Here is a 51,196-nt window from a genome sequence, read left to right as displayed (position 1 = left end):
CCCCGGCTCCCGCTCCCACTCCCACCACCGCTCCGGCAGCATCTCCCGCTCCTGCACCTGCCTCACCGGCTCCCGCGCCTGCTGCCGCACCGGCTCCAGAGCCGGCGCCTGCCCCGGCACCGACACCGGCGGCGGCTCCCGCCCCGGCGGCACCTGCGCCTGCACCCGCACCGGCCGCAGCCGCAGGCATTCCCGCCGACATCAAGGTGCCCAGCGATCCGGTGGCCAAGGCCGCCTTCGACGTCCTGGACAAGCATTGCTCGCGCTGCCACCAGAACGGCATGCTCAACCGCGAGAAGCCGGCCAAGAATTTCGGCAATATCCTGCATCTGGACGAGATCGCCGCGGATCCGCACCTCGTTCAGGCCGGCAATCCCGAGGGCTCCAAGCTGTTCCAGCAGGTGCTCAACAAGGAGATGCCGTATGACGTGAACTACGAGTTCGACACCACGAAACCGGAAGTCACGACGGCGGATATCGAGGCCTTGCGCACCTGGATCAAGGCCACCGGCGACCAGGAGGCCGCCGCCTGCACCGGGCGCAAATTCGTCACCTCCGAAGACATCGTCGCCGCGATCTCGGCCGACCTGCAGAAGCAGGACGATCACCGCGTGCGCGGCATGCGCTATTTCACGCTGACCAATCTCTACAATGCCTGCGCCAGCGACGAGGCGATGAACGTCTATCGCCAGGGCCTGGTCAAGCTGATCAACGGTCTCGGCCGCCGCTCCGACGTGGTGAAGCTCGCCACCGTCGACGAAGCCAAGACCATCGTGGGAATCAATCTCGAGGACCTCGGCTGGCAGGAAAGCGACTGGAATACGGTGCTTGCCAATTATCCCTACGCCGCCAAGCCGGATGTGCGGGCCTACGACTTCATCGCCCAGCAGACCAACACCGAGCTGCCTTATGTGCGCGGCGACTGGTTCGCCTTCACCGCGTCCCAGCCCCCGCTCTATGATACGCTGCTGCAGCTGCCCAACGACTTCCCCGGCCTGACCGACAAGCTGGGCGTGCCGATGGCCGACAACATCAACAAGTTCATCGCCCAGCGCGCCGGCTTCCAGAAATCGGGCGTGTCGCAGAACAACCGCCTGATCGAGCGTCATCCGATCAGCACCGGCTATTTCTGGACCTCTTATGACTTCGCCGGTTCGAAGGGCAAGCAGAGCCTGTTCCTGCATCCGCTGGGTCCGGAGCAGGACGGTATCGCCAACGGCTTCCATCATGACGGCGGTGAGAGCATCTTCTCCCTGCCCAACGGCTTCCAGGGCTATTATCTCAACAAGTCCAACGGCGAGCGCCTCGACAAGGGACCGACGCAGATCGTGCGCGATCCCTCGCGGCGCGACCTTTCGGTCACCAATGGCATTTCCTGCATGGGCTGCCACGACCAGGGCATGCGCAAGGCCAAGGACGAGGTGCGCAAGGCGGTGACCGCCGACCGTTCCTTCTCCAAGGACATCCGCGATACCGTCGCCTCGCTCTATCCCGACAATGCCAAGATGGATGCGATCATCGAGGACGACTTCCAGCGCTTCAACTCCGCGATGAAGCGGGCCGGCCTCGACCCGACGCTGAAGCTGGCCGGCGTCGAGATGACCAACGCTTTGTTCAAGCGCTATGAGGACGACCTCTCGCTGCGCCGCGCGGCAGCCGAATACGGCTATCCGCCGGAAGAGTTCAAGCAGCGCTTCATCGACGCCGGCCCCGAAGCCATCGCCCTGATGCGTCGCCTGGAGCAGGGTATCGTGCCGCGCGACCAGTTCGAGCAGCTCTTCCTGAAATTCGTGGAGGGGGCCACCGAGGATCGCGTACTCGATACCTCCAAGCTCGAAGGCGCTCAGGCCGTGGCGCCCCCGATCGACAAGCCGGCATCCGGCGGTTCCTTCGATCTACAGCTGACCTCGGACAAGAGCGCCTATAACATCGGCGACAAGGCGGTGCTGCAGGTGATCTCCACCCGTGACTGCAACCTCTTCGTGGTGAACGTCGACAAGATGGGCACGGGCACCATCATCTTCCCCAACAAGTTCCAGACCGAGAATGCGGTCCGGGCGGGAGAGCGTGTGGTGCTCGGCGGTTCCGGCTCGAAATTCGCCTTCAAGCTGCGCGATCCCGGCCAGGAGAAGGTGGTGGCGGTCTGCCGCGTGGGCAATGCGACGCGCAGCATCGCCGGCACGACGGTCGATCCGGTGGCCAACAGCTTTGCCTCGATCCCCAATTTCGAGCAGGGCCTGACCCGCCAGATCATCGTCGAAGCCAATGAGGACCGCCAGCAAGCCTCCGGCCTCGACAATGACAGCCGCAAGCAGGCCCAGTTCGCCAAGATCCAGCAGGCCCTGGGCAACAAGGTGGCCCCCGGCGCTCCCGACGCCGCCAAGCAGTCGGTCGCGTCCACCGCCATCGTGATCCCGGTGCGTTGAGGGAGGTGAGGATGGGCGTCTCCTTCATCCTGAAGCTCAGCGCCGCCACGGCCATCGGCCTAGCGGCGGCAAGCGCAGCCCTGGCCGATTGTGCCAGCCTGGATGCGCAGGTGAAGGCGGCGATCGGGGCCGGCAAGGCGGATGCCCTGCCGGCGCTGGCGGATGCGATCGCCAAGGACACGACCTGCGACAGCGCCTATGTCGCCAAGGCGCGCCGCTCGATCGCCCTTGCCGTCCTGCTCGGCGGCGAACAGGCGAGCGGAGGCTACAGTCCGCAGGCCGTCGCCAGCGCGGCGGCGATCGCCCGGCCCTGGCAGGTGGCGATGGCGCTGGGTGACGTCAAATATGACGGCAAGGACTATCCGGCCGCTGTGGAGGCCTATGAGGCAGCCATCAACGACATCCGCAATGTCAAGGACGTGCCCAAGGCGCCACCGCGCGAGATCGAGGAATATCTGGCCAAGCGCGCCTATCAGGCCAAGTCGCTCGCGCCCAGTTATATTTCCTCGCGCGGGGTACGGGGCCAGGCCGAAGGCGTGATGGTGCCGACCTTCCGCAATTTCACCGCGGTGTCCGTGCCGGTGCCGATCCGCTTCAACACCAATGAGGCGGTGCTGACGCCGGACGGCGACAAGGCCGTGGACGACCTCTTCAATTTCCTCAAGACCCAGAGCGCCGGCTCGGTGATCCTGACCGGCCACACCGACGAGCGCGGCGATCCCCAATACAATATGGGCCTGTCGCGGGCCCGGGCACAGACCGTGGCCGAGGCCCTGCGCCATCGCGGCCTGACCCTGGTGATCCGAGTGGAGGGGCGCGGTGCCCGCGATCCCTTCGCGGCCGACGACCGCTCCAAATACAGCCGCGACGACCTCTATTCCTTCGATCGCCGGGTGGAATACCAGGTGAAGTGACGGAGGGCGGGGCCTCCGCGGCCCCGCAGCCGGCGCTGGCGGCTCGGTCTCGCATTTGTCCGATTATTTCGCTGTCCAGCCCGCAGGTTCACTTGACTTTGGACCGGTGCTCCCGGACCTTTTGCCTCCCTGACGGTTCAGAGGCCGCAGGAGGAGGAAGGGTTTCCAGAGGAGAGCCATATGAAGTTTTCACGTCGCATTGCAGGCGCCGCGCTGACGGGGGCCGCCATGGCCCTGGCGCTGGGGCTTGCCGGCCCGGCATCGGCCCAGAGCCTGAAGAAGGTCGGCATTTCGGTCGGTTCGCTCGGCAATCCCTTCTTCGTCGCCACGATCAAGGGCATCACCGACAAGGCCAAGGCCATCAATCCCAACGCCGAAGTCACGTCGGTCTCCTCCGATTACGACCTCAACAAACAATTCACCCAGATCGACAATTTCATCGCCGCCGGCGTGAACGTCATCATGCTCAATGCCGTCGATCCGCAGGCGATCCTGCCGGCCGTGAAGAAGGCCCAGGCTGCCGGCATCGTGGTGGCGGCCTTCGACGTCGGGGCGGCTGGCGCCGACGTCACCGTGATGACCGACAACGTCAAGGCGGGTTCCGAAGCCTGCCAGTACATCGTCGACCAGCTCAAGGGCAAAGGCAGCGTGCTGATCGTCAACGGGCCGCAGGTCTCTTCGGTGACCGATCGCGTCAAGGGCTGCAAGGAGGTGTTCGCCAAGAACCCCGACATCAAGATTCTCTCCGACGACCAGGATGCCAAGGGTTCGCGTGACGGTGGCCTCGCGGTGGCGCAGAGCCTGCTCACCCGCTTCCAGAAGGTCGATGCCGTCTTCGCGATCAACGATCCGACTGCCATCGGCGTCGAACTCGCCGCCAAGCAGCTCAACCGCAGCGAATTCTTCATCACCAGCGTCGACGGTGCGCCGGATATCGAGGTCCAGCTCAAGAGCGGCACCTCGATGATCAAGGCGTCTGCGTCGCAGGATCCCTACGCCATGGCCGGCAAGTCTCTGGAGCTGGCGGCCGGGATTATCGATGGCAAGAAGCCGGATCCGAACGTCATTCTGCTCGATCCCGTGCTGATCACCAGCGAGAACCTGGCGAACTACAAGGGCTGGGAAGCTGCCCGCTGAAGCTACCCGGGAGTGCGGGCGTCCCCGCCCGCCTCTTTCCTTCCCTAGGCAGGCAAGGCTTGTCCAGAAGACGCGTTCCAGGCGCGCGGGCATCTTGCCCGTGCATCTGGCGCTTCTTCATGCAAACGCGACCGTCGTGCTGGATAACCCTCGCCCGCTTGACTTGTCCTGGTTCGTAACCCAGAGTGAAACCGGTTTCACTTAGCAAAGAAGCGGGCATGCGCTTCGATCCCGCCATCCTGACGCCCTATGTCGGCTTCCTCGCCCAAGGGGCGCTGCTGACATTGGAGGCCTGTGTCCTCGCCCTGGCCGGCAGCCTCGTCTGCGGGGCGCTGGTGGCGATCGCGCGGACGTCGGCCTCGCCTTGGTTGCGGCGGGTCGCCTTCGTCTATGTCGATCTCTTCCGCAACATCCCCTTCATCGTGCAGCTCTTCTTCTTCTATTATGGGCTGCCCGAGATCGGCATCTATCTCAACGCCTTCGCTACTGGCGTGATCGCGCTCTCCATCGCGGGCGGTGCCTTCGCCTCCGACGTCATCCGCTCGGGGATTCTCGCCATCGACACCGGCATTCTGGAGGCGGCGGAAGTGAGCGGCCTGTCGAAGCGCACCATCTTCACCCGCATCGTCATGCCGATTGCCCTGCGCACCTCGATCCGGCCGCTCGGCTCGGTGTTCGTCAATTTGATCCTGACCTCCTCGATCCTCTCGGTCATCACGCTGAACGAGCTGACCGGCACGGCAAAGATCGTGGCCTCCAACACCTTCCGCCCCTTCGAGGTCTATGCGGCGCTGCTCGTCCTCTATGCCGCCATGACCTACCTCATCTCGCTCGCCATCGGGCTCATCCATCGCCGCCTCAACCGGGACATGATGGAGCCTGTGCGCTGATGCGGTACACCGAATTCACCCCGTACGACCTCGTCCTGCTGGCACAGGGCCTCGGCGTCTCCCTCGGCCTGTTCGTCGGCACCACCCTGGCCGGGCTCGCTCTCGGGGCCTTACTGGCCGGGCTGCGCTTCTACCGTATTCCCGGGCTGAACCCGGTCCTGACGGCCGTAACCGAGCTGCTGAAGAACTCGCCCGTATTGGTGCAGCTCTTCCTGGTCTTCTTCGGCCTGCCGGCCTTCCTGAAGATCAACGTCACGCCCGTCACGGCGGCCTCGATCACCCTGACAGGCAATACCGCCGCCTTCGTCTATGTGATCGCCACCGCTGCCATCGACGCCGTCGGGCGCGACCAGCTAGAGGCCGCCAGGGTGTTCGGCCTCACGCGCTGGCAGGTACTCCGCCATGTCGTTGCACCGCAGGCCACGGCCTTCGCCATCGGGCCGCTGACCGGGCTCCTGGTCAACCAGCTCCAGGTCACCTCGCTGATCTCGGTGATCGGCGTGATGGACCTGACCAAGGTCGGCAACATCCTCAATTTGCGTACCCTCAAGCCCTTCGTGGTGTGGAGCGTGGTCGGCCTCTTCTACTACGCGGCGGCCAAGACGGTAGCCTGGCTGGGGGCGCGCTACGAGACGAGGCTCAGGGCCCATAGCGCCTGGAGAGGTATCTAGGGCGTGTCATCCATTATGGTTTGGAGCGAGATGAGGTCAAAAATGGCGAGATGGGAGGAGCAAGCGCTGCCAAGACTTGTGTCTTGGCAAGCGAAGCGACGCCGCAGATGGCCATTTTTCACCTCACCGCCTCCGGCGGCGGGGCGCTTTTGGCCGATTGGCGCGTCGCGTATCGTAGCAAGCCGAAAGGCTTGCGTCCTCACGCTTCTTCCACTCGGCCAAAATCGCTCCCGTCTAGCCCGAAACCATAATGGATGACACGCCCTACATGCTGAAAGTCGAGAAAGTCTGCAAGGATTTCGGCTCGCACCGCGTGCTCGACGGCGTGGATCTCGCCATCGAGCCGGGGCAGGTCGTCTCCGTGCTCGGTTCGTCCGGCTCGGGCAAGTCCACCCTGATCCGCTGCATCAACGGGCTGGAGAAGCTCGACGCCGGCCGCATCACCATCGACGAGTTCGACGTTTCCAAGCCGCGGGACCTCACCGAGGCGCGCAAGCGCTCGGCGACGGTGTTCCAGCTCTTCAACCTCTATCCGCATCTGACCGTGCTGCAGAACATCACCCTGGCTCCGCTGGAAGTGCTGCGCCAGGCCCGGGCCGAGGCCGAGCACCGCGCCATCGTCCTGCTGGAGCAGGTCGGCATGGGAGACAAGGCGGCCTCCTATCCGGCCCAGCTTTCCGGCGGCCAGCGCCAGCGCGTCGGCATCTGCCGGGCGCTCGCCATGAACCCGCGCTATCTCCTGCTTGACGAGGTGACGAGCGCACTCGATCCGGAAATGACCGCCGAGGTCCTGGCCATCCTGGCCAAGCTCGCCCGCACCGGCACCACCATGCTGTTCGTCACCCATGAGGTGGAGTTCGCCCGTCGCATCTCGGACCGCATCGTCTTCCTCGAACATGGAAGGCTGCTGGTCGACCTGCCGACCGATGCCTTCTTCGCCCCCGAGGTCGGGCGCGACCATCCGCGCATCGCACAATTCCTTTCGAAAATGCGGAAAGATTAGGCCCCCGATATGTTGTTGCTCGCCAATGCCGAAGCCTGGCCCGGATTCCCGCTCACGGTCGAGATGCTGCGGGCCGGCGCCGATAGCCTCGATGCCATGGTTGCCGGCATAGGCCGGGTCGAGGCGGAGCCGCGCGTGCGCAGCGTCGGCTATGGCGGCTGGCCCAATATGCTCGGCATGATGGAATGCGATGCCGCCGTGATGAACGGCACGACGAGGGAAATCGGTTCGGTCGGCGCCGTGCCCGATACCATCCCGGTCGCTGCCTTGGCTCAGGCCGTGATGCAACGCCTGCCCCATGTCATGCTGACGGGAGCAGGCGCCCGGCGCTTTGCCAGTGAAATCGGTTTCTCCGTCGATGAGGTGCTGATCGAGGATTCCAGGCGCGTCTGGCGCCAACGCCTCGAAACCGAACTCGACCCCGAGCAGTTGGCGCGTTTTCCTGACATACCGCTCGCGCCTTTGTCGCGCGCGATCACCGATCCGGAGCGAGTGAGGGACACCACCGTCTTTCTCAGCGCCGATGCAAGGCGCGGCAGCCATACCGCGACCTCGACCTCGGGCTGGGCCTGGAAATATCCGGGACGCCTCGGCGACAGCCCCATTCCCGGCGCCGGCTTCTATGCCGACAGCCGCTACGGCGCGGCCGCCTGCACCCATACCGGCGAGATGACCATGCGCTGCGCCACCGCGCGCACCATCGTGCTCGCCCTCAAGCTCGGCCGCTCGCTGCGCGAGGCCGTCGATCTCGCCGTGGAGGAGCTCGCCGAGCTCCGCGAGGGCTTTCTCGGCGGCGTGGTCATCCATGCGGCCGATGCCCAGGGCCGCCATGAGGTCGTGAATTTCCGCTGCGAGGGCGAGATCCGCTACTGGTTGTGGGACGATACGATGGCCGAGCCCGAGCTCCGGCCGGCAAGAACAATCTGACAGAGGGGAGTGCACAATCATGAAGAAGATCCTGCCTGCATTACTGGGCTTGGCGATCGCTGCCTGCGCCGCCCTGCCGGCGTTTGCCGGCAAGCTCGACGACATCCGCTCGCGCGGCAGCGTGCGCATCGGCGTCTCGCTGGGCGGAGAGCCGATCGGCTTCCGCGATGCCCAGAACAATCCGGTCGGCTACGACGTCGACGTCGCCAATCTTCTCGCCGAGAAACTGGGCGTGCCGGTGGAATTCACCGATGTCTCCGGCGATGCCCGCATCTCGATGCTGGTCTCCGGACAGCTCGACATCGTGGTCGCCAACACCTCGGCCACGCTGGAACGGGCCAAGACGGTGAACTTCTCCATCCCCTACAACCGGGCCGGCCTGCGCATCCTGGTGCAGGCCGACGCCGGCATCGCCAAGCTGGAGGACCTCGGCGGCAAGTCGGTGGTGGTCGGGCGCGGCACGACCGGCGAGAGCTTCCTCAAGAAGGCGGTGCCGACCGCCAATCTCGTCTATGTCGACCAGTTCGCGCCCGATGGCGTGCTGCAGCTCCAGCAAAAGCGCGTGGACGCGGCGATCGAGGATTCATCCCTGCTCGACTATCTCGCCACCAAGAACCCCTCTTTGGTCACATTGCCGGGGCTCTATTCCAACGATCCCATCGGCATTGCGGTGGCCAAGGGCGATCCCGAATTCGTGCGCTGGCTCGACATGTTCGTCTCCGACTACATCCAGTCCGGCGCCTATGAGGCCAACTACAAGAAATGGTGGGGGGAGAAGGCCAATCCGCCCAAGCTGACCCCCCTGTGGTGAGGGGGAGGGGCGCGTCTCCCTTCTCCCCTCATCCGTCATTGCTGCGCAATGCCACCCAAGGCACTTCCATAGGAAGTGCCAGGTCCCGCAAGGGGAGAAGGCAATGGCGCTTCCTTGTGCGTCGCTATCCCTGTCGAGGTGGCAAGAGCCCTATCTCACCCCGTCAGGCGCGACACGTAGCGGGTCGGCACCAGTTCCGGCTCGAACGTGCTTCCGCCGGCCGGAGGCTCGTTGAGCAGGCCCAGCATGCGGGCGACATAGGCCGCCTTGTCGTAGCCGATCGAGGAGATCGGATAGGCCTCGAAATCGAGCAAAGAGAGATTGTCGAAGCCATAGAGGCGGAAGCGCGCCGGCCGGTTGCCCGGAAAATCCATCCGGAAGACGTCGAGGATGCCCATGGCCATGGCATCGGAGGTACAGAACACGGCGTCGGGCTGGCCGCCTTCGATCAGTCCCGGTGCCAGGGCGTGACCGGAACGATAGGAATAGTCGCCCTGCAAGGTGCGCAGAAGCTGGATGTCGTGGACCTGGAAGGCCTGGCGATAAAGGCCGATGCGTGCCTGCTCAACCAGCGAACTCGCGCGGCCGGTGACCAGGCTGGCACGCCTCACACCCTTGGCAGCGGCGTCGGCAACCGCCTGGCGGATGCCGACGGCCTCGTCCGGGATGATGGCGGGCGAGCGATGATCGTGGCGGCCGTTGAGCATGATCACCAGGTCGGAGCGGAACATGCGCCTCACCGTCGCGGCATCGGCGAAATCGGAGAATACCAGGGCGGCATCGACATGATAGGCCACGCCCTGGCGCAGGAATTCCTCGACCTTGTCGGTGGAGCCGACCCGCACCAGGATGACCTGTCGCCCGCCCGCCTGGATCTCGGCGAGCAGCAGGTCGAACAGATCGAGGTCGGAAAGGTCATGAATGTGGTTGACCAGGACGGCGACGAGATTGACGGTCTTGGTCGTCAGGCTCTGTGCCAGGAGGTTGACGCGGTAGCCGAGCTCGGCGGCCGCGGCCAGGACGCGGTCGCGCTTGTCGCCGGATACCGGTCGTTTGGAGGCGGAGAGCGCGCGCGAGGCGACGGCCCTGGAGACGCCGGCGAGGGCGGCCACGTCGCTGATGGTCGGTGCTGCCTTGCGCCTCATGCGGCCTTATAAGCTCCTCCAAAGCGTTTTGCGATTTGGCGGCATCGCCAAGAATCGCAAAGACGCGTCGAACCAAAGAGTCAGAGCAACGCAGCGTCGGTGTGTAAACGCGCTTTGCTCCATGGGAATGCGAAATCATAGCTGACGCCACGCCCTAATACAGGAAACAACGGTTTGGAAGGTCCCTTCTGTCAATGACGATCTGCTTCGACATCGGTGGCTCCGCCATCAAGGCGGCCATCGCCTCGCCGCAAGGCGAGATCCATCCCTTTGCCCGGGTTGCGACGCCGCTCGACGATTTCGAAGCTTTTGTGCGTGCACTCGCTGATTTAAGGCAGCAGGGGGCGGCCGGGCAGGGCGACGGCGTCGCCTTGTCCATCACCGGCGTGGTCGATCCGCGCAGCCAGATCATCACCTGTGCCAATATTCCCTGCCTCGACGGGCGGCGGCTCGCTCCCGACCTGGCCGAGCGGCTGGGCGTGCGGGTGCACGTCGCCAATGACGCCGATTGCTTTGCTCTCGCCGAGGCGGTGAGGGGCGCCGGGCGCGGGCATCGTATCGTCTTCGGCATCATCATCGGCACCGGCATCGGCGGCGGGGTGGTCATCGACGGGCGGATCCTCGCCGGGGCCGGCGGCTTTGCCGGCGAATGGGGGCATGGACCGGTGGCGGCGACCGAGGCGGGCGATCCGCCGGTCGCGATTCCGCGCTTTGCCTGCGGCTGCGGCCAGAAGGGGTGTGTCGATACGGTCGGCGGCGCGCGTGGCCTCGAGAGGCTGCATCGCCATCTCACCGGCGACGAATGCGAGAGCACGGAAATCATCAGCGCCTGGCGCGCTGGCGATGCCGCGGCGGCCCGCACGGTGGCCTGCCAGGTCGATCTCGTCGCCTCGCCCCTGGCCTTGGCCGTCAATATCGTCGGCGCCGATATCGTGCCGGTCGGCGGTGGCCTCGCCAGCGTACCGGAACTGATCGCAAGGCTGGACGAGGCCGTGCGCCGCCGCATCCTGCGGCAATCCGGCGAGCCGCTGCTGGTGCCGAGTCTTCTGGCGCCGGAGCCCGGATTGATCGGCGCGGCCCTCTTGGTTCATCAGGGAGAACGTCCATGACGGCCTTGCTCGAAATCTGTGTCGCCGATGCCGCCAGCCTCGAAGCCGCGATCGAGGGCGGCGCCGACCGCATCGAACTGTGCTCGGCGCTCGAACTCGGCGGGTTGACGCCGTCACCGGGCCTGATGCGCCTGGCGGCGCAGGCACCGATCCCGGTCTATGCCATGATCCGGCCGCGAGCCGGCGATTTCGTCTTCTCGGCCTGGGAAGGCGAGATCATGCTCGCCGATATCGAGGCGGTGGGCGGCGCCGGGCTGGCCGGTGTCGTATTGGGGGCCTCCCAACCGGATGGCCGGCTCGACGAAGCCTTGCTGTCGCGCCAGCGGGTGCATGCCAGGGGGCTCGGCACCACGCTGCATCGCGCCTTCGATCTGGTGCCTGACCGGCCGGCCGCGCTGGAGACGGCCATCGCGCTCGGCTTCGAGCGTATCCTCACATCGGGGGGGGCGGCTGGTGCATCCGCGGGCCTGGACGAATTGGTGCACCTGCATCGAGCGGCCCGGGGACGCATCGGCATCATGCCGGGCTCGGGATTGACGCCGGCCAATATTGCAGCGCTGCTGGCGGCGCTGCCCGTCACCGAGGTACACAGTTCCTGTTCGGCCGAAGGGGAGCCATGGAGCGCCGATGCCATCCGCCTCGGCTTTGCGGTGGGCGCGCGGCGCCAGACCCAGGTCGAGATCGTCCGGTCATTCCGGGATGCGATGGCGTCAGCCTAGGTCAAACGGGCGAATGAATTTAGCCCCGATTGAGCCGCCCCTCACCCTCACCCTTACCCTCTCCCCGTAAGGACGGGGCGAGGGGCGCCCCATGTCGCGCCTTGGTGCGAGATGTTGCGTCTGCAGGATAGGGCGAAACGCCGACGTCTCCCTCGCCCCGCCTCTTGCGGGGAGAGGGTAAGGGTGAGGGGCAGCGTAACGGTTCAGGTGTAGCCTTCAAAAGAAATGGCCGCCCAGGGGGCGGCCATTTCAACGAAGAAGGCGTGCGGTCTCAGATGATCTGGCGCAGCACCACGAAGAGCACGAAGGACAGGGCCATGGAGGCAGGCAGGGTGAGCACCCAGGCCATGATCAGGTTGCGGACCGTCGACATCTGCAGCCCCGTGCCATTGGCCGCCATGGTGCCGGCGACACCCGAAGACAGCACATGGGTGGTGGAGACCGGCAGGCCGAGATAGTCGGCAGCGCCGATCGTCGCCGCGGCGACGATCTCGGCCGAGGCTCCCTGACCGTAGGTCAAGTGGGTCTTGCCGATCTTCTCGCCGACCGTCACCACGATGCGCTTCCAGCCCACCATGGTGCCGAGGCCGAGGGCCAGGGCGATGGCGACCTTCACCCAGGTCGGGATGAACTTGGTCGTGTTGTCGGTGGCGGTGTGATAGGTCTTGATCGCCTTCAGGTCGGCATCCGATACCGGTAGCAGCTTTTTGGAATCGATGAGCTTGAGGGCTTCGCCGATCAGATACATGTCGTTGCGGGTGTTGGAGACCTGCCCCGCCGGCACGGCAGCGGCCGAACCGTAGGGCGAGAGCTGGGCGGTGGTCTGTTCGATGAAGATCTTCAGGGCCGGTGTCGTCTCGTCGCTCCAGTTGCGCGTGCGCACCGCCTCGGCGACCTTGGCCTTGGCATCGGCGGGAGCGACCGTCACGCCCGGCTTGATGTAGTTGCCCAGGACCGAACCGGCCGCGGTCGACGCAGCCTTGTAGGTCTCGAGATAGTTGATGTCGGGCGTGCGGTTGAGGGCGAAGGCGGTAGGCACCACGCCGATCAGGATCAGCATGATCAGGCCCATGCCCTTCTGGCCGTCATTGGAGCCATGGAAGAAGCTGACCAGCGTGCAGGTCAGGATCAGCAGGCCACGGATCCACAACGGAGGCGGGTTGCTGCCCTTCGGCTCGACATAGAGGGCCTTGTTGCGCACCACGGTTTTCATCAGGAGCAGCAGGGCGCCCGCCAGGAAGAAGCCGAACAGGGGCGAAATGAGCAAGGAAAGGCCGATATTCTTGGCCTGGGACCAGTCGACGCCGCTGGTCGCCGAGCCGGCGGGGGCCAGGAACTGGTTGGCGAGGCCGACACCGATGATCGAGCCGACCATGGTGTGGGAGCTCGAGGCCGGCAGGCCGAAATACCAGGTGCCGAGGTTCCAGACGATGGCGGCGATCAGAAGCGCAAAGACCATCGCAAGGCCCGCACTCGAGCCGACCTGCATGATCAGTTCCACCGGCAGCAGCGAGATGATGCCGAAGGCCACGGCGCCACTCGCCGTGAGCACGCCGAGGAAGTTGAAGAAACCCGACCAGATCACCGCGAATTCGGCGGGGAGCGAATGGGTATAGATCACCGTCGCCACCGCATTGGCGGTATCGTGGAAGCCGTTGACGAATTCGAAGCCGAGCGCGATCAGCAGGGCAAGGCCGAGCAGGATCCAGGGCACGGCCACCGCGCCGGTGAGATCGGCGGCCAGCGCGTAGCAGACATAGCCCAGGCCCCCGAGCAGGATCAGGGCGATCACGATATTGGGCAGGTTGCCGAGAGAGCTAGGCCTATCGAGCGGATGGCCGCTCCTTTGGCCCGATGTAACGTCCGTCATCACCAAACATCCCCGTGTTTCCATGGTCTGGCGACCCTTAGGCGGGGTTCGTGAAGCTTAGATGACAAAATGTTAACCTTGCGCCGCGGGCAAGGAAGAAGGCAGGTCGGTCAGGGCTCTTTCGCGGGGGAAAACGCCTGCTGGCGCCAGAGGAGCTGTACGGCCCGGTCGAAATCGGCGGTGGCCTTGTCGAAGGCGCCGAACTGGCGATGCACGACGCTGCGCTTGAAGAGGGCATCGGCATGGCCGGGGTCGAGCGCGATCACCCTGTCATAATCGGCGATAGCCTGTGGGAAGGATCGCTTGTGGTGATAGGCGAGGGCCCGTTCGTACAAGGCGTCGACGGCATCGGGGCTGCGTTCGAGCGCCCTGCTGAATTCGGCGGTGGCCCTGTCGAAGTCCCGGTCGTCGGGCCTTGCCGGGCTGGCATCGGCAGGCGTGGTTTCGGATTCGGACATGCTGACGGAACGCCCTTGCATCTCGGCGGAACCTACCGGGAGTACGGCGAAGCCCTCCTTCATCCGCCGCAGGGTCCCGAGTCACGCTCGAAAGAATCTAAGCGTATATGAACAGCAACGCTAGGGAATGTCCATGACGTTGCGTTAGAGGGCCGGGGGCGACGTTTGCAGCTTGGGCGCCGTCAGTTCCGTAGGTGCTCGAGGGCCAGCTTGCGCCCCGCGATGGCATAGAATCCGTCGGGGTTGCGTGGATCGAGCAATGTGGTCTGGCGGCAGCCCTTCCAGTCCAGCGGCTTGGCCGGGCTGTGCGGATGCAGCGCCAGGAACGCCGGGACCAGGGCTTTGAGAGGCAGCATCGTCGAGGCCGGGCGGATGGGAAGCGGTGATCGCCTTCCTCCATAAGCCGGATTGGCGGCGCGGGAAATGGCGGCGATCGGGCCATGACCAGCGGGATCGCAGGCATTTCGCCTGCATCTGGGAGCGGCACGCTTGCGGGAACGGAAGAGCAGGCGAGACGCCTGTGATGCCAGGATGGGCCTTCCGTCCTCCTTTTCATCGCCGCGATTGCACTTTCTCCGCTTTTTTCTTGACTTTGCGCTACAAAAAGCGCAGCAACCGCGTGTAACGACCGCTCGGGGGTTCGCGCGGCGCGCTGGTTTTTGGCTTTTTCAGAAGCAGTGCCTCACCTCCCGGCCGTCCCCAACAACATTCCGCTGCTCCCATCCGCGCGTGGGTCGCGATATCGCCGTACCGTTTCATCATGCCTTTGCGGCTGAAGACGGGCTGTGATCGCGGACCCGGACGGTGGCCGCGCTGCTGTCCGATCGACGAGCGTGGCATGAAGGATTTAATGTGACTTCCGAAGTAACTTTTGCAGCGCTCGGCCTTGCCGAGCCGCTTTTGCGTGCGCTTGACGCCGCCGACTACAAGAACCCCACCCCGATCCAGCACAAGGCGATTCCCGCCCTTCTCGAAGGGCGCGACATGATGGGCCTGGCCCAGACCGGCACCGGCAAGACGGCCGCCTTCGCGCTGCCTATCCTGCAGCGCCTGTCGAAGTCGCGCCATGGCGCCGGCCCCAAGGGCGTGCGCGCCCTGATCCTGGCGCCGACGCGTGAACTCGCCATCCAGATCGACGAGAGCTTCCGCGCCTATGGCGTGCATATGGGCTTCCGCATCGCCGTGATCTTCGGCGGCGTCAGCCAGGGTTCGCAGGTCAAGGCGCTCTCCGACGGTGTCGACATCCTGGTCGCCACCCCCGGCCGCCTGCTCGACCTGCAGCAGCAGCGCAAGGTCCGCCTCGATAAGGTGGAGATCCTGGTGCTCGACGAGGCCGACCGCATGCTCGACATGGGCTTCTCGCGCGACGTGCTCAAGATCGTCGACGAGACGCCGCTGGAGCGCCAGTCCTTGCTGTTCTCGGCTACGATGCCGAAGACGATCAAGAAGCTCGGCGAGGAGATCCTCCTCAATCCCGTGCATGTCGAAGTGACGCCCGAGGTGGTGACCGTCGACAAGATCGACCAGCACGTCTATCACGTGCCGGCCTCGGTGAAGCGCTCGCTGCTGCTCCATTTGCTCAATGATCCGGCGATGAGCCGCGTCATCGTGTTCACCCGCACCAAGCATGGCGCCAACCGCGTCTCGGGCCATCTCGACAAGGCCGGTATCCCCTCGGCGGCGATCCACGGCAACAAGTCGCAGAATGCCCGCCAGAAGGCGCTGGAGGATTTCCGCTCGGGTTCCACGCGCATCCTGGTGGCGACCGACATCGCCGCCCGCGGCATCGACGTCGACGACATCACCCATGTCGTCAATTTCGAGATGCCGGTGGATGCCGAGAGCTATGTGCACCGCATCGGCCGTACGGCCCGGGCCGGGCGCAGCGGCATTGCCTATTCCTTCTGCGATCCCAATGAGCGCGACGAGCTCAAGGCGATCGAGCGCCTGACCAAGAAGCCGCTGATGGTGGCCGCTCCGGTGCAGGGCCTCGAAGCCGACCAGAAACACGGCGAACGCGGTCCGCGCCATCCGCATCAGGGCAAGCCGAATGGCAAGCCCCGCAACAACGGGCAGCCGGAAAAGTCTCATTCGGGCCAACCGCGCCCGGGGCGCTCGCGCCGTCCGGGTGGCCGCAACAATCAGCGCCGCGCCGCCTAAGGGCGCGGCATTCCATTTTCCCAACAGGATTTGCACATGGCAAAAGAAGAACTGATGGAATTTGAAGGCGAGGTTTCCGAAGTGTTGCCGGACGCCCGTTTCCGCGTGAAGCTCGACAATGGCCACGAGATGATCGCCTACACGGCCGGCAAGATGAAGAAGAACCGCATCAAGACCATCGAGGGCGACCGCGTCACCGTCGAGATGTCGCCCTACGACCTCGACAAGGGACGTATCATCTTCCGCCACAAGGACGAGCGCGCTTCGTCCGGCCCCCGTCCGCCGCAGCGCGGCGGCGGCAATATGCGCCGCCGCTAAAGCGTTTTGCGATCTGGCGGTCACGCCAGGATCGCAAGGACGCGTCGAGCCTCGACCTTTGTCATCGCCGGGCATGTCCCGGCGATCCAGGGCTTCTGCCGCTCCTTTCGCGTGCAAATCCCCGAATCTCCCCCTGAGGCGCTCAATTTCGCTCATCCGGCGATTAGAGCTTGCCATGTCCAGCCCTTCTTCCGCATCGATGGAATAGCCTCGAATCCGGAAGACCCGACAATGCAGCAAGACGAACTGGACCTGCGCCGCGCCATCATCGAGAAATGCCGCTGGATGAATGCCAACGGCCTCAATCAAGGCACGTCCGGTAATATCTCGGCCCGCTGCGGCGACCGCATGCTGATCACCCCGTCGGCCATCCCCTATCACGAGATGGAACCGGAAATGATCGCCGCCATGCCCTTCGAGGGCGAGTATGGCGCCTGGGAAGGACCGCTGAAGCCCTCGGTGGAATGGCGTTTCCACTTCGACATCCTCAAGGGCCGCCCGGATGCCGGCGCCGTGGTGCATACCCACGCCACCTGGTCCACCATCCTCGCCATTGCCCATAAGCCGATCCCGGCCATTCACTACATGATCGCAGCCTTCGGCGGCCCCGACATACGCTGTGCGCCCTATGCCCGCTACGGCTCGGAGGAATTGTCGCGTTTCGCCCTCGAGGCCCTGGAAGGCCGCAATGGCTGCCTGCTCGCCAATCACGGCATGATCGCCGTCGGTTCCAGCCTCGACAAGGCGATGTGGCTGGCCCATGAACTGGAAACGCTGGCCAAGCAATATTACCACGCCCTTCAGATCGGGGGCGCGAACATCCTGCCCGACAGCGAGATCACTGAGGTGGTCGAGGGCTTCAAGAGCTACGGCCTGCAGGACAAGAAGTAAGCCGCAGATCCCCGACGCTTTTGCCGCCGGCGGAGCGAACACCGCTCTTCCCCCATATTCGGAAGGAGGAAGGGCGTAGCAGGCTACCTCCCTGGGTGGTCGAGCTACCCCCAAAAGCCGAATGGATATTCGCCGCCGGCGCATTAGAGTTCTTGCCGAGGCGATGTCTCGGAAGGGCGGGGTGGGACATGCGGGCTGTCTTCTTTGCTGCGGGGCTGTGCCTGGGTGCGGTTCTTTGTTCGCGGGCACTGGCCGGCCCCGATGCGCCGCCCGGCCAGAGAGGGCTCTCGCGCATCGACGCCACGTCGCCCGCCACCATCGAGGGAGAACTGTCCTATCCCGGGGAAGGGTTGCCGGACGATCTCAAAGTCTGCGCCGTCAATCTTGCGACCACAAAGGTAACTTGTACCAGCGAGCGCATCAGGCTGAGGCGCAAGGGGCGGCCAGCCGGCTATCGGCTGACGGTGGCGGCCGGCGACTATCAGGTCTATGCCGCCAGTCGCGAAGGCGGGCAGGAGGCGCGCGCCTATTTTACCGAGTTCGTAACCTGCGGCGTACAGGCCGGCTGTCCCTCGCATGCCATCATTCCCGTGGGCCTGGCGCCGGGCGCTGTGCGCAGCGATGTCGATCCGGGAGACTGGTATGCGGATAAATGGCCGGACGCGGTAAAGCCGGCAGAACCGACGGCTGCCACGCAATCCGCCAAACCCGATCCTCGTGCGCAGGTCAGGCCGCTCGCGGTGCCCGTCGAGGGCAAGCGTTCCCATACGCTGCTCGGCGAGGCCAATCAGAGCTGCGACGCCGCATTGCCGTTGCTTGCGGAGTTGAGAAGTCGCCTATCCGTGACGGCGATCGGCGGCGCCGCCGTTCGAGCAGGAGAAATCAAGACGCTTTCCTGGTCGGTCGGCCCGCAGCGGGGCCATGCTCCGACCTACCTCATTGTCGCCGCCGATGCGCCTGTCCGGGTGAATGGCAAGGGATTCTATGTGCTCGCGCCCAATGCCATAGCCCCGTTCCGCCTTCGACAATTCAAGGAATTGACGCGTATCGTCATTCCCTTGCACGTCGAGGATACGGCGCGTAGCGGCAGCCTGGATGTCAGGCCGCTTCAAGCAGGGACTCTTCATCTTACGGCCGCCCTCACCGGTTTTGCGCAATGCGGCGAGCTTGCCGATGGTTCGCCGAGGTCGATCGATCTAGCGGTGAGTGCCGGAACACCCGAAATCGTGATCTCCGATCGTTTCGAACTCAGGAAACCGGATCAGAGCATCCTGTCGCCCGACGGGATGCGCCGGATTGACATTGTCGGTCCGCGCTGGCGATTGATCGACGTCGGCAGTGGGAGCCAACTGTCGGAGCAAGTCGGGAAGGAGCCGCGCTTTTCACCGACGGGGCGTTTCATTACCGCGACGGCCGAAGAGCAGTTCAGCCTCTACGATGCCGTCGATGGCAAATTCGTTCAAAAATTATGGACCGGCAGTTGGGACCTCGCCTGGGACGACCGGGACAGTTTCCTCGTCATCGGCGCAAGCGGGCGTGGCTTCATCAACGTCCTCTACCCCATCAACGAAACAGATCCAGACATTCAGGTGGGAGATGGCTGTCGGGCCGCATGCCCCGGTGTGGAGAGTTCCGCGGTAAAGATCGATCTGGAGAATAATCTTGTGCTGGGGCGGGGGACCCGCGCTTTCGACACCGTGGCCGATGCGTATGCCCGGCTGATGACGGGAACGGCGACGTTCCGGGACATTCGCAACAAGCCCAGCAATGGCGTCGAGACCTCCAGTGACGGCAGGCCCATGGTCTATCACAGCTCGATCAATGCCTTTGCTGCCCCCTATCAAACGGTCGCCTTGGCGATCCCCAAACGGTGGGACTTCATTGATGGCCTGAAGTTCACCGTGCTGGGCGATCGTTCCAACGGAACGGACGCCCAGGCCGTGAAGGCGAATGCGGCCCTGCATCAATTCCTGGTGCAGCCCATCGTCGCCTCGGGCATGCCGGCAGCCGATCCGGTATCCAGCGATCCCATCGCTGTCGCCACGAGGGGAATAGGCCGCGTCTTCCTGCCCGACGAGGTTCGACTTTCCAAGCTCGATCGGCGCCTGGTCGATTTCGGTCTGGAAATAAATACGGGCAGCAATCTGGCGACGTTGCCGGCGAATGCCGTCCTGAAGAACTCCCGCAAGCCCGATATCTGGCAGTTCGTCGGGGACAACAAAATCCAGGTGGTGGCGAGCAGTGAGAACTGCGGATCGGCCGACAAAGCGGCCGATGGCACCATAACCATCGACGCCTTCACCCCGATCGTCGAGCAGCTCTCGACGCCGCGTTACAAGCTGACCTTCTTCGGCGGTAGCTGCAATGGCGGCAATGGCGGTTTTCTCGATGCGCAACGCTTCATGCATGATTCTCGCAAATCGGGTGAAGTCTTTGACCTGATCGCCGGAACCAATGAGGACCCCGACAGCCCCGCCACCTGGTGCCCGACCCGCATCGGCGCCTGCGGCATCTCCGGAACACTTTTCTTCGAACGCTATCTGGTCATCTGGTCCAGGGAGAGCTTTGCGGCGGCCATCTACGACTTGCAGGCGCGCAAACTTCTGCATTCGCTGATCCGCCTGCCATCGCCGGACGTGATGGAACGCATCTCCCTATCGAACGATCTCAAGACCCTCACCAAGATCGATAGCGACGGCGGCTTCCAGATCCTGGACCTCAGCCGCAGCCAGAAGACCGCGGACGGCAAATTCACCGGTCAGTCCGTGCTCAAGCCCGTCATACTGTACGGCCGGGTGGTCGATGACGAGGTGGTGGTATGGGCTCCCACGGGCCAGTTCGATGCCACCATGGAAGGGGCAAGCTTCGTCTCCCTAAAGCTGCCGGGAAGGCAAGGCGAATATACGCTGCAGCAATACCGTGATGTCCTGCATAGGGCAGGCCTGCTCAAGGAGGTACTCACCGGCACGACGCTTCCAGACGTCGTCATTGATCGCTTCCCTCCGGTGATTACGGTGAAGCCCACTCCCTCCCCACGCGTGACGGCGGAAATTGCCGTCACCGAAGGCGAGGTTGTGGCGTTGCGCATCTATCAGGATGGCCAGTTCACTGACGAGATCGCGGTGGCGGCGGGCGCAAGATCGGCTTCCGTCGATGTGCCGCGCCTGGCCGGTGCGCGCTGGATCGCCGTCGTGGCCAAGGGCAAGTCGGGTCTCTACAGCCAGGCTGCGACCTTCGATGCGGGCCAGCCCGAAACAGGGCGGCGGCGTGTTCATCTCATCAGCGTCGGCGTCGATAGATATGAGGACCCCGGCATCAGCCAGCTCGAACTGGCGGCAAGCGACGCCGGGCGCTTCCACGCAGCGATCGCAGCCAAGGCTGGTGACAGCGTGGATATCGTCTCGCAGGCCCTGTTGACGGATGAGCAGGCTTCGCGGGAAGCCATCCTGGCCAGGCTGCGCGTGGCAATCGCTGCCGGCGAGCCGGGCGACACCATCCTGCTGTTCGTGGCGGGTCATGGCATCCAGACGCCCGACGGTCAATATTATCTCGCAACGAGCCAGACACGACTGGCCGACATCGCCGGTACGGCCTTGCGCTGGAGCGATCTTGCCGCTGAGCTGGCAAAGGCGAAGTCGCGTATCGCCGTCTTCCTCGACAGTTGCCATAGTGGCAGCGCCGGGACCGGCTTCTTCGCCACCAGTGACAGCACGGCAAGCGCGCTCATCGACAAGGTGCCCTCCGGTATCGTGATCTTCTCCGCAGCGAAGGGACGGGAATTATCGGAGGAGATGCCCAGCCGTGGCGGCGGCGTCTTCACCGACGCTCTGGTCAAGGCGATGGCCAGCAAGGCCACCGACCTCAACGGCAACGGCGCAATTGAGGCCTCCGAACTCTATGCCGGGGTCAAGGGCAGCGTGATCAAGGCCACGGACGGGCGACAGACTCCGTGGTTTGCCCGCAACGATATGGTGGGCGACTTCGTGCCCTTTTAAGCGCTCGCGTTCGGTCCGCGGAGGCGCCCGGCGACTTGCCGGGACCCCGCCCTGCGATGTCCGGGGCTCACCAAGTCGGCACATAGGCGCCCTTGTATTTGGCCAGGACGAAGTCCCGGACCTCGGGCGAGCGATAGGATTGCGCCAGGAGCGGCACCCAGGGCTTGTCCTTGTCGGTGGTGCGCACGGCAATCAGGTTGGTGTATTGCGGCTTGAGTTCTTCCAGGATCAAGGCCTGCTTGGTCGGATCGAGACCTGCGGTGACGGCATAATTGGCATTGACGGCTGCGGCATCGACATCGTCGAGAGAGCGCGGCGTCTGGGCCGCGTCGACCTCTAGGAAGTGCAATTGCTTGGGATTGGCGGTGATGTCGGCGACGATCGGCTTGTAACCGACGCCGTCCCTGAGGCTGATCACGCCCTTGTCGCGCAGCAGCAGGAGCGTGCGGCCGCCATTGGTCGGGTCGTTCTGAATGGCGATGGTAGCGCCGTCGGGCACCTCGCTCCAGGCCTTGTGCCGGCGTGAATAGACACCCAGGCGCGAATTGATGATCGAGGCAATGCCGACGATCTTGTAGCCGCGGTCGGCGATCTGGTTGTCGAGATAAGGCTGGTTCTGGAAGGCGTTGGCCTCGATCTCCCCGGCATCGAGCGCGGCATTGGGCACGACATAGTCGGAAAATTCGATCACCTCGATGTCCAGGCCCAACTTGGCAGCAACGGGCTTGGCCGCTTCCAGGGTCTCGGCCATCGGCCCGGGTGTGGCGCCGACGCGGATGCGTGTCGATGAGGCGAGGGCGGCCGCGGGTGCGGCGAGCAGGGAAGCGGCGGCCAGCGCCAGGACGGAGCGGCGGGTAAGGGAGGAAGGCATCGATAAACTCTCCGAAGGGATGGATCGATGCGATGGTAGAAAAATCAGTTCATTAAATCCATAAAAATTATATACTATATAGCGGCTTAATCCCGTCCTTCATGGACAGGAGCCCATCTGAAGCAAACGCGATCAGCCTTCCCCACTTCGTGGAGAGGGCTGATCCTGCCGTTGCCGGCCCGGGGGCTGCGACGGAATTGGCCTATCCCGCCGGCAGACCAAAGGCCCTTACAGGATGAACTGGCTGAGATCGGTGTTCTTGGCGAGGTCGCCTACCGTCTTCTGCACATAGTCGGCGTCGATCGTCACTTTCTCGCCGCCCTTGTCGGGTGCGGTGAAGGAGATCTCGTCGAGGATGCGTTCCATTACCGTCTGTAGCCGGCGCGCGCCGATATTCTCGACGGTGGCGTTCACCTGCACCGCGATGGCGGCGATGGCGTCGATGGCCTCGGGCGTGAAGCTGAGCTCAAGGTTCTCGGTACCCATCAGCGCCACATATTGCTTGATCAGGCTGGCTTCCGTGTCGGTGAGGATGCGGCGGAAGTCGTCCTGGGTCAGTGCCTGCAGTTCGACCCGAATCGGCAGGCGCCCCTGCAATTCCGGCAGGAGGTCGGAAGGCTTGGCGACATGGAAGGCGCCCGAGGCGATGAAGAGGATGTGGTCGGTGCGCACTGCACCGTGCTTGGTCGACACGGTGGTGCCTTCGATCAGCGGCAGGAGGTCGCGCTGCACGCCCTCGCGGCTGACGTCGGCGCCGCCGCGGTTTTCACGGGCGCAGATCTTGTCGATCTCGTCGAGGAAGACGATGCCGTTGTTCTCGACCTGGCGGATCGCCTCCTGCACGATCTGCTCCTGGTCGAGCAGATTGTCAGCCTCCTCCTGGATCAGCTGGTCATAGCTGTCCTTGACCGTGGTGCGCTTGGTCTTGGTGCGCCCCGAAAAGGCCTTGCCGAAGATGTCGCCGATCGAGACGACGCCCATTTGGCCCTGCGGCAGGCCCGGCAGCTCGAAGGAAGGCGAGGAGGTGTCCTTCATCTCGATCTCGATTTCCTTGTCGTCGAGCTCGCCGGCGCGCAGTTTCTTCTGGAAACTATCGCGGGTCGCCGGGCTCGCCGTCGCGCCGACCAGGGCGTTGAGCACGCGCTGTTCGGCGGCCAGATGCGCCTTGGCTTGGACTTCCCTGCGCTTTTCGGCCTTCACCAGCGCTATGCCGATATCGATGAGATCGCGTACGATCTGCTCGACATCGCGCCCGACATAACCGACCTCGGTGAACTTCGTCGCTTCCACCTTCAGGAAGGGCGCATTGGCAAGCTTGGCGAGACGGCGCGAAATCTCGGTCTTGCCGACGCCGGTCGGCCCGATCATCAGGATGTTCTTGGGCATCACCTCTTCGCGCAGCGTCTCGTCGAGCTGCAGGCGGCGCCAGCGATTGCGCAGGGCAATGGCGACGGCGCGCTTGGCGTCGTGCTGGCCGACGATGTGGCGGTCGAGTTCTGAGACGATTTCGCGGGGGGAGAAATTGGACATAGGCACTCGGGAGGAAGGGTAAAGCTGCTACATAATGGCTGAAACGCGAAAATCCAGCATCGAGAATTGAAGCCGACCCCGCAATTGCGCGAAGCGAATGGCGCGAGGGCGGTATGATGATAACGCAACTTCTGTCCCGGGGCATATTGGTCTGAAGATTTGTGAGGGATGATGGGCTCTTTGCCTTGACAGGAGTCTTGTCCCACCGTCAGGATGCCGCCGCCTGTGGGGACCGTCTGCACCGATGGTGGGTCGGCTCCGGCAGGCTTTTTAGGTGTTCGCAACGGTCCGAAAGAGGCCGAAAAGGCAGAAATGCCGCCTTGGTGGCGGTGATCGGGCTCATCATCCTTTTGCTTGGGGGAAACGTCGTGGCGTCAGTCGACTTCGTCAATGTCAGGAAATCATTCGGGACCCACCCCGTCATCAAGGGCGTGGATATCGAGATTGCCGATGGCGAGTTCGTGATCCTGGTCGGCCCCTCGGGCTGCGGGAAGTCCACGCTCCTGCGCATGCTGGCGGGCCTGGAGAACATCTCGGACGGCGAGATCCGCATCGGCAAGGACGTGGTCAACAACCTGCCGCCCAAAGAGCGCGACATCGCCATGGTGTTCCAGAATTACGCGCTCTATCCGCATATGAGCGTGGCCGACAATATGGGCTTCTCGCTCAAGCTGAAGGGCGCCAGCAAGGCCGACATCGAGAAGCGCGTGAAGCCGGCCGCCGAAATCCTTGGCCTTTCCAAGCTGCTCGACCGTTATCCGCGCCAATTGTCCGGCGGCCAGCGCCAGCGCGTTGCCATGGGCCGGGCGATCGTGCGTGACCCGCAGGTCTTCCTGTTCGACGAGCCGCTCTCCAATCTCGACGCCAAGCTGCGCGTCGCCATGCGCGCCGAGATCAAGGAACTGCACCAGCGCCTGAAGACGACGACCGTCTACGTCACCCACGACCAGATCGAGGCCATGACCATGGCCGACAAGATCGTGGTGATGCATGACGGCATCGTCGAGCAGATCGGTGCCCCGCTCGATCTCTACGACCAGCCGGCCAATCTGTTCGTGGCCGGCTTCATCGGCTCGCCGGCGATGAACTTCATCAAGGGCAAGCTGGATCCCAGCGATTCCAGCCGTTTCATCGCCGAGGATGGCAGCGTGCTGCCGGCGCGGGCGCCGCGCCAGGCGACCGACAAGCCGCTGATCTACGGCCTCAGGCCCGAAAGCCTGCGATTGAGCGCCGGCGGTATTCCGCTGACCGTCGTGGTCACCGAGCCGACGGGATCGGAAACCCATATGATGGCCAAGCTCGCGGGCACGGACGTGGCCTGCGTCTTCCACGAGCGCGTGGCGGCACAGCCCGGCGAGACCATCAATGTCTCCATCGATGTCGGCTCGACCCATCTGTTCGACGCCGAAAGCGGGCGCCGGCTGGAGCCGGCCGCCTGAGCGGCCTCTTCAGCCGTCCGAAAACGGTTTGGCCTTCGGGCCGCCGGGATGAGCGCCGTGCCAGCGTAGGCCGGGCCATTTCCCATGGACGTCGCAGGAGAGCTGCGTTGTCTTCGGTTCTGCCGATCTGCCTATAAATATAAGTTGCCATTGCCAGGGAGGACTTCGATGACGATCAACAGACGTGATCTGCTCACTGCTTCCGCAGGTCTCGCCGCGGCCGCCGGTTTTGGCCGGTTCGGCATCGGGCCGGCTTTCGCACAGGGCGCCGAGCCCGCCTACAAGCCCGAAGAGGGCGCCAGCCTGCGCGTGCTGCGCTGGACCCCCTTCGTGCAGGGCGACGAGGACGCCTGGCTCGCCAACACCAAGAAGTTCACCGAGGCGACCGGCGTGCAGGTCCGGGTCGACAAGGAAAGCTGGGAGGACATCCGTCCGAAGGCGGCCGTGGCCGCCAATGTCGGCTCGGGTCCGGACATCGTGCTGTGCTGGTTCGACGATGCCCATCAATATCCCGACAAGCTGACCGACCTCACCGAGCTCGGCACCTATCTCGGCGGCAAATATGGCGGCTGGTATGACGGCCTGAAGGGCTATGCCACGCGTGAGGGCAAGTTCATCGCCCTGCCGCTGGCGGCGATCGGCAATGCCATCTGCTACCGCGACAGCCACATGAAGGCGGCGGGCTTCAGCGAGTTTCCCAAGGATACCGCCGGCTTCCTCGAATTGTGCAAGGCGCTGAAGGCCAAGGGGACGCCCGCCGGCTTCCCCCATGGCAAGGCGGTCGGCGACGGCAACAACTATGCCCATTGGCTGCTGTGGAGCCATGGCGGCAAGATGGTCGACGAGAGCGGCAAGGTCACCATCAACTCGCCCGAGACCATCGCCTCGATCAAATATGCCAAGTCGCTCTACGAGACCTTCATTCCCGGCACCGAGAGCTGGCTGGACATCAACAACAACCGGGCCTTCCTCGCCGGCCAGGTTTCGCTGACGGCCAATGGCGTCTCGCTCTATTACGCCGCCAAGAAGGACGCCAAGCTCAAGGAACTGGCGGCCGATATCCGCGCGGTCAACTTCCCGGTCGGTCCCGTCGGGCAGAAGATCGAACTGCACCAGACCACGTCGGCGCTACTGTTCAAGCATTCCAAATATCCCGAGGCGGCCAAGGCTTATCTGAAGTTCATGTATGAGGAACCGCAGATGAATGCCTGGATCAGCGGATCCAGCGCCTATTGCTGCCAGGCGCTGAAGGCTTTCGCCGCCAATCCGGTCTGGAAGGCCGATCCGATCCATGAGCCCTATTCGCATGCGTCCGAAACACTGCGGCCCAATGGCTATGCCGGTCCCCTCGGCTATGCCTCGGCCGGCGTGATGGCCGATTATGTACTGGTCGACATGTACGCGGTCGCGGTGACCGGCCAGATGTCGCCGGAGGATGCGGCGGCCCAGGCCGAGAAGCGCGCCAATCGCTATTATCGGGTGTGAGGTCGCCAGGAGCAGTATCGTGGTGCTTGTACCCCTCATCCGGTTGCCGCCACCTTCTCCCGCAAGGGGAGAAGGGACTGGATCCTGAGAGGTTGGGTCGACCAAGCAACCTTCACTACGGCTCGACGCTCCCAAAACAATCCCCTTCTCCCCTTGCGGGAGAAGGTCCCGGCAGGGGGATGAGGGGTAAAGCCTCCTTCCTCCTTCCCTCCCACCAAGGCACCTCATGAGCATCGCGACATCGAGACCACGGCCGCGACCTTCCGCCTTCGCCAGGCTGGCGCAGAGCAAGGGCATGCTTGGCACGCTCTTCATGCTGCCGGCCGCGGTGTTCCTGATCTGCCTGCTGGCCTACCCACTGGGCCTGGGCGTCTGGCTCGGCTTCACCGATACCAAGATCGGGCGCGAGGGCATTTTCATCGGTCTGGAGAACTACGAGTTCCTCTGGGCCGATTCGGTGTTCTGGCTGTCGGTGTTCAACACCATCGTCTACACGGTCGTCGCCTCGGCCCTGAAATTCGGCCTCGGCCTCTGGCTCGCTCTGCTGCTCAACCAGCATCTGCCTTTCAAGTCACTGTTCCGGGCGATCGTGCTGCTGCCCTGGGTCGTACCCACCGTGCTGTCGGCGCTGGCCTTCTGGTGGATCTACGATTCGCAGTTTTCGATCATTTCCTGGTCGTTGATGCAGCTCGGCCTGATCCAGCAGCCGATCAATTTCCTCGGCGATCCCATCAATGCCCGCATCTCGGTGATCGTCGCCAATGTCTGGCGCGGCATTCCCTTCGTCGCCATCTCGCTGCTGGCCGGCCTGCAAACCATTTCTCCTTCGCTGCAGGAAGCGGCCTCGCTCGATGGCGCCACCAGCTGGCAGCGCTTCCGCCATGTCACGCTGCCGCTGCTGACGCCGATCATCGCGGTGGTGATGACCTTCTCGGTGCTGTTCACCTTCACCGATTTCCAGCTCATCTATGTGCTGACCAAGGGCGGACCGGTGAACGCCACCCATCTGATGGCGACGCTTTCCTTCCAGCGCGGCATTCCCGGCGGCCAGCTCGGCGAAGGCGCGGCCATTGCCGTGGCCATGGTGCCCTTCCTGCTGGCGGCGATCCTGTTCAGCTTCTTCGGCCTGCAACGCCGGCGCTGGCAGCAGGGCGGCGGGGAATAGCGGAGGCATGACGATGAGCTCGAACCAAGCTACCGCCCCGCTCGCCGACCACGTCGAGGGCATGGGCTATCTCTCCAGCCTGCCCCGGCGGGTGGTGACCGTCTACCTGCCGCTGCTGGTCTTCGTCATCGTGCTGCTGTTCCCGTTCTACTGGATGGCGATCACCACGGTGAAGCCCAACGACCAGCTGACCGACTATGCCAATTACAGCCCGTTCTGGGTGGTGGGTCCCACCCTCGAACATATCCGCTATCTCCTGTTCGAAACGTCCTATCCAGGCTGGCTGCTCAACACGATCTATGTCTCGGTGGGCGCGACGGCGCTGGCGCTTGTCGCTTCCGTCCTCGCCGCCTATGCGATCGAGCGCATCCGCTTCAGGGGATCGCGGATCGTCGGCCTCCTGATCTTCCTGGCCTATCTGGTGCCGCCCTCGATCCTGTTCATTCCGCTCGCCTTCATCGTCTTCAAGCTCGGCATCTACGACACCAAGCTCGCTCTGATCGTCACCTATCCGACCTTCCTGATCCCCTTCTGCACCTGGCTGCTGATGGGCTATTTCCGCTCGATTCCCTATGAGCTGGAGGAAAGCGCGCTGGTGGATGGGGCCTCGCGCTGGCAGATCCTGGTCAGGGTCATCCTGCCGCTGGCGGTGCCGGGCCTGATCTCGGCCGGCATCTTCGCCTTCACTTTGTCGTGGAACGAGTTCATCTACGCGCTGACCTTCATCCAGTCGTCCGAGAACAAGACCGTGCCTGTGGGGGTGCTGACCGAACTGGTGCGCGGCGACATCTTCGAATGGGGATCCCTCATGGCCGGGGCGCTGTTCGGCTCCCTGCCGGTGGTGATCCTCTATTCCTTCTTCGTCGACTATTACGTGTCGTCGATGACGGGTGCGGTGAAGGAGTAGGAGTTCCGGGCCAATGGCCCGGTTGTTCTCCGAACCGCTGACGCCTTGCCTGCGGTTCAGGGAAGTTTGGTGTCAGCGCCGGTTGCGCCGCTCCTCATACATCTGTTCGAGCGGGTCGATGAAAGATCCGCCGAACAGCACATAGGCAACGACGAAATAGACGAACTTGGCGAGGGTGAAGAAGCCGATCCATTGCAGCAGCACGAAGGGCGCGCTCACCGCGACGAGGCCGAAGCAGATCAGCGCGCTGGCGACGAGGCATGCCAGCAGCACGACCAGATGCATCAGCAATTGCGTCGCGCTGTCATAGGCGCTGAGATTGAATCTGCCCTTCATGCCGCCTCCGGTTCAGGACCGGGATTCTCCGCTATTTGAGCGTTTTGCGATTAGACGGAATCATCTCGAATCGCAAAGACGCGTCGAACCAAAGAGCGAGAGCAAAACTGCGTTTCCGTCTAAACGCGCTTTGCTCTAGTCCTGGGCGAATTTGTAGGCAGCCGCTTCCGGCGCCTTGCCGCTGATGCAGGCCTTGAACTTGGCGACCTCTTCGGGGCCGAAAGTGCCCAGGCCCTGGGCCTGGCATTCCGAACTCGCCTGGCTGTATTCGGCCTCGAGCTTGACGCAGCGCTCGCGCTGCGGCGAGCCGGGCCTGACGCCCCTGCGGCTGCAAGTGTCGCCGGCAATGCCCTGGGAGGCCTTGCGCCGCATGCAGTCCGTCATCGCCGTGCCCGCTTTCACCCCCTCGGCCTGGCAGGCCTTTTCGAGCGGATTGGTGGTGGGGAAGTCGGGCTGCTTCTCCGCCGCGCAGCCCGCGAGGGCGATGGCGGCGAAGACGATGGGAAGGCTGATCCGGAAGGAGAGCATGCGCGGGCGGCTTTCTGCCTGAGGTGACTCTCGCCCTCTTATCAGAGATCGATGCTTTCGATCACCAGATTATGGTTGGTATAGACGCAGATATCCGCTGCGATGTTCATCGCCTTCTTGACGATCGCCTCGGCATCATAGTCGGTGTCGACCAGCGCCCTTGCGGCGGCCAGGGCATAATTGCCACCCGAGCCGATCGCCATCACGCCGCCTTCGGGTTCCAGCACGTCGCCGGTCCCGGTGAGCACCAGCCCGGCCGACTTGTCGGCCACCAGCATCATCGCTTCCAGCCGGCGCAGATAGCGGTCGGTGCGCCAGTCCTTGGCGAGTTCGACGCAGGCCCGCGTCAGCTGGGTGGGATATTGCTCGAGCTTGGCTTCCAGCCGCTCGAACAGGGTGAAGGCATCGGCCGTAGCGCCGGCAAAGCCGGCGATGACGTCGCCCTTGCCGAGCCGGCGGACCTTGCGGGCATTGCCCTTGATCACGGTCTGGCCGAGGCTGACCTGCCCGTCGCCACCGATGACCACGCGCCCGCCCTTGCGGACCATCAGGATGGTGGTGGCGTGGAAGGGCGAGCGGGGGCCGCTGTCGGGGCCGGCGGAAAGGTTGAACGTCATGTGAACCTCACTAAAGCGTTTTGCGATTTGGCATAATCGCCAAGAATCGCAAAGACGCGTCGAACCACAGAGCTAGAGCAAACAAGCGTTCAGGTTTGGACGCGCTTTTGCTCTGGACATGCCCTCTATCTAGGAGGTCGCACGCAAAAGGCAAAGGGTGGAGAGGTCAGGGTGTGTCGTCAACTGTGGTTCGGGCTCGACGCGAGCGCCCTGCCGTCGAAGGCAGCGAGGTCAAAACCATAATGACGACACGCCCTAGAGGTCTCTTTATCCCTCTGCCCAACTCGTCTATCGATCGTGTATGAACAGCATCTTCGCCGGTCTTCCCACCACCATCTTCGAGACCATGTCGCGGCTTGCCCGCGAGCATGACGCCGTCAATCTCGGCCAGGGTTTTCCGGATGATGCCGGCCCCCTCGATGTGCGCGAGAAGGCGGCGGAAGCCGTGATGACGGGCTGGAACCAGTATCCGCCCATGCTCGGCCTGCCCGAACTGCGCCGCGCCGTCGCCGAGCACTATGCCCGCTTCCAGGACGTGGCGCTCGATCCCGACAGCGAGGTGATGGTCACCTCCGGTGCCACCGAGGCGATCGCCGATGCGCTGATGGCGCTGATCGAGCCGGGCGACGAGGTGGTGCTGTTCCAGCCGATGTACGATGCCTATCTGCCGCTGGTGCGCCGGGCGGGCGGGGTGCCGCGCTTCGTCACGCTGCAGCCCCCGCATTGGCGTCTGACGCGCGAGGCGCTCGACGCGGCTTTTTCCGCGCGCACCAAGGTGGTTCTGTTCAACAACCCGCTCAATCCGGCCGCCATTGCCTTCCGCGACGAGGATCTGGCCCTGCTGGCAGAATATTGCGTCCATTACAATGCCATCGCCGTCTGCGACGAGGTCTGGGAACATGTGATGTTCGACGGCCGCGTCCACCGGCCGCTGATCAATTTTCCGGGCATGCGCGAGCGCACGGTGAAGATCGGCTCGGCCGGCAAGATCTTCTCGCTCACCGGCTGGAAAGTCGGCTTCGTCATGGCCGCCGCGCCGATCCTCAAGGTGATCGCCAAGGCGCACCAGTTCTTCACCTTCACCACGCCGCCCAATCTGCAGGCCGCCGTTGCCTATGGCCTTGGCAAGGAAGAGGGCTACTTCATCGGCATGCGAGCGGAACTGCAGCGTTCCCGCGACCTTTTCGCGGCCGGGCTGGCCGAACTCGGCTTCGCCATCCTGCCGAGCGAGGCGAGCTATTTCCTCAATATCGACCTGCCCGCCAGCGGCATCGGGGAAGACGATGTCAGCTTCTGCCAGCGCCTGGTCGTCGAGCACAAGGTCGCCGCCATTCCGGTCTCGGCCTTCTATGCCGAGGATGCCGTTACTACGGTGGTGCGTTTCTGCTTTGCCAAGCGCGACGCGACCCTGGCGGCCGCGCTCGCCAATCTGAAGGGCGTGGCGCGGCGCGGGTGATTGAAGCGGCGAGGTTCACCCCTCATCCGGCTGCCGCCACCTTCTCCCGCAAGGGGAGAAGGGATCTCACTCGGCTGGCTCCGATGCCTCGGATAAGGTTTGCATGGAATGCGATATATCCGATTTGAGTTCCTTCTCCCCTTGCGGGAGAAGGTCCCGGCAGAGGGATGAGGGGTGCCCCCCTCTCAGTCGCGCCGGCGCGCACCCAGCCGGGCCAGGAAGGCGAGCGAGACGCTGGTGAGGCCCAGCGCCATCAGCCACCAGGGCTGCCAGGCAGCGAGGCCCGCGAACATCATCACCAAAGCGGAGGCCGAGACGGCGAGGGCGGCAGGGGCCGAACGATCGTCGTCGCGGTTCATGCCCATCAGCGTCATCCAGAGGGCGAGCGCCGCCAGCGCTACGCCGACGAGCCCAAGTTCCAGCCAGATCTGCAACGCGGCATTGTGGGGCGAGGCCAGGAGCTGGCCACCGACACCGCGGGTCAGCGAAGAACTCGAATCATATCCGAAGCCGGCTAAGAGATGATTGGGGAGGGCGTAGGTCACGTCGCGCCAAAGGGCTACCAGGTGATCGCCCTCGGCCGGCAGCAGGAAGCCGCCCCATCGCGCCATCATCCAGCCCGCCAGCGGGGCAAGCACCAAAAGAACCAGAGCCGAGATAGCCACGGCCAGGGCGGCGGCCCGCCGGCGCCAGAGGGCGAGGGTCATCACCACGATGCCGGCAATGAAGGCGGCGAAGATCACCAGATCATGCACCAGCCAGAGCGCCAGGATCATTACCAGGCAGATCAGCAGGGCCTGCCAGCTGCGGCCGCGCGCCAGGACCGCGCCCACCGCCGGCCAGGCCAGCAGCACCATGAGCATGGCCGCGCGCGTGCTTTCGGCATCCTCGGTACCGGTCTCGCCAAGGCCCTGCAGCGGCGATCCCGGCAGATATTCGAGGATCAGGGTCACGCTGGCGATGGCGACGCCGATCGGGATGAGGTTGGCGTCGCTGAAGCGCACCCGCGGTTTCAGGCAGGAAATCGTCACGGCGAACAGGAGCACGATGCCCAATATCCCCGGCAGCCGGCCCGCGGCCGAGGCAGGGCGGGGCGTCCACCAGATGCTGATGGCGGCCCAGACCAGCAAGGCGAGCAGCGCCAGGGTGCGGGGCGAGGTCAGCGCGCCCTGCAAACGGCGCAGAGCGGTCGGCAGGCGATTGTCGAGCGCAGCCGCCAGGATCAGCAGTGCCGTGGCGATCGGCACGATGATTGCCACGGCATGACGCGAGAACATGGCAAAAAAAGGCGCAAAAATCACCAGCAGGAACAAGCCCAGCCGGGTCAGGAGGCCCGACACCGCGAGTGCGGGGTCGAGCGGAGCTTCATAGGCGCGCCGTTCCATCGCCTCGTCCTCAATCGTCGAGAGCTAGCTATGGCCGAAGGCAGGCGAGGCGTCGATGACGAAAAAGTCACACTATGGTTAAAATCGTCCCGCGGCCTGCCCGCCGCAATGCCACATTGGGCGTAGTCCCCCGCCATCAGCGATGCCCTACCTGGGGAGCGGGCGCGCCGCTGCCGAGGTTTCAGGCCGGCTCCGCCATTGCACTTGTTTCCTGGATGCGTCACATCGGCGCGATGCGCGAGTTCGACCAGCCCCTGCCCATCGACGATGCCCTGCCGGCCCTCAGGCAGGCCCTGCAGGTGCGTTCCAATGCCGTCCTCGTTGCGCCGCCCGGTGCCGGCAAGACCACGCGCGTGCCCCTGGCCCTCGTCGACGAGGCCTGGACGAAGGGGGGCAAGATCATCGTGCTGGAGCCTCGCCGCCTCGCCGCCCGTGCCGCCGCAGCCCGCATGGCCGCCACGCTGGGCGAGCCGGTCGGCGCCACGGTGGGCCTGCGTGTGCGCCTGGAATCGCGCATATCGGCAAGGACCCGCATCGAGGTGGTGACCGAGGGCGTGTTCGCCCGCATGATTCTCGACGACCCCTTGCTCGATGGCGTGGCAGCCGTTCTGTTCGACGAGTTCCACGAACGCTCGCTCGATGCCGACCAGGGGCTTGCCTTCGCGCTCGATGCCCAGGCGGGACTGCGGGAGGACCTGCGCATCCTGCCGATGTCGGCGACGATCGACGGTGCGCGCGTTGCCGCGCTGCTGGGCGATGCGCCGGTGATCGAGAGCGCCGGCCGCGCCTTTCCGGTGGCGACGCACTATCTCGGCCGCGATCCGCGCCAGCGGCTGGATGAGGCGGTTGCCGATGCGGTGATGCGGGCGCTGCGGGCGGAAACGGGCTCGGTCCTGGTCTTCCTGCCTGGCCAGAGTGAGATCACCCGCACGGCGCGGCTCCTGGCCGAGCGCAATCTCGGCGACGGTGTCGATATCGCGCCGCTGTTCGGCGCCATGGAAGCGCGCGACCAGGACCGGGCCGTAGCTCCGGCGCCGCAGGGGCGCCGCAAGGTGGTGCTCGCCACCTCGATCGCCGAGACCAGCCTCACCATCGAGGGCGTGCGCGTGGTCATCGATGCGGGCCTCGCCCGCGTGCCGCGCTATGAGCCCGATCTCGGCTTGACCCGGCTCGAAACCGTCAGGGTGTCGCGCGCGAGCGCCGATCAGCGGCGCGGGCGCGCCGGGCGTACCGAACCCGGTGCCTGCTACCGGCTGTGGGAGGAGGCGGCCACCGGCGCCTTCGAGGCTTTTGCCAAGCCGGAGATCCTGGCGGCCGATCTCAGCCCGTTGCTGCTCGATTGTGCCGCCTGGGGCGTCGGCGACCCCCTGGCTCTCGCCTGGCTCGATCCGCCGCCTGCGCCGGCGCTCAAGGAAGCGAGGACGCTGCTGACGGCAATCGAGGCGCTGGATGGCGATGGCCGGCTCACCGACATGGGGCGCCATCTCTCCAGCCTGGCGCTGCCGCCGCGGCTGGCGCGCATGATCGTGGCTGCGGTGCCGACGGGAGAAGCCATGTTGGCCGCCGAGATCGCCGCCATCCTGTCGGAGCGTGGCCTCGGCGGCGACGCTACCGATCTCGTCGAACGCATCGAGCGCTTTCGGCGTGACCGTGGCGGGCGGGCGCAGGACATGCGCCGTCTGGCCGGGAATTGGGCCAGGACGGCCGGCAAGGAAGCCGGAAGCGGCAAGGGCAGCAGGAACCTGGGCGGCGAAGGCGATCCGGCCCGGGCCGGCGCGGTTCTCGCTTTGGCCTATCCCGACCGCATCGCCGTGGCGCGCGGGCAGACCGGCAGCTTCACCATGGAAAATGGGCGGGCAGCCCGGTTGGAGCCGCATGACCGCCTGGCTCGTGAACCGACGCTCGCCATTGCCGAGATCGCCGGCAGCGCCGGGGCGAGCCGCATCCTGCTGGCGGCTCCGATCGCCGCCGAGGAGATCGCGGCCTTGTCGGGCGTCAGCGAAAGCGTGAGCATCGGCTATGATACCGCCAGCGCCAGCCTCAAGGCGCGCGCTGTCAGGCGCTATCGCCGGCTGGTGCTGCAGGAGGGCACGGCGCCGCTGTCCCTGGACGCCGATGCCGCCATCATGCTTGCCCGTGGCCTTGCCCAGGCCGGCATCGGCCGCCTGCCCTGGAGCAAGGCCCAGCGCCAGTTGCGCGACCGCATCGCCTTCCTCAGGGCCAGCGGCTCGCCGGACTGGCCCGATCTCTCGGACCGGGCCTTGGCCGAGACGGCCGAAACCTGGCTCGCTCCTGTTATCGAAGGGCTGCGAGGGCTTTCGGGCATCACGGCAGAGCATCTGGAGAATGGCCTTGCGGGTTTGCTGCCCTGGCACGAGCGCAGAAGGCTCGATATCGAAGCACCGGCCTTTTTTGAGGCACCGACCGGCTCGAATCTTGCGATCGACTACGAGGCGGAGGGCGGGCCTGCCATCTCGGTGCGCGTGCAGGAATTGTTCGGCCTTGCCAGCCATCCCAGCATTGCCGGCGGGCGCGTACCGCTCACCATCAACCTGCTCTCGCCGGCACACCGGCCCGTGCAGGTGACCAAAGACTTGCCGGGCTTCTGGAAGGGCTCCTACGCCGCCGTGCGGGTGGAGATGAAGGGGCGCTATCCCCGCCATCCCTGGCCGGAGGACCCGGCCGCGGCCCCGCCGACCACACGGGCAAAACCGCGCGGCACCTGAGGCGCCTTTCTTCTGCGCTGCCTGCCGTAAAAGGGCGGAACCGGGATCAGGATTTGCCGTCGTCGCTGTGGGCCGCTCGCAGAGCTTCAGCGAGGGCGCGGGTTGCCTGCGTCCGCGGCATCGAGACGATACGGATATCCGGCCGGGCTGCCTCTTCGTCGATAGGCGCGGGCCGGCACGGAAGGTGATCCAAAATTCGATGCAATAATGCCAGAATGGACATATCGATAACCTCGAATTCTATAATATCAATTTAAGTATTAATTCTGAAAGTGGCCAAAATCGGAGTGCCGTAATTCAAGAATGTTAACCAAATATAACACGGGGCCGGTGATTTTATGGTTTCGTCGAGCGGTTGCCTGAGCTGGGTGTACGGATATCAGATGCCGAGTTGCTTTTTCATGAAAACTGCGGAGAAAAAGCCGGTGCGCTAATGACGGCTCCGGCTTCCTGAGCGTCGGTCCTAGCGTTTGCGCACGAATTCCGTGCGCAGGACGAGGCCCTTGATGGAGTCGTGGCGGCAATCGATTTCCTCGTCGTTGTCCGTCAGTCGGATCGACTTGATGACCGTGCCCTGCTTCAGGGTCTGATTGGCCCCTTTCACCTTGAGGTCCTTGATGAGGACCACGGAATCGCCATCGGCAAGGGTGTTGCCGGCGGCATCGCGCACCACGAGCTGATCGGCCCTGGCCATGGCCGCCATCTCCGAGGCCGGCCGCCATTCGCCGGTCGCCTCGTCATAGACATAGTCGTCGTTCTGGTCGGCCACTTCCTGCACCTTCGGTTATGGAATCTTCGCCCGTCGAGCTCGAGGCGCCGTCACGGACAGATCCACTTCACAAGCCGGGTCGAGGCCATCTACATCACCGCAATCGATAGATCGAGGCAAAATCTCGGCAGCCTCCGGGCGCGGCCCGCAACGCTTGGCATAAGCGCGCGCTGTTACTCATATGGATCGGGCGACCGGTCCTGAAAAGGGAGGGTCACGCCGATAGCGGGATCGATCCCCGGCTTCGTCATGCTGTCGTCTTATTCTCCGCGACTTCTTGCGAGTCCTGATTGACTTCCCGGACGCCATCCCCCATAAGCACCGGCGAATTTGGCGTCGCCCATCGGGCCCGGACGCACCCAGGGCGAAGGCCGGGGCGCGTTTTTGGTGTTCGGGGGAGCGCTTTTCCAGTCAACTCTATCGGCATCCGGCCGCGACCGCGGAGAACGACCCGTGAAACGTACTTATCAACCGTCCAAGCTTGTCCGCAAGCGTCGCCATGGCTTCCGTGCCCGCCTGGGCACCAAGGCAGGCCGCAAGGTTCTGGCCGCTCGTCGCGCCCACGGCCGCAAGCGCCTGTCGGCCTGACCTGATCGGGTTGGCGCAGTGATTCCGCATCATTGCGCTAAGCTGATTCCTCTCGATCGAGCTGCGGGCTCGATCGAGAGGAATCAGCAAGATCTCAGACATTTGCAAAGTTTCTCGGCAAAGCCTTGCCGGGAAACTTTGCTTGGAGCACTTTGCTCAAGAGCCTCCGAGCCCTCATCGATGCAGCGTCTGCTCAAGCGTCGGGACTTCCTTTTCGTCCGCGAAGGCCGCAGGGCACATGCTGCAACGCTATCCTTGCAGGCGCGTCGCCGCGAAAGCGCTGGCGCAGTCGAGGCTGTACCGCCGACGCCTGAAGGTATCGAGCCGCGTGTCGGCTTCACCGTGACCAAGAAAGAAGGTTGCGCCGTCGAGCGCAATCGGATCCGTCGGCGCTTGCGCGAGGCGGTGCGGCTGTCTGGCGCGCTTCACGCGCGCGACGGCTATGATTATGTCGTGCTCGGGCGGCGCTCCGCCCTCGACGCATCTTTTGCGACGATCGTTGATGAAATGGTAGCGGCGTTCGGCCGTGTGCATGGCGAGCGCCAAGGCGCCCGCAAGCCACGCCGTTCGGCCGATGAGGCTGTGCGATGAAGAATTTTGACACCAAGAACGTCGTTCTGGCGGTCGTCCTGACGCTGCTCGTCGTCGTCGTGTGGGAATATTTCATCGGCCAGCCCATGCAGCGGCGCCAGCAGCAGGAGGCGCAGCAGCAACAGCAGATCCAGCAGGCGCTGCAGCAGCAACAGCAGCAGGCGGCCGCTACGCCCGCCCCCGGCGTTCCCGGCGGCGCGGCAGGACAGAAGCAGTTCTCCAGCCGTGAAGAAGCGGTGGCGGCACGCACGCAGCGCGTCGCGATCGACGCCCAGCGCCTGATCGGTTCGATCAACCTGGTCGGCGGCCTGATCGACGACGTGGCCTTGCGCGGCTATCGTGAGACGCTCGACCCCAATTCCCCCAATGTGGATCTCTTCTCACCGTTCGGCACTCCGGTGAAGCCGGCCGATCACAAGGCCAACCTGGAAAATCGCGGGCCCTATTTGACGGTCTTTGGCTGGCAGGAAAAGCCAGGTTCCGCTGCTGCGACCAAGCTCAACCTGCCCGGTTTGAAGACGGTCTGGACAGCCAAATCCCAGGCGCCGCTGTCGGCCGCCAGCCCGGTCGAACTGCAATGGGACAATGGGCAAGGGCTGATTTTCCACCGCACCATCTCGATCGACGAGGACCGCGGCCAGAGTGGCTCGCTGTTCCCGTCGGCCGGCGAGACGCTGCCCGCCGACAAGCTCGACCTGCCTCGCCAGAACCTGCCCAAGGATCAGCAGGCCAATGTCGCCAAGCCGATCGGCGGCTTCATGTTCACCATCAAGGACAGCGTCGAGAACAAGGGCACGGCGCCGGTGGAGATCGCGCCCCAGGCCTATATTCTGCGCGTCGGCACGCCGGGGACCCAGGGCACCTACGTCCTGCATGAGGGGCCGATCGGCCGTTTCTCCGGCTCCCAGAAAGAATTGTCCTACAAGGATCTGGCACCCGACGCCAAGCAGGAGCCTTTTGCCGATGTCACGGGATGGCTCGGCTTTACGGACAAGTACTGGGCCAACGCGCTGATTCCCGACCCTTCGGCCCGTTTCACCGCCCATTTCGGCGGCCAGGATTTCGGCGGCACGCCGGCCTATCTCGCCCAGATCGACCGGCCGGCCGTGACGATTGCGCCGGGCGCCAGCACGGAGGTGAGCACCAATCTGTTCTCCGGTGCCAAGGAAGTCGCGACCCTCTCCTATTACGACGAGAAGCTGAAGACGGATAACGTCGCTTATCTGATCGACTGGGGCTATCTGTGGTTCATCACCAAGCCCTTGTTCCGCCTGATCGAGATCCTCTTCCATCTCATCGGCAATTTCGGCCTCGCCATTCTCGGCACCACCGTCATCCTCAAGGCCTTCTTCTTCCCGCTCGCCAATCGCTCCTACGAGTCGATGTCGCGCATGAAGAAATTCCAGCCCGAGATGCAGAAGATCAAGGACGAGTTCCCTGACGACCGCATGAAGCAGCAGCAGGCGATGATGGCGCTCTACAAGGAGCACAAGATCAACCCGCTGTCGGGCTGCCTGCCGATGCTCCTGCAGATCCCGGTGTTCTTCGCTCTCTACAAGGTGCTGTTCGTCACCATCGAAATGCGCCAGGCGCCATTCTATGGCTGGATCCACGATCTGTCGGCGCCCGATCCGACCACCTTGTTCAACCTGTTCGGCCTGATCCCGTGGACGCCGCCCTCCGTCCTGATGGTCGGTTTCTGGGTGGTGGTGATGGGCATCACCATGTTCATCCAGATGCAGCTCAACCCTGCGCCGCCGGATCCGACCCAGGCCGCCATGTTCCGCTGGATGCCGCTGATCTTCACCTACATGCTCGCCGCCTTCCCGGCCGGCCTGGTGATCTACTACTGCTGGAACAACACGCTCTCGATCCTGCAGCAGGCCTTCATCATGAAGAAGAACGGCGTGAAGATCGAATTGTGGGATAATCTCAGGGCGATGTTCGGCCGCAAGCCTTCATCGGCGGCAAGTTGATGCCAGACGCCTCCGACTACACGGCGGCGGGCAAGAAACTCTTTGCCTCGACGTGGGATTTCCGCCACGCCGCCAATACGCTGGAGGCGTTGCCGCCGGCCGAGGGGGTCGAGATCGCTCTCGCCGGACGCTCCAATGTCGGCAAGTCGAGCCTGATCAACGCTCTGACCAACCGCAACGCCCTGGCCCGTACCTCCCATACGCCGGGGCGCACGCAGGAACTGATCTTCTTTTCGTCGAACGCGCCGCTGACCCTGGTCGACATGCCGGGCTATGGCTATGCCAAGGTCAGTGATGCCAAGGTCAAGGCCTGGACCCGGCTGATCCATGACTATCTGCGCGGGCGCGTGAACCTGGCGCGCGTCTTCGTGCTGATCGATGCCCGGCACGGCCTGAAGACCACCGACGACGCCGTGCTGAAGACGCTGGACCAGGCCGCCGTGGTCTACCAGATCGTGCTGACCAAGGCCGACGAGGTGAAGAAGTCCGAGCTTGAGCAGCGTGTCGCCGAGACCCGGGAAAAGATCTCGCGCCGGCCGGCGGCTTTCCCCGAGCTGATCGTCACCTCGAGCCGCGAGGGCACCGGCATGGACGAATTGCGCGCCGCCATCGCCCAGATCCTTGCCGAGCGCGGCGGCCTGGCGCTGTGATCGCCGACCGCATTCTCACGACACTGGGCTGCCTGTTCGGGGCCGTCGGCATCGGCCTGATGGCGCTCGCCGCCCATGGCAAATGGCCCGATATCAACTATGCCGCCATCATGGTGCTCGCCCACGCGCCGGCCCTGATCGCCATCGTTGCCGCCCTTCGTGCCGGCCTGCTCCATGCGCTGCTGGCCCGTCCCGCCGCCTTCCTGCTCGCCGCGGCCGTGGCCCTTTTCTCGGCCGATGTCGCGCTGAACGCCATGACCGGTCAGCGCCTCTTCCCGATGGCGGCGCCCATCGGAGGGACCGGCTCGATGGCCGCCTGGCTGCTGGTCGGCGTATCGGCTCTGGTGGCGAAGACGCGGTAGGGCGGCTGGAGCGCGGACATCCCAGCGACATGCATGCATGTCGCGATGTCCGCTCTCGAGACCACCGCGCCTACAGGAAGGGAAGAGCGGACAGGATGTCCGCGCTCCGGGTTTCCTCACCTTATCGGCAGGACATTCGTATATTTCACCTGCGCCAGGGCAAAGCTCGATTCGATCGAGGCGAGGCCGTCGAGGCGGGTGAGCTTTTCCTTGATGAAACGCTCATAGGCGGCGAGGTCGGCACAGACCACGCGCAAGAGATAGTCGCGCGTGCCGGTCATCAGATAGCATTCCAGCACTTCCGGCCAGGGCGCGATGGCGGCAGCGAAGCGGTCGAGGTCCTCCTCGCGCTGGCGCTCCAGCTTGATCGAGATGAACACGCTGACCGGCAGCCCGACCTCCTTCTGCTCGACCACCGCGACATAGCCGCGGATGACGCCGCTCTCCTCCAGCTGCCGCACCCGGCGCAGGCAGGGCGAATGCGACAGGCCGACCTGTTCGGCCAGGGCCTGCACCGTCATGCGGCCGTCTTCCTGCAGCAGGCGGAGAATCCTGTTATCGATGGCGTCGAGGGCGGTCATCGTTCGTCCATGCGTAATTTATGCGTGTTCGTGGTTATGATTGGCGATATTCTCTAAAGTTGTGCGAGTTGGCCTTCAAGATCAACCAAAATCACCTCACAACTTTTGCTATAACAGGTGGGTTCACCTGGAATCCCGTCATGGCCGATCCTCGTCTCCCTTTTCTCGCCGCCCTCGAACGCAAGGCCCTGTGGCTTTCCTCCTGGATGATCCACAACGCCAATCACCTCAGGACCAAGGAGGACGGGCTCAAGATCGGCGGCCACCAGGCCTCCTCGGCCTCCCTGGCGACGATCATGACGGCGCTTTATGGCGCGGTGCTCAGGCCCCAGGACCGCGTCGCGGTGAAGCCGCATGCCTCGCCGGTGTTCCATGCGCTCAACTATCTCTTCGGCCTGCAGAGCCTCGACAAGCTGCAGAATTTCCGGGGCTTCAAGGGAGCCCAGAGCTATCCCTCCCGCACCAAGGACGTCGACGACGTCGATTTCTCCACCGGCTCGGTCGGCCTCGGCGTCGCGCAGACCCTGTTCTCGGCCCTGGTGCAGGATTACGTGAAGGCCAAGGGCTGGGGCGAGTGGCCGGAAGGGCGGATGATCTCCCTGGTCGGCGATGCCGAGATGGACGAGGGCAACATCTTCGAGGCCCTGCTGGAGGGCTGGAAGCAAGGCGTGCGCAATGTCTGGTGGATCGTCGACTACAACCGCCAGTCGCTCGACGCCGTGGTGCGCGAGGGCCTGTGGCAGCGCTTCGAGTCGATTTTCCGCAATTTCGGCTGGGAGGTCGTCATCCTCAAATATGGCCGCCTGCTCGAGGCGGCCTTCGCCGAGCCGGGCGGCGAGGCGCTGCGGCACTGGATCGACAACTGCCCCAACCAGCTCTATGCGGCGCTGTGCTATCAGGGCGGTTCGGCCGAGGGAGGCAAGATCTGGCGCCGCCACCTTACCGATGCCATCGGCGACCAGGGCGATGTCACCAGGCTGATCGAGAGACGCTCCGACGCCGAACTCGCGGCGCTGATGACCAATCTCGCCGGCCACGACATGCCGAGCCTGCTCGAAGCCTTCGAGGAGGCGGCCCGCCATGATCGGCCGACCTGCTTCATCGCCTATACGGTGAAGGGCTTCGGCCTGCCGTTCCAGGGACACAAGGACAACCATGCCGGCCTGATGACGCCGGCCCAGATGGAGGCCTGGCAGCAAGCCATGGCCATCCGCCCCGGCCATGAATGGGACAAGTTCGAGGGTCTCGAGCTGACGCCCGGGGCGATGCAGGCGGCGCTTGACCAGGTGCCCTTCGTGCAGAAGGGCCGCCGCCGCCTCGCCGCCGCCAAGGTCGAGGTGCCGGCCACGCTGCCCTACCGGGCCTCGGCCTCGATGTCGACCCAGCAGGGCTTCGGCATCATCCTCAACGATCTCGCCGCGACCGATCTGGCGGTGGCAGAGCGCATCGTCACCACGGCGCCCGACGTCACCGTCTCCACCAATCTCGGCGGCTGGGTCAACCGGCGCGGCCTGTTCGCCCGCGAGGAACTGGCCGACACCTTCAGGAAGGAGAAGATCCCCTCGACCTTCGCCTGGGACTTCTCGCCTGGGGGGCAGCATATCGAGCTCGGCATCGCCGAGATGAACCTGTTCATCCTGCTCTCGGCGCTGGGCCTGTCGCATTCCATCAATGGCGAGCGCCTGCTGCCGATCGGCACGCTCTATGATCCCTTCATCCAGCGCGGCCTCGATGCCCTCAACTATGCCTGCTACCAGGATGCCCGCTTCATGGTGGTGGCGACGCCCTCGGGCATCACCCTGGCGCCGGAGGGCGGCGCGCACCAGTCGATCGCCACGCCGCTGATCGGCCTGGCCCAGGACGGCCTCGCCGTCTTCGAGCCGGCCTTCGTCGACGAACTCGCCGTGATCATGCGCTTTGCCTTCGACTACATGCAGCGGGACGGAGAGGGGGACCGCGACGAGACCACCTGGCTGCGCGACGAGACGGGCGGCTCGGTCTATCTGCGCCTGTCGACCCGTACCATCGACCAGCCGCAGCGGACGATGTCGCCGACCCTCGCCAGCGACATCGTCAACGGTGCCTATTGGCTGCGTCCGCCAGGGCCCAATGCCGAGATCGTGGTGGCGGCCATGGGCGCCGTGCTGCCCGAAGCGATCGAGGCCATCGGCCTGATGAGCGAGGATCGCCGCGATGCCGGCCTGCTGGTCATCACCTCGGCCGATCGGCTCAATGCTGGCTGGACGGCTGCCGAACGGGCCCGCCAGCGCGGCAATGCCGGGGCCAGGAGCCATATCGAACGCCTGCTCGCGCCGCTCTCGCGCGATTGCGGCCTCGTCACCGTGCTGGACGGCCATCCGGCCACCCTGGCCTGGCTCGGCAGCGTGCGCGGCCAGCGCGTGACCTCGCTCGGCGTCGAGCATTTCGGCCAGACAGGCAGCATTGGGGATCTCTATCGCCACCATGGCCTCGACGCCAATGCGATCCTGCATGCGGCCCAAGCCCTGTCACCGGGGCGGCCGATCCGCAACCGCCGGGAGCTGGCACCGGCGGAGTGACGCCTTCGGGATTGCCACGAATCCCGAGCCTTGCGAGACTGCAGCTCTCGCAAGGGTATCCTGATGTCCTCCTCCGTCCTGCGCGTTGCTACCTTCAACACCCAGCTGCTGGCCAGGCCCGGCGTGCGCTTCCACGAGCAGCCGCCCTATTCGCCGGAGGAGTATGAGGCCAAGACCGCTTTCATCGCCGGGTTGCTCGAACGTGGCCAGGTCGATCTCGCCGGCTTCCAGGAGGTATTCCACGAGGAGGCCCTGCGCGAGGCGGTCTGGAAGGCGCCGCGCCTGCGAGGGGCGACCGTCAATGCGCCGCTGGCGGATGACGACGGCCCCAAGACGCCGGATGGGGCGTTGAATGCGCCACGGGTCGGGCTGGCGAGCCGGCTCCCCGTGCTCAAGGTCGAATCCATTGCAGCCTTTCCGCCCGGCCTCGGCCAGGGCTTTGCCGTCAGGCGCGACGAGAACGGGCGCCAGCAGGCCGTGCCGGTCGGCATCAGCTTCTTCGAACGCCCGGTCCTCAGGGCCGAAATATTGCTGCCCGATAGTGTGCCGCTGACCGTCTATGTGGTGCATCTCAAGTCTCGCCGGCCTGTGGTGCTGGAGGACGAGGACCGGCGCGATCCTGCCGTGCGCGCGCTCGCCGTGGTGCGGGCGCTACTGCAGCGGGGCGCCGAGGCCGCGGCGCTCAGGGTGATGCTGTCGCGGGAAATGGCGGGGCGGGGCACCGAACCCCGCCCGGTGATGGTGCTGGGCGATCTCAATGACGAGCTTACCAGCGTGACCACCGAGCTCATTCGCGGCGAGCAGCCGTTGCCCGAGAGCCTGAAACCACTGATGGCCGATCCCGGTGACTGGCAGCGCAAGAACCGCCGCCTGTGGGACCTGCATCTCTACGCCGCCTCCGACCAGCAGGCTGCGCATATCAAGGGCACCACACTCTATACCCATATCCATTTCGGCGATTATCAGGTGCTGGACCACATCCTGTTCAGCCAGGAATTCCATAGCCGCAATCCGCATCGGATCGGCGATTTCCGCTATCTGCAGGTCTATAACGACCATGTCGTCGACACGCATATGACCGACATGACCCGCAATGTCCGTACCGCCAGCGATCACGGCGTGCCCGTTGCGGAGTTCAACCTGCTCACGCCGGCTTCACGGCTACCCGTGCAAAATGGCAACGCCAATGGCAGAACTGTGCCTTCCGGCACCGCGAATGCTTAACTTTTCGCTAAGACTTCCGTAACATCATGGTTACGAAATCGTTTCACAGGCCGAATCGTGACGGGAAAGATCCTCATCGTTCTGCATCAGGAACATTCATCGCCCGGGCGGATCGGGCGCTTCCTGATCGAACGCGGCTATGAACTCGACATCAGGCGCCCCCGCTTCGACGATCCTTTGCCCGCAACCATGCGCGACCATGCCGGTGCCGTGATTTTCGGCGGGCCGATGAGCGTGAACGACGAGGAGGCCTGGCTTCGCCGTGAGATCGACTGGATCGGCGTGCCCTTGAACGAGAACAAGCCCTTTCTCGGTGTCTGCCTCGGTGCCCAGATGCTGACGCGCCACCTTGGCGGCCGTGTCTCGCGCCATGAGGCCGGCAAGGTCGAAATCGGCTATTGGCCGATCGAGCCGACGGCGGAAGGCCGGTCCCTGATGTCCTGGCCGAGCCATGTCTATCATTGGCACAATGAAGGTTCCGACCATGTGCGCGGCACGCGGCTGCTCGCCACCGGGTCGACCTTCGCCAACCAGGCCTTCGCCTGCGGGCGCGCGGCCTATGGCCTGCAGTTTCATCCCGAAGTCACCTATCTGATGATGAACCGCTGGACCACGGGCAGCGAAGAAAGCTTCAAGCTACCCGGTGCGCAGGATCGCGAGCAGCAATTCTCCGGCCGCTGGCAATATGATCCGGGTATGCAGCAATGGCTGCACGGCTTCCTCGATCTCTGGCTGACACCGGCCATGGCGATGGCCGCGGAGTAGGAAGAGAACACTATATCCGCAAGCATCGGCCTTGCCGGTTTTGCGCGGAACCGGAGGGTCGATCTCCAGATCGACCACCTTGCCCTCCTCATCCGCGGTGTTTCCAAGAGGTCGATCTGGAGATCGACCCTCCACTACCTCGTCAGCTTCGCCAGAGCTTCAGCTGCCAGCCGCTTCGTCAAGTCACCCGCCGAGGCCGCCTCCCGCCCGAGGCGCGCGGCCTGGCCGGACCATAGCGACATGAAATCGCCCGAACCCTGCGGCTCCGTCTTGGCGCGCAGTGGCGCCAGCGCACCGCCGGCGAGCGGAAAGGCGGGAGCGAGGTCCGATATCGGGCCAACCTCGCGCATCAGGCGGTTGACGATGCCGCGCGCCGGCCGTCCGGTGAACAGGTTGGTGAGGGCGGTCTTGTCGGCATCCGGGCTGCGCAGGGCGGCGGCATGCGGCGCTGCGATGCGCGCCTGCGGCGTGAACATATAGGCGGTGCCGACTTGTACTGCGGCGGCGCCCAGGGCGAAGGCTGCCACGATGCCGCGGGCGTCTGTGATGCCGCCGGTGGCGATCACCGGTACCTTCACCGCGTCCACCACCTGCGGCACCAGGGCGAAGGTGCCGATCTGGGTGGTGATGTCGCCGGTGAGGAAGACGCCGCGATGGCCGCCCGCTTCGAAGCCCTGGGCGATGATGGCATCGCAGCCATGGTCCTCGAGCCAGCGCGCTTCGTCGACTGTGGTGGCGGAAGACAGGATCTTGGCGCCGGTCGCCCTTACGCGGTCGAGCAGGGATTTCTCGGGTAGGCCGAAATGGAAGCTGACGATCGGGGGCGTGAACTCCTCGACGATGGTGCAGAGCTCGTCGTCGAAGGGAGCCCGGTTCGAGCTTGGAATCGGCGCGGCGGGATCGATACCCGCCTCGCGGTAATAGGGTTCGAGCCGCTTGCGCCAGCCGGCCTCTCGGGCCGGGTCCGGCGTTGGCGACATGTGGCTGAAGAAGTTGACGCTGAACGGCTTCGTGATCTGCTGGCGGATGAGGCCAAGTTCGGTGCGGACCTGTTCGGGCGTCAGAGTGGCGCAGGGCAGAGAGCCGAGCCCGCCTGCCTCGCTGACCTCGATCACCATGTCGTAGTGGCATGGGCCTGCCATCGGGGCCTGGATGATGGGGATCTCGATGCCGAAGAGCTCCTGAATGCGCCGATCGGGCCACATTGCCGTTCTCCTTGATTGGCCTCGCCTCTCAAGTGGCGAGGGCTAAACTGAAAACAGGCCTATCATTTCCATTTTGAAAATGATAATTGTTTTTTTATTCTCAAAAAGAGAACAAAATTGGATCTGTCCTCCCTCGATATCTTCCTGGCCGTAGCCGATGAGCAGAGCGTCACCCGGGCTTCGAGGCGATTGGGGCGGGTGCCGTCGAACGTGACCACGCGGGTCCGGCAGCTCGAGCAGGAACTTGGTGTGGCGCTATTCAGCCGGGACGGCAAGCGCATGCGCCTGACCCGGGAAGGAGAGATTTTTCTCACCTATGCCAATCGCCTGATCGCCCTGGCGGACGAAGCCCGCGGCGCGCTGAAGCCGTCGGGGCCGGCAGGGCCCTTCCGGGTGGGAACGATGGAGAGCACGGCGGCGAGCCGTCTCCCGCCGGTGCTGGCGAAATTCCATGCTGCCTGGCCTGCCGTATCGCTGCAACTGATCACCGGTGGCACGAAGGGCCTGATCCGCCGGCTGCTCGCCCATGAGCTCGATTGCGCCCTGATCGGCCAACCGCCCATCGAAGGGATCGATACCGGCTATGATGCCGGACGGCTCGAAGGCGAGCGTGTCTTCACCGAGGATCTGCTGATCGTGCTGCCACCCGGCCACCCACCCATTGCCAAGGCTGCCGATCTCAGGGTCGGCAGCCTCGCCGCCCTTGAGCCGGGCTGTACCTATCGAGCCGTGGCCGAGCATTGGGCGCGCGGCGCCAGGAGGCTGCAGGTGCAGGAACTGGGCTCCTACCATGCCATGCTGGCGGCGGTCTCGACCGGCAACGCCATCGGCGTCATGCCGCGTTCCGTGCTCGACCTCCTGCCGGGCGGGAGCGAAGTCCAGACCCATCGCCTCGGACAGATCGAAACCCTGCTCGTCCGGCGCAGAGGCGAGGCATCGCCGGCCTTCGAGGCGTTCCGGCAGGCGCTTGCGGAGGGCTGAGTCCGGTCGCCCCTGCCGTCAATCCTTCAGGCAGGCCTCCGCCAGTTTCTGGAAGGAGCGCGCGCGGTGGGAGATGGTGTTCTTCTGCGCTTCCGTCATCTCGGCGAAGGTCTTGTCCGAGCCGTCGGGCTGGAACATCGGGTCATAGCCATGCCCGTGTTCGCCGCGGGTGGGCCAGACCAGGGTGCCGTCGGCCCGCCCCTCGAAGGTCTCGGAATGGCCGTCCGGCCAGGCCACCGTGAGGACGGAGACGAAACTGCCGCGCCGCTGGGCCGGATCGGTCGCGCCGACGGCGAGCAACTCGTCCTGCGCCTTCTGCATGGCGATATCCCAGTCGCGGGTCGGACCGGACCAGTCAGCCGTGTAGACGCCAGGCGCACCGCCCAGGGCCTCGATGCACAGGCCGGAATCATCGGCGATGGCCGGCAGGCCGGTGACTTCGAGGGCGGCGAGCGCCTTGATGCGGGCATTCTCGACGAAGGTGGTGCCGGTTTCCTCCGGCACGGGCAGGCCAAGCTGGCCGACGGAGACGACATCCACGCCGTAAGGCGCCATCAGCGCCTTGAACTCGGAGAGCTTGCCATTGTTGTGCGTAGCCAGCACCAGCTTACCGGTGAGACGGCGCCCCATCACGCCACCGCCTGCTTCTGCAACTCGACCAGTTCGCCGATGCCTTTGCGGGCCAGCGCCAGCATGTCCAGAAACTGTTCCTGGCTGAAGGGGGCGCCCTCGGCCGTGCCCTGGATCTCGACGAGACCGCCCGAACCCGTCATCACGAAATTGGCGTCGGTCATCGCTTCCGAATCCTCGGCATAGTCGAGGTCGAGCACGGCAGTTCCCTTGGAAATGCCGCAGGAAATCGCGGCGACATGGTCCTTGATCGGGCTGACGGCGAGCATCTTGCGCTCGATCATCCACTTCACGCATTCCTGCAGCGCGACGAAGCCGCCGGTGATCGAGGCGGTGCGGGTGCCGCCATCGGCCTGCAGCACATCGCAATCGATGGTGATCTGCTTCTCGCCCAGCCGCACCAGGTCGACCACGGCACGCAGCGAACGCCCGACCAGGCGCTGGATCTCCTGGGTGCGGCCGGACGGCTTGCCGGAAGTGGATTCGCGGCGCGTGCGCTCGTGTGTGGCACGAGGCAGCATGGCATATTCGGCCGTGACCCAGCCCTTGCCGGTGCCGCGCAGCCAGGACGGCGGCTTGTCTTCGAGGCTGGCGGTGCACAATACGTGGGTTTCGCCGAATTTGATCAGGCAGGAGCCTTCGGCATAGCGGGCGACGTTGCGCTCGATCGAAACGGGACGCAGCTCGTCGGAAGCACGGCGGGAAGGACGCATCGGATTCTCCAAATTTGTGGCCGCCTTGTAGCCCGGCCCGCGCCGCCTGTCACGGTGCCGTGCATATTGCGTGGCAGTGAAAGGCGGCAAGCCGAGACCGGGAGGATGTCGGCGTGGCCTCCTCTGAGCGGAAGTAACCTACCTGGAAGGGTAGGCGGTCGATTCAGAGGAAAATCTCATGAACCGTGTTACATGTTACAAAATTTGAAATTTGTAACATCAATTTTCAGCTCAAAACTTGTCTGCGAAGGAACGTGTTCCTATCTGATATGTTATTGATCAGGAACGATTATTTTATAACTCCATGCATCTTGGGAGCGCGGCGCGACGGGCATTTCAACCTGGGGTCGCCTATCGCTTGAACCCCGCTTCCAAAGGGGCTATCGGAGGTGGGGAACGAAACTCACCTTTGGCGACAATCTCAGGGACATTACGTTATGGCACGTAGCAAGATCGCTCTTATCGGGGCGGGACAGATCGGTGGCACGCTGGCTCTTCTGGCCGGTCTGAAAGAACTGGGCGATATCGTGCTCTTCGACGTGATGGAAGGCGTACCCCAGGGCAAGGCTCTCGACATCGCCGAGGCTGCCCCGGTCGACGGCTTCGACGTCAAGCTCGCCGGGACCCAGAGCTACGAAGGCATCAAGGGCGCCGATGTGGTGATCGTCACCGCCGGTGTGCCGCGCAAGCCCGGCATGAGCCGCGACGATCTCCTCACCATCAACCTCAAGGTGATGGAGCAGGTCGGTGCCGGCATCGCCAAATATGCCCCGGACGCTTTCGTCATCTGCATCACCAATCCGCTCGACGCCATGGTCTGGGCGCTGCAGAAGTCCTGCGGCCTGCCGGCCAACAAGGTCGTCGGCATGGCTGGCGTGCTCGACTCCTCGCGCTTCCGCCACTTCCTGGCCGACGAGTTCAACGTCTCGGTAGAAGACGTCACCGCCTTCGTGCTCGGTGGCCATGGTGACACCATGGTTCCCTCCGTGCGCTACTCCACCGTGGCCGGCATCCCGCTGCCCGACCTCATCAAGATGGGCTGGATCACCGAGGCGCGCCTTGCCGAGATCGTTCAGCGCACCCGTGACGGCGGCGCCGAGATCGTCAACCTGCTGAAGACCGGCTCGGCCTTCTACGCACCGGCCGCCTCCGCCATCGTGATGGCCGAGAGCTATCTCCGGGACAAGAAGCGCGTGCTGCCCTGCGCCGCGCACCTCACCGGCCAATACGGCGTCAAGGATCTCTATGTCGGCGTGCCCGTGGTCATCGGCGCCGGTGGCGTCGAGCGTATCGTCGAGATCCAGCTCGACAAGGAAGAGCGGGCCGGTTTCGAAAAGTCGGTCAATGCGGTGAAGACCCTGGTCGACGCCTGCAAGACCATCGCTCCCTCGCTCGCCTGATCCCTAGAGCAGAACGCGTTCGAACGAAAACGCGTCTTTGGGATTTGAGGCGGTTTCATCAAATCCCAAAACGCTTTAGCCAATCTGGAGCAACTGGCCATGAATATTCATGAATACCAGGCAAAGGCGGTCCTGAAGGAATTCGGCCTGCCCGTATCGAAGGGCGTCGCGGCGCTGACGGTCGATGAGGCGGTGAAGGGAGCCAAGGAGCTTCCGGGTCCGCTTTATGTTGTGAAGTCGCAGATCCATGCAGGTGGCCGCGGCAAGGGCAAGTTCAAGGAACTGCCCGCCGATGCCAAGGGCGGCGTGCGGCT

The 51,196-nt window shown here is 64.5% G+C and carries 46 protein-coding genes; 31 read left to right on the top strand and 15 right to left on the bottom strand.

Going from position 1 to position 51,196, the window contains the following annotated elements; all coding sequences use genetic code 11:
- The 8 genes from BA190_RS25775 to BA190_RS25740 all read left to right on the top strand — a co-directional run.
- On the top strand, positions 1 to 2,426 hold a 2,426-nt coding region (locus BA190_RS25775), incomplete at its 5' end, for a DUF4384 domain-containing protein (protein ID WP_156771702.1).
- Positions 2,427 to 2,437: 11 nt separating this feature from the next.
- Positions 2,438 to 3,340 (top strand): OmpA family protein, encoded by a 903-nt coding sequence (locus BA190_RS25770; protein ID WP_068294564.1) that lies wholly within the window; start codon positions 2,438 to 2,440, stop codon positions 3,338 to 3,340.
- Between the two features lie 180 nt (positions 3,341 to 3,520).
- Positions 3,521 to 4,477, top strand: a complete 957-nt coding sequence (locus BA190_RS25765; RefSeq protein WP_068294561.1) for an ABC transporter substrate-binding protein — start codon at positions 3,521 to 3,523, stop codon at positions 4,475 to 4,477.
- Between the two features lie 218 nt (positions 4,478 to 4,695).
- A complete protein-coding gene (locus BA190_RS25760; protein ID WP_068294558.1) occupies positions 4,696 to 5,367 on the top strand; it encodes an amino acid ABC transporter permease in 672 nt (223 codons plus the stop codon).
- Positions 5,367 to 6,038 carry an amino acid ABC transporter permease gene (locus BA190_RS25755; RefSeq protein WP_068294555.1) on the top strand — a complete coding sequence of 224 codons (672 nt, stop codon included), beginning with the start codon at positions 5,367 to 5,369 and terminating at the stop codon, positions 6,036 to 6,038. The genes BA190_RS25760 and BA190_RS25755 overlap by 1 nt, the downstream gene beginning before the upstream one ends.
- A 268-nt stretch (positions 6,039 to 6,306) precedes the next feature.
- Complete coding sequence (locus BA190_RS25750; RefSeq protein ID WP_068294570.1) at positions 6,307 to 7,041, top strand: amino acid ABC transporter ATP-binding protein; 735 nt, start codon at positions 6,307 to 6,309, stop codon at positions 7,039 to 7,041.
- A 9-nt stretch (positions 7,042 to 7,050) separates the two neighbouring features.
- Positions 7,051 to 7,968, top strand: coding sequence for an isoaspartyl peptidase/L-asparaginase (locus BA190_RS25745; protein ID WP_068294549.1), 918 nt, complete (start codon positions 7,051 to 7,053; stop codon positions 7,966 to 7,968).
- A gap of 19 nt (positions 7,969 to 7,987) precedes the next feature.
- A complete protein-coding gene (locus tag BA190_RS25740) occupies positions 7,988 to 8,779 on the top strand; it encodes a transporter substrate-binding domain-containing protein (protein WP_068294546.1) in 792 nt (263 codons plus the stop codon).
- 155 nt (positions 8,780 to 8,934) lie between these two features.
- Here BA190_RS25740 and BA190_RS25735 read toward each other — a convergent pair whose 3' ends face one another.
- Positions 8,935 to 9,924 (bottom strand): LacI family DNA-binding transcriptional regulator, encoded by a 990-nt coding sequence (locus BA190_RS25735; RefSeq protein ID WP_068294544.1) that lies wholly within the window; start codon positions 9,922 to 9,924, stop codon positions 8,935 to 8,937.
- A gap of 194 nt (positions 9,925 to 10,118) precedes the next feature.
- Here BA190_RS25735 and BA190_RS25730 point away from each other — a divergent pair, with 194 nt between their 5' ends.
- Both BA190_RS25730 and BA190_RS25725 read left to right on the top strand, forming a co-directional pair.
- Positions 10,119 to 11,033 carry an ROK family protein gene (locus BA190_RS25730; RefSeq protein WP_068294542.1) on the top strand — a complete coding sequence of 305 codons (915 nt, stop codon included), beginning with the start codon at positions 10,119 to 10,121 and terminating at the stop codon, positions 11,031 to 11,033.
- A complete protein-coding gene (locus BA190_RS25725) occupies positions 11,030 to 11,752 on the top strand; it encodes a copper homeostasis protein CutC (protein WP_068294539.1) in 723 nt (240 codons plus the stop codon). The genes BA190_RS25730 and BA190_RS25725 overlap by 4 nt, the downstream gene beginning before the upstream one ends.
- A 271-nt stretch (positions 11,753 to 12,023) precedes the next feature.
- Here BA190_RS25725 and BA190_RS25720 read toward each other — a convergent pair whose 3' ends face one another.
- From BA190_RS25720 to BA190_RS36140, 3 genes are all read right to left on the bottom strand, one after another.
- On the bottom strand, positions 12,024 to 13,622 hold the full coding sequence (locus tag BA190_RS25720; protein ID WP_068294538.1) for an inorganic phosphate transporter: 1,599 nt from the start codon (positions 13,620 to 13,622) through the stop codon (positions 12,024 to 12,026).
- A gap of 110 nt (positions 13,623 to 13,732) precedes the next feature.
- Entirely contained in the window at positions 13,733 to 14,080 is a 348-nt protein-coding gene (locus BA190_RS25715; RefSeq protein ID WP_162275214.1) for a tetratricopeptide repeat protein, read from the bottom strand.
- 182 nt (positions 14,081 to 14,262) lie between these two features.
- Positions 14,263 to 14,436 carry a hypothetical protein gene (locus BA190_RS36140; RefSeq protein WP_156771701.1) on the bottom strand — a complete coding sequence of 58 codons (174 nt, stop codon included), beginning with the start codon at positions 14,434 to 14,436 and terminating at the stop codon, positions 14,263 to 14,265.
- Between the two features lie 496 nt (positions 14,437 to 14,932).
- On the opposite strand from BA190_RS36140, the gene BA190_RS25710 reads away from it, so the two are divergent.
- The 4 genes from BA190_RS25710 to BA190_RS25695 all read left to right on the top strand — a co-directional run bounded on the left by BA190_RS25710 (position 14,933) and on the right by BA190_RS25695 (position 21,444).
- Positions 14,933 to 16,240, top strand: coding sequence for a DEAD/DEAH box helicase (locus BA190_RS25710; RefSeq protein WP_068294523.1), 1,308 nt, complete (start codon positions 14,933 to 14,935; stop codon positions 16,238 to 16,240).
- Between the two features lie 36 nt (positions 16,241 to 16,276).
- A complete protein-coding gene (gene infA / locus BA190_RS25705) occupies positions 16,277 to 16,558 on the top strand; it encodes a translation initiation factor IF-1 (RefSeq protein WP_068294521.1) in 282 nt (93 codons plus the stop codon).
- Between the two features lie 231 nt (positions 16,559 to 16,789).
- The gene (locus BA190_RS25700; protein WP_068294520.1) at positions 16,790 to 17,449 is read left to right on the top strand and encodes a class II aldolase/adducin family protein; all 660 of its coding nucleotides are present in this window, start codon (positions 16,790 to 16,792) and stop codon (positions 17,447 to 17,449) included.
- Positions 17,450 to 17,637: 188 nt separating this feature from the next.
- Entirely contained in the window at positions 17,638 to 21,444 is a 3,807-nt protein-coding gene (locus BA190_RS25695; protein WP_068294519.1) for a caspase family protein, read from the top strand.
- Positions 21,445 to 21,511: 67 nt separating this feature from the next.
- Here the strand turns inward: BA190_RS25695 and BA190_RS25690 are convergent, their stop codons facing one another.
- The gene (locus BA190_RS25690) at positions 21,512 to 22,315 is read right to left on the bottom strand and encodes a MetQ/NlpA family ABC transporter substrate-binding protein (protein WP_068294517.1); all 804 of its coding nucleotides are present in this window, start codon (positions 22,313 to 22,315) and stop codon (positions 21,512 to 21,514) included.
- A 228-nt stretch (positions 22,316 to 22,543) separates the two neighbouring features.
- The gene (gene hslU / locus BA190_RS25685) at positions 22,544 to 23,845 is read right to left on the bottom strand and encodes an ATP-dependent protease ATPase subunit HslU (RefSeq protein ID WP_068294515.1); all 1,302 of its coding nucleotides are present in this window, start codon (positions 23,843 to 23,845) and stop codon (positions 22,544 to 22,546) included.
- Positions 23,846 to 24,213: 368 nt separating this feature from the next.
- Between hslU and BA190_RS25680 the strand changes: the two genes are divergently transcribed.
- The 4 genes from BA190_RS25680 (at position 24,214) to BA190_RS25665 (ending at position 28,841) form a co-directional block, all read left to right on the top strand.
- On the top strand, positions 24,214 to 25,284 hold the full coding sequence (locus BA190_RS25680; protein WP_068294568.1) for an ABC transporter ATP-binding protein: 1,071 nt from the start codon (positions 24,214 to 24,216) through the stop codon (positions 25,282 to 25,284).
- A 168-nt stretch (positions 25,285 to 25,452) separates the two neighbouring features.
- Positions 25,453 to 26,769, top strand: a complete 1,317-nt coding sequence (locus tag BA190_RS25675) for an ABC transporter substrate-binding protein (protein ID WP_068294513.1) — start codon at positions 25,453 to 25,455, stop codon at positions 26,767 to 26,769.
- 226 nt (positions 26,770 to 26,995) lie between these two features.
- Complete coding sequence (locus tag BA190_RS25670; RefSeq protein ID WP_068294511.1) at positions 26,996 to 27,934, top strand: carbohydrate ABC transporter permease; 939 nt, start codon at positions 26,996 to 26,998, stop codon at positions 27,932 to 27,934.
- 7 nt (positions 27,935 to 27,941) lie between these two features.
- Entirely contained in the window at positions 27,942 to 28,841 is a 900-nt protein-coding gene (locus tag BA190_RS25665) for a carbohydrate ABC transporter permease (RefSeq protein ID WP_068294510.1), read from the top strand.
- A 72-nt stretch (positions 28,842 to 28,913) separates the two neighbouring features.
- Here the strand turns inward: BA190_RS25665 and BA190_RS25660 are convergent, their stop codons facing one another.
- From BA190_RS25660 to hslV, 3 genes are all read right to left on the bottom strand, one after another.
- On the bottom strand, positions 28,914 to 29,177 hold the full coding sequence (locus BA190_RS25660; RefSeq protein WP_068294505.1) for a hypothetical protein: 264 nt from the start codon (positions 29,175 to 29,177) through the stop codon (positions 28,914 to 28,916).
- A 135-nt stretch (positions 29,178 to 29,312) separates the two neighbouring features.
- Positions 29,313 to 29,705 (bottom strand): hypothetical protein, encoded by a 393-nt coding sequence (locus BA190_RS25655; protein WP_068294503.1) that lies wholly within the window; start codon positions 29,703 to 29,705, stop codon positions 29,313 to 29,315.
- 41 nt (positions 29,706 to 29,746) lie between these two features.
- Positions 29,747 to 30,322 carry an ATP-dependent protease subunit HslV gene (gene hslV, locus BA190_RS25650; protein WP_068294500.1) on the bottom strand — a complete coding sequence of 192 codons (576 nt, stop codon included), beginning with the start codon at positions 30,320 to 30,322 and terminating at the stop codon, positions 29,747 to 29,749.
- A gap of 301 nt (positions 30,323 to 30,623) precedes the next feature.
- Between hslV and BA190_RS25645 the strand changes: the two genes are divergently transcribed.
- A complete protein-coding gene (locus BA190_RS25645) occupies positions 30,624 to 31,778 on the top strand; it encodes an aminotransferase (protein ID WP_068294497.1) in 1,155 nt (384 codons plus the stop codon).
- A gap of 185 nt (positions 31,779 to 31,963) precedes the next feature.
- Here BA190_RS25645 and BA190_RS25640 read toward each other — a convergent pair whose 3' ends face one another.
- Positions 31,964 to 33,163: a hypothetical protein gene (locus BA190_RS25640; RefSeq protein ID WP_068294494.1), complete on the bottom strand. Its 1,200-nt coding sequence runs from the start codon at positions 33,161 to 33,163 to the stop codon at positions 31,964 to 31,966.
- 215 nt (positions 33,164 to 33,378) lie between these two features.
- Here BA190_RS25640 and hrpB point away from each other — a divergent pair, with 215 nt between their 5' ends.
- Entirely contained in the window at positions 33,379 to 35,889 is a 2,511-nt protein-coding gene (hrpB, locus tag BA190_RS25635; protein WP_245314956.1) for an ATP-dependent helicase HrpB, read from the top strand.
- Positions 35,890 to 36,352: 463 nt separating this feature from the next.
- Here hrpB and BA190_RS25630 read toward each other — a convergent pair whose 3' ends face one another.
- Positions 36,353 to 36,658 (bottom strand): zinc ribbon domain-containing protein YjdM, encoded by a 306-nt coding sequence (locus tag BA190_RS25630; RefSeq protein ID WP_068294488.1) that lies wholly within the window; start codon positions 36,656 to 36,658, stop codon positions 36,353 to 36,355.
- A 453-nt stretch (positions 36,659 to 37,111) separates the two neighbouring features.
- Here BA190_RS25630 and rpmH point away from each other — a divergent pair, with 453 nt between their 5' ends.
- The 5 genes from rpmH to BA190_RS25605 are packed head-to-tail and all read left to right on the top strand — an operon-like array spanning position 37,112 to position 40,825.
- Entirely contained in the window at positions 37,112 to 37,246 is a 135-nt protein-coding gene (gene rpmH, locus BA190_RS35490) for a 50S ribosomal protein L34 (RefSeq protein ID WP_082980037.1), read from the top strand.
- 18 nt (positions 37,247 to 37,264) lie between these two features.
- Positions 37,265 to 37,837, top strand: coding sequence for a ribonuclease P protein component (gene rnpA, locus BA190_RS25620; RefSeq protein ID WP_245314955.1), 573 nt, complete (start codon positions 37,265 to 37,267; stop codon positions 37,835 to 37,837).
- Entirely contained in the window at positions 37,834 to 39,813 is a 1,980-nt protein-coding gene (gene yidC, locus BA190_RS25615) for a membrane protein insertase YidC (RefSeq protein ID WP_068294480.1), read from the top strand. Before rnpA ends, yidC begins: the two co-directional genes overlap by 4 nt.
- Complete coding sequence (gene yihA / locus BA190_RS25610) at positions 39,813 to 40,463, top strand: ribosome biogenesis GTP-binding protein YihA/YsxC (RefSeq protein ID WP_068294474.1); 651 nt, start codon at positions 39,813 to 39,815, stop codon at positions 40,461 to 40,463. The genes yidC and yihA overlap by 1 nt, the downstream gene beginning before the upstream one ends.
- Complete coding sequence (locus BA190_RS25605; RefSeq protein WP_068294470.1) at positions 40,460 to 40,825, top strand: DUF423 domain-containing protein; 366 nt, start codon at positions 40,460 to 40,462, stop codon at positions 40,823 to 40,825. The genes yihA and BA190_RS25605 overlap by 4 nt, the downstream gene beginning before the upstream one ends.
- A gap of 116 nt (positions 40,826 to 40,941) precedes the next feature.
- Here the strand turns inward: BA190_RS25605 and BA190_RS25600 are convergent, their stop codons facing one another.
- Positions 40,942 to 41,406: an Lrp/AsnC family transcriptional regulator gene (locus tag BA190_RS25600; RefSeq protein WP_068294467.1), complete on the bottom strand. Its 465-nt coding sequence runs from the start codon at positions 41,404 to 41,406 to the stop codon at positions 40,942 to 40,944.
- Positions 41,407 to 41,546: 140 nt separating this feature from the next.
- Here BA190_RS25600 and BA190_RS25595 point away from each other — a divergent pair, with 140 nt between their 5' ends.
- The 3 genes from BA190_RS25595 to BA190_RS25585 all read left to right on the top strand — a co-directional run bounded on the left by BA190_RS25595 (position 41,547) and on the right by BA190_RS25585 (position 45,953).
- Entirely contained in the window at positions 41,547 to 43,964 is a 2,418-nt protein-coding gene (locus tag BA190_RS25595; RefSeq protein WP_068294464.1) for a transketolase, read from the top strand.
- 63 nt (positions 43,965 to 44,027) lie between these two features.
- Positions 44,028 to 45,188, top strand: coding sequence for an endonuclease/exonuclease/phosphatase family protein (locus BA190_RS25590; RefSeq protein WP_068294463.1), 1,161 nt, complete (start codon positions 44,028 to 44,030; stop codon positions 45,186 to 45,188).
- Positions 45,189 to 45,245: 57 nt separating this feature from the next.
- Positions 45,246 to 45,953 (top strand): glutamine amidotransferase, encoded by a 708-nt coding sequence (locus BA190_RS25585; protein ID WP_245314954.1) that lies wholly within the window; start codon positions 45,246 to 45,248, stop codon positions 45,951 to 45,953.
- Positions 45,954 to 46,087: 134 nt separating this feature from the next.
- Here BA190_RS25585 and BA190_RS25580 read toward each other — a convergent pair whose 3' ends face one another.
- Positions 46,088 to 47,158: a nitronate monooxygenase family protein gene (locus BA190_RS25580; RefSeq protein WP_068294455.1), complete on the bottom strand. Its 1,071-nt coding sequence runs from the start codon at positions 47,156 to 47,158 to the stop codon at positions 46,088 to 46,090.
- Between the two features lie 117 nt (positions 47,159 to 47,275).
- Between BA190_RS25580 and BA190_RS25575 the strand changes: the two genes are divergently transcribed.
- Positions 47,276 to 48,139: a LysR family transcriptional regulator gene (locus BA190_RS25575; RefSeq protein ID WP_068294452.1), complete on the top strand. Its 864-nt coding sequence runs from the start codon at positions 47,276 to 47,278 to the stop codon at positions 48,137 to 48,139.
- A gap of 18 nt (positions 48,140 to 48,157) precedes the next feature.
- On the opposite strand, the gene rdgB is transcribed toward BA190_RS25575, so the two are convergent.
- Positions 48,158 to 48,769: an RdgB/HAM1 family non-canonical purine NTP pyrophosphatase gene (rdgB, locus tag BA190_RS25570; protein ID WP_068294439.1), complete on the bottom strand. Its 612-nt coding sequence runs from the start codon at positions 48,767 to 48,769 to the stop codon at positions 48,158 to 48,160.
- Entirely contained in the window at positions 48,769 to 49,482 is a 714-nt protein-coding gene (gene rph / locus BA190_RS25565) for a ribonuclease PH (protein WP_068294436.1), read from the bottom strand. The genes rdgB and rph overlap by 1 nt, the downstream gene beginning before the upstream one ends.
- Positions 49,483 to 49,919: 437 nt before the next feature.
- On the opposite strand from rph, the gene mdh reads away from it, so the two are divergent.
- Together mdh and BA190_RS25555 are read left to right on the top strand one after the other, a co-directional pair.
- A complete protein-coding gene (gene mdh, locus BA190_RS25560) occupies positions 49,920 to 50,882 on the top strand; it encodes a malate dehydrogenase (RefSeq protein ID WP_068294434.1) in 963 nt (320 codons plus the stop codon).
- Positions 50,883 to 50,981: 99 nt separating this feature from the next.
- Positions 50,982 to 51,196 (top strand): ATP-grasp domain-containing protein (locus BA190_RS25555; protein ID WP_371260390.1); only part of this gene is annotated, 215 nt, incomplete at its 3' end.

Source organism: Labrys sp. WJW, assembly GCF_001676615.1.
GTDB classification, from domain to species: Bacteria; Pseudomonadota; Alphaproteobacteria; order Rhizobiales; family Labraceae; genus Labrys; species Labrys sedimenti.
The sequence above is the reverse complement of the archived record's forward strand: the minus strand, read 5'-3'. Positions and strand labels throughout refer to the sequence as shown.

Coding starts and splice junctions, on each gene's coding strand:
- infA (WP_068294521.1), top strand. CDS start 16,277: ATGGCAAAAGAAGAACTGATGGAATTTGAAGGCGAGGTTTCCGAAGTG.
- BA190_RS25730 (WP_068294542.1), top strand. CDS start 10,119: ATGACGATCTGCTTCGACATCGGTGGCTCCGCCATCAAGGCGGCCATC.
- BA190_RS25755 (WP_068294555.1), top strand. CDS start 5,367: ATGCGGTACACCGAATTCACCCCGTACGACCTCGTCCTGCTGGCACAG.
- BA190_RS25715 (WP_162275214.1), bottom strand. CDS start 14,080: ATGTCCGAATCCGAAACCACGCCTGCCGATGCCAGCCCGGCAAGGCCC.
- hslV (WP_068294500.1), bottom strand. CDS start 30,322: ATGACGTTCAACCTTTCCGCCGGCCCCGACAGCGGCCCCCGCTCGCCC.
- BA190_RS25700 (WP_068294520.1), top strand. CDS start 16,790: ATGCAGCAAGACGAACTGGACCTGCGCCGCGCCATCATCGAGAAATGC.
- BA190_RS25580 (WP_068294455.1), bottom strand. CDS start 47,158: ATGTGGCCCGATCGGCGCATTCAGGAGCTCTTCGGCATCGAGATCCCC.
- BA190_RS25640 (WP_068294494.1), bottom strand. CDS start 33,163: ATGGAACGGCGCGCCTATGAAGCTCCGCTCGACCCCGCACTCGCGGTG.
- BA190_RS25590 (WP_068294463.1), top strand. CDS start 44,028: ATGTCCTCCTCCGTCCTGCGCGTTGCTACCTTCAACACCCAGCTGCTG.
- BA190_RS25765 (WP_068294561.1), top strand. CDS start 3,521: ATGAAGTTTTCACGTCGCATTGCAGGCGCCGCGCTGACGGGGGCCGCC.
- mdh (WP_068294434.1), top strand. CDS start 49,920: ATGGCACGTAGCAAGATCGCTCTTATCGGGGCGGGACAGATCGGTGGC.
- yihA (WP_068294474.1), top strand. CDS start 39,813: ATGCCAGACGCCTCCGACTACACGGCGGCGGGCAAGAAACTCTTTGCC.
- BA190_RS25690 (WP_068294517.1), bottom strand. CDS start 22,315: ATGCCTTCCTCCCTTACCCGCCGCTCCGTCCTGGCGCTGGCCGCCGCT.
- hslU (WP_068294515.1), bottom strand. CDS start 23,845: ATGTCCAATTTCTCCCCCCGCGAAATCGTCTCAGAACTCGACCGCCAC.
- BA190_RS25670 (WP_068294511.1), top strand. CDS start 26,996: ATGAGCATCGCGACATCGAGACCACGGCCGCGACCTTCCGCCTTCGCC.
- BA190_RS25675 (WP_068294513.1), top strand. CDS start 25,453: ATGACGATCAACAGACGTGATCTGCTCACTGCTTCCGCAGGTCTCGCC.
- BA190_RS25745 (WP_068294549.1), top strand. CDS start 7,051: ATGTTGTTGCTCGCCAATGCCGAAGCCTGGCCCGGATTCCCGCTCACG.
- hrpB (WP_245314956.1), top strand. CDS start 33,379: ATGCGTCACATCGGCGCGATGCGCGAGTTCGACCAGCCCCTGCCCATC.
- BA190_RS25695 (WP_068294519.1), top strand. CDS start 17,638: ATGCGGGCTGTCTTCTTTGCTGCGGGGCTGTGCCTGGGTGCGGTTCTT.
- BA190_RS25740 (WP_068294546.1), top strand. CDS start 7,988: ATGAAGAAGATCCTGCCTGCATTACTGGGCTTGGCGATCGCTGCCTGC.
- BA190_RS25770 (WP_068294564.1), top strand. CDS start 2,438: ATGGGCGTCTCCTTCATCCTGAAGCTCAGCGCCGCCACGGCCATCGGC.
- BA190_RS36140 (WP_156771701.1), bottom strand. CDS start 14,436: ATGCTGCCTCTCAAAGCCCTGGTCCCGGCGTTCCTGGCGCTGCATCCG.
- BA190_RS25735 (WP_068294544.1), bottom strand. CDS start 9,924: ATGAGGCGCAAGGCAGCACCGACCATCAGCGACGTGGCCGCCCTCGCC.
- BA190_RS25660 (WP_068294505.1), bottom strand. CDS start 29,177: ATGAAGGGCAGATTCAATCTCAGCGCCTATGACAGCGCGACGCAATTG.
- rph (WP_068294436.1), bottom strand. CDS start 49,482: ATGCGTCCTTCCCGCCGTGCTTCCGACGAGCTGCGTCCCGTTTCGATC.
- BA190_RS25595 (WP_068294464.1), top strand. CDS start 41,547: ATGGCCGATCCTCGTCTCCCTTTTCTCGCCGCCCTCGAACGCAAGGCC.
- rdgB (WP_068294439.1), bottom strand. CDS start 48,769: ATGGGGCGCCGTCTCACCGGTAAGCTGGTGCTGGCTACGCACAACAAT.
- BA190_RS25760 (WP_068294558.1), top strand. CDS start 4,696: ATGCGCTTCGATCCCGCCATCCTGACGCCCTATGTCGGCTTCCTCGCC.
- BA190_RS25750 (WP_068294570.1), top strand. CDS start 6,307: ATGCTGAAAGTCGAGAAAGTCTGCAAGGATTTCGGCTCGCACCGCGTG.
- yidC (WP_068294480.1), top strand. CDS start 37,834: ATGAAGAATTTTGACACCAAGAACGTCGTTCTGGCGGTCGTCCTGACG.
- BA190_RS25665 (WP_068294510.1), top strand. CDS start 27,942: ATGACGATGAGCTCGAACCAAGCTACCGCCCCGCTCGCCGACCACGTC.
- BA190_RS25645 (WP_068294497.1), top strand. CDS start 30,624: ATGAACAGCATCTTCGCCGGTCTTCCCACCACCATCTTCGAGACCATG.
- BA190_RS25725 (WP_068294539.1), top strand. CDS start 11,030: ATGACGGCCTTGCTCGAAATCTGTGTCGCCGATGCCGCCAGCCTCGAA.
- BA190_RS25600 (WP_068294467.1), bottom strand. CDS start 41,406: ATGACCGCCCTCGACGCCATCGATAACAGGATTCTCCGCCTGCTGCAG.
- BA190_RS25655 (WP_068294503.1), bottom strand. CDS start 29,705: ATGCTCTCCTTCCGGATCAGCCTTCCCATCGTCTTCGCCGCCATCGCC.
- BA190_RS25720 (WP_068294538.1), bottom strand. CDS start 13,622: ATGACGGACGTTACATCGGGCCAAAGGAGCGGCCATCCGCTCGATAGG.